The 56,119-nt window shown below is 71.7% G+C and carries 52 protein-coding genes and 3 pseudogenes; 35 read left to right on the top strand and 20 right to left on the bottom strand.

The window, feature by feature from the left end; translation table 11 throughout:
* The first annotated feature begins 20 nt into the window (after positions 1-20).
* From IG99_RS39860 to IG99_RS39850, 3 genes are all read left to right on the top strand, one after another.
* The gene (locus tag IG99_RS39860; RefSeq protein ID WP_037683214.1) at positions 21-275 is read left to right on the top strand and encodes a hypothetical protein; all 255 of its coding nucleotides are present in this window, start codon (positions 21-23) and stop codon (positions 273-275) included.
* Positions 275-2,554 carry a heavy metal translocating P-type ATPase gene (locus IG99_RS39855; protein WP_037683211.1) on the top strand — a complete coding sequence of 760 codons (2,280 nt, stop codon included), beginning with the start codon at positions 275-277 and terminating at the stop codon, positions 2,552-2,554. The genes IG99_RS39860 and IG99_RS39855 overlap by 1 nt, the downstream gene beginning before the upstream one ends.
* A 76-nt stretch (positions 2,555-2,630) precedes the next feature.
* Positions 2,631-3,149 (top strand): copper chaperone PCu(A)C, encoded by a 519-nt coding sequence (locus IG99_RS39850; protein WP_037683209.1) that lies wholly within the window; start codon positions 2,631-2,633, stop codon positions 3,147-3,149.
* 191 nt (positions 3,150-3,340) lie between these two features.
* Here IG99_RS39850 and IG99_RS39845 read toward each other — a convergent pair whose 3' ends face one another.
* Positions 3,341-3,796 (bottom strand): copper chaperone PCu(A)C, encoded by a 456-nt coding sequence (locus tag IG99_RS39845; RefSeq protein ID WP_051866518.1) that lies wholly within the window; start codon positions 3,794-3,796, stop codon positions 3,341-3,343.
* 369 nt (positions 3,797-4,165) lie between these two features.
* Between IG99_RS39845 and IG99_RS39840 the strand changes: the two genes are divergently transcribed.
* The 4 genes from IG99_RS39840 (at position 4,166) to IG99_RS39825 (ending at position 7,337) form a co-directional block, all read left to right on the top strand.
* Positions 4,166-4,381, top strand: coding sequence for a hypothetical protein (locus tag IG99_RS39840; protein ID WP_037683207.1), 216 nt, complete (start codon positions 4,166-4,168; stop codon positions 4,379-4,381).
* A 672-nt stretch (positions 4,382-5,053) separates the two neighbouring features.
* Entirely contained in the window at positions 5,054-5,689 is a 636-nt protein-coding gene (locus IG99_RS39835; RefSeq protein ID WP_037683205.1) for an ATP-binding cassette domain-containing protein, read from the top strand.
* On the top strand, positions 5,686-6,564 hold the full coding sequence (locus tag IG99_RS39830) for a metal ABC transporter permease (RefSeq protein WP_037683201.1): 879 nt from the start codon (positions 5,686-5,688) through the stop codon (positions 6,562-6,564). The genes IG99_RS39835 and IG99_RS39830 overlap by 4 nt, the downstream gene beginning before the upstream one ends.
* Positions 6,513-7,337 (top strand): metal ABC transporter solute-binding protein, Zn/Mn family, encoded by an 825-nt coding sequence (locus tag IG99_RS39825; RefSeq protein ID WP_037683200.1) that lies wholly within the window; start codon positions 6,513-6,515, stop codon positions 7,335-7,337. The genes IG99_RS39830 and IG99_RS39825 overlap by 52 nt, the downstream gene beginning before the upstream one ends.
* Positions 7,338-7,405: 68 nt before the next feature.
* On the opposite strand, the gene IG99_RS39820 is transcribed toward IG99_RS39825, so the two are convergent.
* Together IG99_RS39820 and IG99_RS39815 are read right to left on the bottom strand one after the other, a co-directional pair.
* Positions 7,406-9,073 carry a class I adenylate-forming enzyme family protein gene (locus IG99_RS39820; RefSeq protein ID WP_037683198.1) on the bottom strand — a complete coding sequence of 556 codons (1,668 nt, stop codon included), beginning with the start codon at positions 9,071-9,073 and terminating at the stop codon, positions 7,406-7,408.
* Positions 9,070-10,821 (bottom strand): CoA transferase, encoded by a 1,752-nt coding sequence (locus tag IG99_RS39815; protein ID WP_037683196.1) that lies wholly within the window; start codon positions 10,819-10,821, stop codon positions 9,070-9,072. Before IG99_RS39815 ends, IG99_RS39820 begins: the two co-directional genes overlap by 4 nt.
* A 125-nt stretch (positions 10,822-10,946) precedes the next feature.
* Here IG99_RS39815 and IG99_RS39810 point away from each other — a divergent pair, with 125 nt between their 5' ends.
* Positions 10,947-12,122 carry an acyl-CoA dehydrogenase family protein gene (locus tag IG99_RS39810; protein WP_037683194.1) on the top strand — a complete coding sequence of 392 codons (1,176 nt, stop codon included), beginning with the start codon at positions 10,947-10,949 and terminating at the stop codon, positions 12,120-12,122.
* A gap of 27 nt (positions 12,123-12,149) precedes the next feature.
* On the opposite strand, the gene IG99_RS39805 is transcribed toward IG99_RS39810, so the two are convergent.
* The 3 genes from IG99_RS39805 to IG99_RS39795 all read right to left on the bottom strand — a co-directional run bounded on the left by IG99_RS39805 (position 12,150) and on the right by IG99_RS39795 (position 15,522).
* A complete protein-coding gene (locus IG99_RS39805; protein ID WP_051866517.1) occupies positions 12,150-13,016 on the bottom strand; it encodes a sulfite exporter TauE/SafE family protein in 867 nt (288 codons plus the stop codon).
* Between the two features lie 338 nt (positions 13,017-13,354).
* Positions 13,355-14,383, bottom strand: coding sequence for a sugar ABC transporter permease (locus IG99_RS39800; protein ID WP_234312116.1), 1,029 nt, complete (start codon positions 14,381-14,383; stop codon positions 13,355-13,357).
* A complete protein-coding gene (locus tag IG99_RS39795) occupies positions 14,380-15,522 on the bottom strand; it encodes an MFS transporter (RefSeq protein ID WP_037683189.1) in 1,143 nt (380 codons plus the stop codon). The genes IG99_RS39800 and IG99_RS39795 overlap by 4 nt, the downstream gene beginning before the upstream one ends.
* A 257-nt stretch (positions 15,523-15,779) precedes the next feature.
* Here IG99_RS39795 and IG99_RS39790 point away from each other — a divergent pair, with 257 nt between their 5' ends.
* From IG99_RS39790 to IG99_RS39780, 3 genes are all read left to right on the top strand, one after another.
* Complete coding sequence (locus IG99_RS39790; protein WP_078948200.1) at positions 15,780-16,514, top strand: hypothetical protein; 735 nt, start codon at positions 15,780-15,782, stop codon at positions 16,512-16,514.
* Positions 16,515-16,699: 185 nt separating this feature from the next.
* Positions 16,700-17,317: a sigma-70 family RNA polymerase sigma factor gene (locus IG99_RS39785; protein ID WP_037683185.1), complete on the top strand. Its 618-nt coding sequence runs from the start codon at positions 16,700-16,702 to the stop codon at positions 17,315-17,317.
* A gap of 201 nt (positions 17,318-17,518) precedes the next feature.
* Entirely contained in the window at positions 17,519-17,743 is a 225-nt protein-coding gene (locus tag IG99_RS39780) for a heavy-metal-associated domain-containing protein (RefSeq protein WP_037683183.1), read from the top strand.
* 803 nt (positions 17,744-18,546) lie between these two features.
* On the opposite strand, the pseudogene IG99_RS39775 reads toward IG99_RS39780, so the two are convergent.
* A pseudogene (locus IG99_RS39775) lies at positions 18,547-18,900 on the bottom strand (hypothetical protein); the annotation flags it as partial.
* 304 nt (positions 18,901-19,204) lie between these two features.
* Here IG99_RS39775 and IG99_RS46825 point away from each other — a divergent pair.
* The 7 genes and pseudogenes from IG99_RS46825 to IG99_RS39745 all read left to right on the top strand — a co-directional run bounded on the left by IG99_RS46825 (position 19,205) and on the right by IG99_RS39745 (position 24,429).
* On the top strand, positions 19,205-19,492 hold the full coding sequence (locus IG99_RS46825) for a hypothetical protein (protein WP_394298077.1): 288 nt from the start codon (positions 19,205-19,207) through the stop codon (positions 19,490-19,492).
* A pseudogene (locus tag IG99_RS48310) lies at positions 19,489-19,608 on the top strand (precorrin-4 C(11)-methyltransferase); the annotation flags it as partial. The gene IG99_RS46825 and the pseudogene IG99_RS48310, both read left to right, overlap by 4 nt.
* A 671-nt stretch (positions 19,609-20,279) precedes the next feature.
* Positions 20,280-20,921, top strand: a complete 642-nt coding sequence (locus IG99_RS39765; protein ID WP_037683179.1) for a superoxide dismutase — start codon at positions 20,280-20,282, stop codon at positions 20,919-20,921.
* Positions 20,922-21,694: 773 nt separating this feature from the next.
* Positions 21,695-22,219 (top strand): peptidylprolyl isomerase, encoded by a 525-nt coding sequence (locus IG99_RS39760; RefSeq protein ID WP_234312115.1) that lies wholly within the window; start codon positions 21,695-21,697, stop codon positions 22,217-22,219.
* A gap of 736 nt (positions 22,220-22,955) precedes the next feature.
* Positions 22,956-23,375 carry an aspartate 1-decarboxylase gene (gene panD, locus IG99_RS39755; protein ID WP_037683175.1) on the top strand — a complete coding sequence of 140 codons (420 nt, stop codon included), beginning with the start codon at positions 22,956-22,958 and terminating at the stop codon, positions 23,373-23,375.
* A 20-nt stretch (positions 23,376-23,395) separates the two neighbouring features.
* Positions 23,396-23,743 (top strand): GNAT family N-acetyltransferase, encoded by a 348-nt coding sequence (locus tag IG99_RS39750; RefSeq protein WP_037683174.1) that lies wholly within the window; start codon positions 23,396-23,398, stop codon positions 23,741-23,743.
* 20 nt (positions 23,744-23,763) lie between these two features.
* Positions 23,764-24,429 (top strand): aspartate/glutamate racemase family protein, encoded by a 666-nt coding sequence (locus IG99_RS39745; protein WP_037683173.1) that lies wholly within the window; start codon positions 23,764-23,766, stop codon positions 24,427-24,429.
* A 545-nt stretch (positions 24,430-24,974) separates the two neighbouring features.
* Here IG99_RS39745 and gndA read toward each other — a convergent pair.
* Positions 24,975-26,414, bottom strand: coding sequence for an NADP-dependent phosphogluconate dehydrogenase (gene gndA / locus IG99_RS39740; RefSeq protein WP_037683171.1), 1,440 nt, complete (start codon positions 26,412-26,414; stop codon positions 24,975-24,977).
* A gap of 316 nt (positions 26,415-26,730) precedes the next feature.
* Between gndA and IG99_RS39735 the strand changes: the two genes are divergently transcribed.
* Positions 26,731-27,885 carry a transglycosylase family protein gene (locus IG99_RS39735; RefSeq protein ID WP_037683169.1) on the top strand — a complete coding sequence of 385 codons (1,155 nt, stop codon included), beginning with the start codon at positions 26,731-26,733 and terminating at the stop codon, positions 27,883-27,885.
* Here the strand turns inward: IG99_RS39735 and IG99_RS39730 are convergent.
* Entirely contained in the window at positions 27,875-28,993 is a 1,119-nt protein-coding gene (locus tag IG99_RS39730; protein WP_037683167.1) for a DMT family transporter, read from the bottom strand. The two genes, IG99_RS39735 and IG99_RS39730, sit on opposite strands and share 11 nt — an antisense overlap.
* A 227-nt stretch (positions 28,994-29,220) precedes the next feature.
* On the opposite strand from IG99_RS39730, the gene IG99_RS39725 reads away from it, so the two are divergent.
* The 5 genes from IG99_RS39725 (at position 29,221) to IG99_RS39705 (ending at position 35,602) form a co-directional block, all read left to right on the top strand.
* Complete coding sequence (locus IG99_RS39725) at positions 29,221-29,958, top strand: (2Fe-2S)-binding protein (protein WP_037683164.1); 738 nt, start codon at positions 29,221-29,223, stop codon at positions 29,956-29,958.
* 40 nt (positions 29,959-29,998) lie between these two features.
* On the top strand, positions 29,999-31,150 hold the full coding sequence (glgA, locus tag IG99_RS39720) for a glycogen synthase (RefSeq protein ID WP_037683162.1): 1,152 nt from the start codon (positions 29,999-30,001) through the stop codon (positions 31,148-31,150).
* A 50-nt stretch (positions 31,151-31,200) separates the two neighbouring features.
* On the top strand, positions 31,201-32,421 hold the full coding sequence (gene glgC, locus IG99_RS39715; RefSeq protein ID WP_037683160.1) for a glucose-1-phosphate adenylyltransferase: 1,221 nt from the start codon (positions 31,201-31,203) through the stop codon (positions 32,419-32,421).
* A 180-nt stretch (positions 32,422-32,601) separates the two neighbouring features.
* Positions 32,602-33,918 carry a wax ester/triacylglycerol synthase family O-acyltransferase gene (locus IG99_RS39710; RefSeq protein ID WP_037683159.1) on the top strand — a complete coding sequence of 439 codons (1,317 nt, stop codon included), beginning with the start codon at positions 32,602-32,604 and terminating at the stop codon, positions 33,916-33,918.
* Between the two features lie 172 nt (positions 33,919-34,090).
* Entirely contained in the window at positions 34,091-35,602 is a 1,512-nt protein-coding gene (locus IG99_RS39705; protein WP_037683157.1) for an SDR family NAD(P)-dependent oxidoreductase, read from the top strand.
* Between the two features lie 6 nt (positions 35,603-35,608).
* Here IG99_RS39705 and IG99_RS39700 read toward each other — a convergent pair whose 3' ends face one another.
* A complete protein-coding gene (locus IG99_RS39700) occupies positions 35,609-36,424 on the bottom strand; it encodes an SDR family oxidoreductase (protein ID WP_037683154.1) in 816 nt (271 codons plus the stop codon).
* Positions 36,425-36,449: 25 nt separating this feature from the next.
* The gene (locus IG99_RS39695) at positions 36,450-36,899 is read right to left on the bottom strand and encodes a hypothetical protein (RefSeq protein ID WP_037683151.1); all 450 of its coding nucleotides are present in this window, start codon (positions 36,897-36,899) and stop codon (positions 36,450-36,452) included.
* 460 nt (positions 36,900-37,359) lie between these two features.
* On the opposite strand from IG99_RS39695, the gene IG99_RS49890 reads away from it, so the two are divergent.
* Positions 37,360-37,533: a hypothetical protein gene (locus IG99_RS49890; RefSeq protein ID WP_199815714.1), complete on the top strand. Its 174-nt coding sequence runs from the start codon at positions 37,360-37,362 to the stop codon at positions 37,531-37,533.
* An 89-nt stretch (positions 37,534-37,622) separates the two neighbouring features.
* Here IG99_RS49890 and IG99_RS39690 read toward each other — a convergent pair whose 3' ends face one another.
* Together IG99_RS39690 and IG99_RS39685 are read right to left on the bottom strand one after the other, a co-directional pair.
* Positions 37,623-38,966 (bottom strand): amidase, encoded by a 1,344-nt coding sequence (locus IG99_RS39690; RefSeq protein WP_037683149.1) that lies wholly within the window; start codon positions 38,964-38,966, stop codon positions 37,623-37,625.
* 137 nt (positions 38,967-39,103) lie between these two features.
* Positions 39,104-39,805 carry a FadR/GntR family transcriptional regulator gene (locus IG99_RS39685; RefSeq protein WP_037683147.1) on the bottom strand — a complete coding sequence of 234 codons (702 nt, stop codon included), beginning with the start codon at positions 39,803-39,805 and terminating at the stop codon, positions 39,104-39,106.
* A 173-nt stretch (positions 39,806-39,978) separates the two neighbouring features.
* On the opposite strand from IG99_RS39685, the gene IG99_RS39680 reads away from it, so the two are divergent.
* The 4 genes from IG99_RS39680 to IG99_RS39665 are packed head-to-tail and all read left to right on the top strand — an operon-like array spanning position 39,979 to position 42,876.
* Positions 39,979-40,734: an SDR family NAD(P)-dependent oxidoreductase gene (locus tag IG99_RS39680; protein WP_037683144.1), complete on the top strand. Its 756-nt coding sequence runs from the start codon at positions 39,979-39,981 to the stop codon at positions 40,732-40,734.
* On the top strand, positions 40,731-41,729 hold the full coding sequence (locus tag IG99_RS39675; protein WP_037683143.1) for an aldo/keto reductase: 999 nt from the start codon (positions 40,731-40,733) through the stop codon (positions 41,727-41,729). Before IG99_RS39680 ends, IG99_RS39675 begins: the two co-directional genes overlap by 4 nt.
* Positions 41,726-42,040 (top strand): L-rhamnose mutarotase, encoded by a 315-nt coding sequence (locus IG99_RS39670; protein ID WP_037683141.1) that lies wholly within the window; start codon positions 41,726-41,728, stop codon positions 42,038-42,040. Before IG99_RS39675 ends, IG99_RS39670 begins: the two co-directional genes overlap by 4 nt.
* Positions 42,037-42,876 (top strand): amidohydrolase family protein, encoded by an 840-nt coding sequence (locus IG99_RS39665; protein WP_037683138.1) that lies wholly within the window; start codon positions 42,037-42,039, stop codon positions 42,874-42,876. Before IG99_RS39670 ends, IG99_RS39665 begins: the two co-directional genes overlap by 4 nt.
* Here the strand turns inward: IG99_RS39665 and IG99_RS39660 are convergent.
* Positions 42,864-44,285 (bottom strand): lipase maturation factor family protein, encoded by a 1,422-nt coding sequence (locus IG99_RS39660; protein WP_037683241.1) that lies wholly within the window; start codon positions 44,283-44,285, stop codon positions 42,864-42,866. The genes IG99_RS39665 and IG99_RS39660 overlap by 13 nt on opposite strands.
* Positions 44,286-44,408: 123 nt before the next feature.
* Between IG99_RS39660 and IG99_RS39655 the strand changes: the two genes are divergently transcribed.
* Positions 44,409-46,499, top strand: a complete 2,091-nt coding sequence (locus IG99_RS39655; RefSeq protein WP_037683135.1) for a SpoIIE family protein phosphatase — start codon at positions 44,409-44,411, stop codon at positions 46,497-46,499.
* A gap of 140 nt (positions 46,500-46,639) precedes the next feature.
* Positions 46,640-47,503: an Fpg/Nei family DNA glycosylase gene (locus tag IG99_RS39650; RefSeq protein WP_037683132.1), complete on the top strand. Its 864-nt coding sequence runs from the start codon at positions 46,640-46,642 to the stop codon at positions 47,501-47,503.
* Between the two features lie 459 nt (positions 47,504-47,962).
* On the opposite strand, the gene IG99_RS39645 is transcribed toward IG99_RS39650, so the two are convergent.
* The 3 genes from IG99_RS39645 to IG99_RS39635 all read right to left on the bottom strand — a co-directional run bounded on the left by IG99_RS39645 (position 47,963) and on the right by IG99_RS39635 (position 49,972).
* On the bottom strand, positions 47,963-48,619 hold the full coding sequence (locus IG99_RS39645) for a zf-HC2 domain-containing protein (protein WP_037683129.1): 657 nt from the start codon (positions 48,617-48,619) through the stop codon (positions 47,963-47,965).
* 143 nt (positions 48,620-48,762) lie between these two features.
* Positions 48,763-49,281 (bottom strand): hypothetical protein, encoded by a 519-nt coding sequence (locus IG99_RS39640; protein WP_037683126.1) that lies wholly within the window; start codon positions 49,279-49,281, stop codon positions 48,763-48,765.
* A 136-nt stretch (positions 49,282-49,417) separates the two neighbouring features.
* Complete coding sequence (locus tag IG99_RS39635; RefSeq protein WP_037683239.1) at positions 49,418-49,972, bottom strand: sigma-70 family RNA polymerase sigma factor; 555 nt, start codon at positions 49,970-49,972, stop codon at positions 49,418-49,420.
* 211 nt (positions 49,973-50,183) lie between these two features.
* On the opposite strand from IG99_RS39635, the gene IG99_RS39630 reads away from it, so the two are divergent.
* Positions 50,184-51,338 carry a CapA family protein gene (locus IG99_RS39630; RefSeq protein ID WP_037683122.1) on the top strand — a complete coding sequence of 385 codons (1,155 nt, stop codon included), beginning with the start codon at positions 50,184-50,186 and terminating at the stop codon, positions 51,336-51,338.
* Between the two features lie 49 nt (positions 51,339-51,387).
* On the opposite strand, the gene IG99_RS39625 is transcribed toward IG99_RS39630, so the two are convergent.
* Complete coding sequence (locus tag IG99_RS39625; RefSeq protein ID WP_037683121.1) at positions 51,388-51,849, bottom strand: universal stress protein; 462 nt, start codon at positions 51,847-51,849, stop codon at positions 51,388-51,390.
* Between the two features lie 95 nt (positions 51,850-51,944).
* Between IG99_RS39625 and lysS the strand changes: the two are divergent.
* Both lysS and IG99_RS39620 read left to right on the top strand, forming a co-directional pair.
* Positions 51,945-52,337: pseudogene (gene lysS, locus IG99_RS49885) on the top strand (bifunctional lysylphosphatidylglycerol synthetase/lysine--tRNA ligase LysX); the annotation flags it as partial.
* A 175-nt stretch (positions 52,338-52,512) separates the two neighbouring features.
* Entirely contained in the window at positions 52,513-53,403 is an 891-nt protein-coding gene (locus tag IG99_RS39620; RefSeq protein WP_037683119.1) for a polysaccharide deacetylase family protein, read from the top strand.
* Between the two features lie 39 nt (positions 53,404-53,442).
* Here IG99_RS39620 and IG99_RS39615 read toward each other — a convergent pair whose 3' ends face one another.
* Positions 53,443-54,111 carry a class F sortase gene (locus tag IG99_RS39615; RefSeq protein WP_037683118.1) on the bottom strand — a complete coding sequence of 223 codons (669 nt, stop codon included), beginning with the start codon at positions 54,109-54,111 and terminating at the stop codon, positions 53,443-53,445.
* A gap of 333 nt (positions 54,112-54,444) precedes the next feature.
* On the opposite strand from IG99_RS39615, the gene IG99_RS48305 reads away from it, so the two are divergent.
* Positions 54,445-55,239: a hypothetical protein gene (locus IG99_RS48305; protein ID WP_107056147.1), complete on the top strand. Its 795-nt coding sequence runs from the start codon at positions 54,445-54,447 to the stop codon at positions 55,237-55,239.
* Positions 55,240-55,324: 85 nt separating this feature from the next.
* Here the strand turns inward: IG99_RS48305 and IG99_RS39605 are convergent, their stop codons facing one another.
* Positions 55,325-55,849: a hypothetical protein gene (locus IG99_RS39605; RefSeq protein WP_037683115.1), complete on the bottom strand. Its 525-nt coding sequence runs from the start codon at positions 55,847-55,849 to the stop codon at positions 55,325-55,327.
* Between the last annotated feature and the right edge of the window lie 270 nt (positions 55,850-56,119).

Below are 56,119 nucleotides of genomic sequence, written 5' to 3'. Positions count from 1 at the left end.
GTGATCTGGAGACACGGTTGATGGACGAGTCCCGGCAATCCTCCCTCTCCGGCGCGGGCGCGGTGCTGCGTGGAGCGGCGCTTCCGCCTGCCCTGTGCGGGTTCCTCCTGCTGCTGGCCCTGATCTTCACGGTGTCGTACGCCGTCGGTGCCTCAGCGGGACCCGTCGCACCGGGCATGCACGGAACCGCGACGAGTGGGGGCGGTAACGAGGACGGCGGGGGCGCCGGGACGGACATGGGTGACATGGACGGGATGCACGGGGGAGGACGCTGATGGCCGCGGACCCGGCGACCGCCTCGGTCACCACCGACCTGACCGTCGGCGGCATGACTTGTGCTGCCTGTGTGACCCGTGTCGAGAAGAAGCTCGGCAAGCTGGAGGGGGTCACGGCGAGCGTCAATCTGGCTACCGGCCGGGCCAGGGTGAGCCATCCGGCGGGGATCAGCTCCGAGGAACTCGTCGCGACCGTGGAGAAAGCCGGTTACACGGCGGCCCTGCCCGAACCGCCCAGGAAACGGCAGCCCGAGGACGCGGAGTCCGCGGCGGCGACGCAGGAGCGGGAACGGCTGCTGGTCACCGCGTTGCTCGCGCTTCCCGTTCTGGTGCTGTCGATGGCGCCGGCCCTGCAGTTCCGCAACTGGCAGTGGCTGTGTTTCGTGCTGACCGCGCCGGTGGCCGTGTGGGGTGCCTGGCCCTTCCACGAGCGGGCGGTACGCGGGCTGCGGCACTCGGCGGCCACCATGGACACGCTCGTGTCGCTCGGCGTGGCGGCTTCCTTCTCCTGGTCGGCCTACGCGTTGTTCCTCGGCGGCGCCGGAGATCCCGGCATGCGGATGCCGTTCAGCCTCATACCCTCCGCACCGGACGGCGTCGCCCACATCTATCTCGAAGCGGCCGTCGGCGTACCGCTGTTCGTGCTGGCGGGGCGTTTTCTGGAGGCGCGCGCCCGTCGCGGGACGGGGGCGGCGCTCCGCTCGCTGGCCACCCTGGCCACCAAGGAGGTCTCCGTACGAGACGGCGATGGCGAACGACTCATTGATATCGAGGAGTTGGGCGTCGATCAGGTCTTCGTGGTGCGGCCGGGCGAGCGGGTCGCCACCGACGGGCAGGTGGTGGAGGGCAGTTCGGCCGTGGACCTGTCGCTGGTCACCGGGGAGAGCGAGCCGGTCGAGGTCGGGCCGGGCTCGGCGGTGGTCGGCGGGGCCGTCAACGCCGGCGGAATGCTGCTGGTGCGGGCCACCGCGGTCGGCGCCGACACCCAGCTCGCACGTATCGCCCGGCTGGTGACCGAGGCGCAGGCCGGCAAGGCGCGGGCGCAGCGGCTGGCCGACTCGGTGGCCGGTGTCTTCGTACCCGTCGTGCTGGCGCTGGCGGTCACAGCGCTCGGGTTCTGGCTGGGGGCGGGGGCCGATCCGCAGGCGGCGGTCACCGCGTGCGTAGCCGTCCTGGTCGTGGCTTGCCCGTGCGCGCTGGGCCTGGCGACCCCGACCGCGCTGATGGCCGCCACCGGCCGGGGTGCTCAACTGGGCGTCCTGGTCACCGGGCCGCAGGCCCTGGAGGGTCTCCAGCACCTCGACGCCGTGGTCCTGGACAAGACCGGCACCCTCACCTCCGGCCACATGAGCGTCGCCCGGGTCACCGCGGTGCCGGACGGCCTGGGGAAGGAGACGGTGGTGCGGCTGGCCGGGGCGGTCGAGCAGGGCTCGGAACATCCGCTGGGCCGGGCGATCGTCTCGTACGCCCGCCGGACCCTGCCCGAGCGGCCGTTGCCGGACGTGAGTGGCTTCAGCGCCGCAGCAGGCCGCGGAGTCCAGGGGCGTGTCGAGGGACGTCTGGTCGAAGTCGTCGGTGTGGACGACGCGTTGCCGCCGGCGCTGGCGGAAGCACTGCCGGCGGCGGAGGCCGCAGCGCGTACGCCCGTCCTGGTGAAGGTCGATGGGGTGGCCGAGGCGCTGATCGAGGTCGGTGACGTCGTACGACCGGGAAGCTACCGGGCGGTGGAGCGGCTGCGGCGTCTCGGCGTACGGCCGGTGCTCGCCACTGGAGACCGGGAGGCGCCCGCCCGGGCCGTCGCCGATGCTCTCGGCATCGAGGACGTGCACGCCCGCTGCACGCCCGAGGGCAAGGCCGAACTCGTACGCGAGCTGCGGGAGGAGCAGGGCTACCGGGTAGCGGTCGTCGGCGACGGGGTGAACGACGCCGCCGCGCTGGCCGGCGCCGACCTGGGTATCGCCATGGGTACGGGCACGGACGCGGCGATCGGTGCCGCCGACGTGACCCTCGTGCGCGGCGACATCGAGGCCCTCGGGGATGCGGTCCTGCTGGCCAGGCGCACTCTGGCCACGATCCGCGTCAACCTCGTGTGGGCCTTCGGCTACAACGTCGTGACGGTGCCGCTCGCCATGGTGGGCTTGCTCAACCCGATGGTGGCCGCGGCGGCGATGTCGGTGAGCTCGCTGCTGGTGGTGGGCAACAGCCTGCGATTGCGGGCCTGGCAGCCCTCCACCGCGCGGAAGCGGCGGACCTCGCCTGCCCGGAGCGGTGAACGATGATCTCTTTCCTCTCGGTTGCTCGGAGGCGTGTCCTGCCACCTCGCCATGCCGTGGCGACGACGATTCGAGGCGGCCGATGACCGCGCAGCCCTGGCGCCCGACCCGCCGTCGGCTCGCCGACACCCTGCTGGCCGCGCTCGCGCCCGTCGCTGCGTGCGGTGTCGCCCTCGCCGGTCTGACCGCTTGGACCTCCTCCGGCAACGCAGGCACACCTGCGCGGATCGCGGTCACGGACGCACATGTCTTCCTGCCGTACGGGAACACCCGGGATACCGCCGCGTTCTTCCGGATCACCAACTCCGGAGGCGCCGACGACCGGTTGCTGAAGGTGACGATGTCCGGCGCGGACGGCGACACCTCGCTCAGCCGACACCGCATGACCAACGGCCGGGCGGCGTACGCGGAGACGGTGGGCTCGGCCGAGGTCCCCGCCGGCGGCAGCCTTGCCATGTCCCCGTCCGGTCTGGACGTGACGCTGCGGGCGAAGGCGGGGTGGCGCGAGTTCGACTTCGTGCCGTTCACCCTGCACTTCCAGCACAGCGGGCCGGTCAAAGCGCTGGCGATCGTGGTCCGCCCCGGCAGGTTCGGGGCGTGACCGTGCTGGCGCTACGGCCGTCACCTTGCCGCGGCGGAAACGGCGGGTCGTGGCCGGGGCATCAGCGCGGTCCCGGCACAGGCTGATCGCGGCTCCCAGCCTGTCGGCTTGGCGAGCATGCCGACCATGCCCCCTCAACTCGGACTCGCGGTCACGGGCACTCGGACGCCGACCTTCCCGCTGTACTGGGATCACAGGTTGTAGCGCACGGTCTGGCCGGGCTTCAGCGCGGGTGGGTCCAGGATGACGACTCCGAGTCCGCCGGGTGCCATGCGTACCGTGCCGCCGGCGGGAACGTCGACGGCCCAGGCCGGCTCCGTGCGCCCCGTCCCGGTCCGGCGCACGGTGCGGCGGACGATGCTGATGCCCAGGTCCGGGGAGTCCGCGTACCGCAGCGTGTCCGGGGACGAGCCGGTGTTGCGGATCTCGAAGTGCGCGGCGGTCGAGCGCGTGCCCATGGGCGCGATGATCCGGGCGTCGACGACCTCGATCCCGGGTGGCGGGTCGCCGGCCGCGCCGGTCGCGGTGCAGCCGGTCGACAGGGCAAGCGCCGCGCAGCTCGCGCCGAGGGGTACCGCGGCGGCCCGTAAGGCGCCCCTGACCGGGCTGTTCCGCATCACCAGGCGCATCAGGCTTCCCCACTCCATACCTCAGAGGTCGGGGCGCACCCTGGCGTGGTTCCCGCCGCACCTGGACGTCCTTGCCCTGGACGGAGCCGACCGACCACCTACGCCGTCGCTTCGGTCTGCGACCAACTGCGCTGCACGACGGGGGCGTCTTCGGCTATCGGGCCCTGGCGATCGAGCCGGGGGCCGGAGCATCGAGGGTTCGAGGGTGTGACGGTGGTGGCCCAAGCCTCTCCGGGAGTCGGTTCGGAAGGCCGCTGAGTTCCGGGCAATCGAAGTGAGATGCAGCATCCGCTTTGTGCGACTGGCGACATGCGGGCGGGGGTATCTCTCGAGCAGTCCCGGGCGGTCACCCCGGTGAGCGCCCCGAAGCGCGAAAGGTTCTGCACCATGAGCAATGTTGACGGCCTGGAACCAGTGGCGACGTTCTGCGGCAACTGCAACTGCGGATGTCCGCAGTTGTTCGTCGACCCCGCCGCCCCGAACGACCGCCGTGTGATCCTCACGGATGACTTCGGGCAGCGCATACAGATGAGCGCCGACCAGTTCTCGTCCATCGTCGCGGATGCCAAGGCCGGGAAGCTGGACGCCATCACCACGGCCTGATCCCCGCCCTGGCTGCGACCGACACCTCGTTACGGTCCGCGCCGGTTCCGCCGTGCGGCGTTGGGGAAATCTTTCGCTGAAGTCCGCGTCGGCACCGGCGAGGCTCAGCGCGGGCCTGAAGAGGGAAGGCGGTCATATGAGGGGGCGCGGACATGACCGGGGCAGCGGGACGCAGATGGTGTGGCCCTGGGAATCGGAGCCCGAGAAAGCCGCACGCGTCTGGACACGGGCGCGGCCCCGCGGTTCCTGGCCCCTGACCGCGGCCACCCTGGCCGTGCTGGCCGGCGGCTACGCCTGGCTGGGCTCTGCCTTCGGCGGCCCCTCAGGCGCCCTGATCGGCTGCGCCGCCGGACTCGCGCTGAGCGCGCTATTACGTCTGCTCGTGGAGACGGCGACGTCGGGCCCACCACGGGTGCGCCACCGAGGTCCCGGCCTGCCACTCTCGAGGCGCGCGAGGCTTACTGCTCGGTGACTCGCCCTTTCTCCGACTGTTCTCCTTCCGCTGGCCGCCCGTCCTCGTAGGGACCAGCCGAGCATCGCTGAACGGCTCGACTAGTGCCCGGCGGCAGACGGGTGGAGACGTTGCCGCAAGGCTTCGTGAAGTCGTCTGGTTCGGCGGGAACTTATCACCCTCCCTCTCCGACTCCTTTCGGGGAACGAGCAGGAGGTGGGATGGACGGTCTGGATGTGCGGATGCGTGAAGTCGCCTGCCGACATGGCCGCGTCGAGGCCGTGAGCGGTGTGGATCTCGACATCGGGGCGGGCGAGCGGGTCGCGCTGACCGGCACCAACGGGTCGGGCAAGACCACGCTGATCCGCGCGGTGCTGGGCCTGCACCGCCAAACCGGCGGGCAGATCACGGTCGGCGGCCGGGGCACCGGTACGGCGGCCGAGTGGACGTGGCGGCGCCGGGCGTGTGCCTGGATTCCGCAGAAGCCCGCGGTCGGCCGTTTCCCGATGCTGGCACACGAGTTGCTGGCCAGCAGCGGGGCACGAGCCGAAGCCGTCGAGGCGGCCGAGAAGCTGGGCGTCGGAACGCTGACCGGACGGCCGCTCCACACGCTGTCCGGCGGGCAGTTGCAGCGCATGTATCTCGCCCGTGCGGTCGGCTGCGTCGCCGCCGGGGCGGGGGTGCTGCTGGCCGACGAACCCACCGCCGCACTCGACTTCGCCGGGCAGGAGGAGGCCGCCGATGTCCTGCTGTCCCTGCCGGTGACCGTCGTGGTGGTCACGCACGACCGGGCGCTGGCCGACCGCTGCGACCGGGTCCTGGAGATGGCCGCCGGCAGCCTGAGGGAGGTCCGGTGAACATCCTCGCCGCCGCCGACCTCGGACCGCTCCTTCAGCTCATACCCGTCCAACGGGCCGGTGCCGCCCTGCTGCTGGCCGCGATCGGCCTGCCCGTGATCGGCGTCGTCATCGTCGGGCTCGACATCATGCCGGTGCGGTTCGCGATGATGCACGTCGCCCTGCTGGGCATCGCGATCGGGCTGCTGACCGGGCTCGACCCCATGCTGTGCGCGCTCGTCGCCTGCGCGCTGGCGGGAGCCGGGGTCGCGCCGCTCGCCCGCACACCGGACGGGCTGTCGGGCGCGATGGGCCTGCTGATGAGCCTGGCGATCGCCGCCGCGCTGCTGGTCCTGGCCGTCTCCGGAGTCAACGCGCAGGGCGCCTTCGCACTGCTGTGGGGCTCGATCCTGTCCGTGGGCACGGCCGACCTGTGGCTGCTGGGCGTGCTGGCCGTCGTCGTACCGGCACTGTTCTGGTGGCGCCGCCGCGACCTCGCCCTCCTGCTCTACGACCGCGAACTCGCGCTCTCCTCCGGGGTGCGCGTCGACCTGCTCACGCTCCTTCTCCTCGTCCTGGTCGCGGTCTCCGTGGCCGGGGCCATCAAACTGACCGGTGCGCTGCTCGTCGACGCGCTGACCCTGCTGCCCGCGTTGGCCGCGCGGCGGCTGGGCACCTCCCTGAAGTCCATCACCGCCTGGGCGGTCGGCATCGGCGTCGTCGTGAACCTCACCGGGTTCCTCGTCGCGCTGAAGCTCGACTGGCCGCCCGGGCCCGTGCTCGTCCTGACCGCCGGGATCGTCGTCCTGGCCGTCCATCTCATCCCCGAACGGAGAATCAGCTCATGGCGCGCATCCGCGTCCGCATCGCCCGTGTCCCTTCCGTCCTCGCACTGAGCCTGAGCACGGCGCTCGTCCTGACCGTCACCGCATGCGGTTCCGACAAGGCCGACAGCGCGGACACGAGCACGAGTGGGAAGAAGAGCGGCGACGCGCCCGTCGTCGTGGCCACCACCACCTGGGAGGGTGCCTTCGCCAAGGCCGCCGGCGCCGAGGACGTGAAGGTCATCGTGCCGTCGTCCGCACAGCACGCCCCGGACTACGACCCCAAGCCGTCCGACCTCACGGCCATCGCGGGCGCCGACTTCGTGCTCTACGCCCCCTTCGAGCCGTACGCGGAGAAGATCAAGGAGGCCGCCGGGTCGGACGCGAAGCTGGTCGAGGTCAACCTCGACAACGACGCCGACAAGGCGAGCGCCGAAGTCACCCGCCTGGGCAAGCTGTTCGGCACCGAGGACGCCGCCGCGAAGTGGGACACGTCCTTCAAGAGCGAGTACGGCACGCTGCGGAAGGAGTTGAAGGGGGCGTGGCCGGACGGCAAGGCCCCGGCCGTCGTCGCCCAGGTCTTCTCCGTCTGGTCGGCGAAGATGGCGGGCGCGGAGGTCAGCGGCACGTACGGTCCTGAGGCCGTGACCGCCAAGCAGCTGTCCGACCTGGTGAAGAAGAAGCCCGCGTATGTCTTCGACAACGTGCACATGACGACGGGCAAGGTGCTGCCGGACTCGGGGGCGAAGCAGGTGGAGATCGTCAACTACCCGGGCAAGGACCTGGACCTGCTGACCGTCTACAAGAACGCCGCGGACACGATCAGGAAGTCGATGGCCTCGTAGCGAGGGGTCTTCCTGACGTGAGTGCGGGGCCGCCGGAGATTTCCGGCGGCCCCTGTCAGGTGTATGGGTCAGACGGCCTGCGTGAGGGACTCCGGCGCCTGCTCGGAGCACCGCTCACGTATCAGCGCCCGATCCGGCTTGCCTGCCGGAGTCAGCGGCAACTCCGTGACGATCAGCAGGTGTTCGGGATGCTTGCGGCGCTCCAGGCCACGCGCGTCCAGATGTGCGGACAGGTCTTCCAGCATGGGTGCCTCGCCCCGTGGGACGACGCAGGCCGCGAGCCGCTCGCCCATCAGCGGATCCGGCACCCCGACGCACACCACGTCGCGTACCAGCGGGTGGGTGGCGAGCTCGATCTCCACCTCGGCCGGGCTGATGTTGGCCCCGCCCCGGATGACGACGTCCTTCAGGCGGCCGACGATCCGCAGGTTGCCGTCCTCCTCGATGAGGCCGAGGTCGCCGGTGCGCACCCAGCCGTCGGCGGTGCGGTAGCGGGCGTCGAGGTCGGGGGCGGCGACGTAGCACAGTGGAGTCATGGGGCCGCGGGCGACGATCTCGCCGACGGAACCTTTCGGCGCCTCCGTGAACTCGGGTGCGTCGGGGACGGCGATGCGTATGTCGGCGACGCGTGGGTCGGGGTGTCCGGCGAGGATGCCGGGCCCTTCTCCGCGCAGGGGTTCGTCGCCCAGTCCGGTGTGGCAGTTGACGCCGTCGGCCGAGCCGTAGAGGTTCACGACGGGGCAGCCGAAGACCCGGCGGGCTTCCTCGGCGGTGGCCTCGTCGAGTGGTGAGCCGCCGACGATGACGGCCGTCGGGGGAGTGAACGCCGGGTGGTGTCCCTCCGCGATCCGGTCGAGCATCATCCGGATCATGGTCGGCACGCCCAGGACGTGGGTGGGCTCGTGTTCGGAGAGCGCGTCCAGGGCCGCCTCGGGGGTGAAGTGGTCGAGCAGGACGAGCGTTCCGCCGTGCCGGGCGAGGGTGACGGCGGTGCCGTTGCTGCCGAAGGCGGAGGCCAGCGGTACGAGGAAGAGGCAGCGTGGCGGCTGGTCGTCGGGGATGAGGGAGGCGAGGAAGTTGCCGCGGCCGCCGGCCAGGGCGTTGTGCGAGTACGCCACCATCTTCGGCTCGGCCTCGGATCCGGAGGAGACGAGGATGCGGGCGGCGGAGTCGGGGTCGGGGCGGACCGCGGTGAAGGACTTCGGGTCGGTGCGCAGCAGCGCGGAGAAGGCGACGGCTCCGTCCGGGGCCGTACCGGGCCCGGCGGCGATCACGGTGCGCAGCGCGGGCAGCTCACCGGTCAGCGCGAGCAGGTCGGCGGCGTGGTGGTTGCCTCGGTGCTCGGTAGCGGCGATGACGGCGACCGCCTCCGCTCTGCACAGCAGCGAGGCCGCCTCCCGCCCGCCCCGGCCGACCGGGAAGGGCAGGGCGACGGCGCCGAGGGCGGCCAGGGCGAGGTCGGCGATGACGGCGTTCCGCCCGTTGGGCAGTTGTATGCCGACCACGTCACCGGCGTGTATGCCGAGTCCGGACAGCCCGGCGGCCAGACATCGCACCTTGCGGTCGAGGGCGGTGTAACAGAGTTTCCCCTTGGCGTCGAGGACCGCGGTGCGGTGCAGGTCGGCGATCTGGCGGGCGCGGAAGAGGCTGTACAGGTCGAGGTCGGGACAGGTGCCGTCGACCGCCCAGCCGCGACGCAGCTCGGAGGGCAGCAGGTCGTGCAGGTCCACGGTCATGCGAAGCTCCAGGGGGTCGGGACGGCGGGGGCGCCGTGTGCGTCGCGGCTGATCGGGCCGGAGGAGAGCAGATCGGCGAGGTCGGTGACGACCGGGACGGCGGACAGGCCGCCGTCGCGCAGACGCTTCAGTGCCTGCTCGGTGGACAGTGCGCTCACGTCGTACGGGTTGGCGGCGTGGTCCGGCAGGGCGATCCAGCCGTCGGCGGTGCGTAGGGGGCGGCGGAACCCGGCCGGCCGGCGCGGGTCGAGTCCCTGCGCGGCCCGGGCCCTGGCGGGCGCGGTCAGTACGTCCGCGGCACCGAGCAGGGACGAGTGCACGCGCACTCCGCGGCCGGTGCGTTCGCGCTGCAGCAGGCCCGCCAGGACGGCCTCGGCGCCGAGCAGTCCGCCCAGCACGTCGAGCAGGGTCATCAGGGACGGCGCGGGCGCCTCACCGGCCGGCCGTACCGCCTCGCCCACGCCGGTGCGGGCCTGGACCATGAAGTCGGTGCCCATGGGGGCGTCGGGCAGCCGGTCGGCCCAGCCGCTGGTGTACGCGTAGACGAGCGCGGGGTTGGCGACGGCGAGGTGCTCGTGGTCGAGGCCGAGCTGGGCGGCCTTTCCCGGCGCCCAGTTGTGCAGGAACACATCGGCGTCGGCGGCCATCTCACGCAGCCGCTCCCGGTCGGACGGGGACTTGATGTCCACCTCGACGGCCTTCTTGCCCCGGTTCAACGCGAGCCACCGCGCCGAGATGCCCGAACAGGCGGGCGGCATACCGCGCAACGGGTCGCCGCCCGGCGGCTCGATCCGGATCACCTCCGCCCCCAGCAGACCAAGGACATGGGCGGCGAGAGGAGCCTGAATACGGCGACCGGCCTCCAGGACGGTGAACCCGGCCAGCGGCCCGCCGTCGGAGGCTCCGCGCGGGACGTACGTGGCGTCGTGCGGGGTCAACTCCCAGGGCGCCGCCCCGTCGTACTCGGCCGCCCGGTCGGCCAGCGACCCCAGCGGGCACACATCGGCGCCCGATGCGTCGGCCGCGTGCCGGATCCGCTCCCAGGTGCTCGCCCGCACCGCCTCGTGCAACACGTGGGGGAAGGGCGCACAGGCCGTGGCGTACCGGAACTGGAAGGGCCGCCACCCTCTGCGTATCGCCTCTTCGGGAGCGTCGAGGGCGCGCCAGAACGCCGCCCACACGCCCGGGTCGAGCGTCTCCAACTCGAAGGCAGTTCCGTCGGTGGACGTGAACGGAGGCCCGCCCGGAGCGAGTTCGGCAGCCTCGCCCTCCTCGGCGCCGGCGGCGGCCAGGTACTGGGAGACCGTGAGCAGACCGGCCCGCTCGGCGCTCACCTCGACCTGGGTGATGTGCCCGGCCCCGCGCGCCCGTGCCAGGAGCCCGGCCAGCAGGCCCTGCACGGCGAGCACGCCGGCGGCGGTGGCGGCGTAGTCGACGGCGAGGCCGCGGGGGGTGCCGTCGCGTCGGCCGTGGACCGCCATGATGCCGGTGGCCGCCTGCACGGTGGCCTCATCGGTCGCGGTCTCGCCCCAGACGGTGCCGGCGGAGACTTCGCCGACCTCGCGACCGGAGACGGTGAACCGGCCTCCACCGCTGCCGTCAGAGCTGCCGTCAGGCTGGGCCCCCAGCAGCCTCAGATGCTCCGCGACCAGCGCGTCCGCCGCGCCCGGTGGACCTGAACCCTCGAAGCGGAGCCCGTCGAGCGGTCCGGCCGTCCGTGCGATCGCCGATGTGGCTGGAGTAGCCATGCCTCCCCTTTCCTGACGCGCGGGAACCCGGAGGCGATCGCCCCCGACCAGTTCCACGAAAGAGGCAGTCGGACGGCCGGGGGCCGGGGTTCCCGCGACTCCAGAGAAAAGTGAGGAAAATCCGCATGGAGGACATCACCGGTGCGCCCCAATGCCCGGCGGACACAGCAGAGTTGAGAGACCACGTCGCGGCGTTCGTACGCGACCGGGTGATGCCCCACGAGGCGGCGCTGGACGCCGGCGGACCAGAGGCAGCCACCATCCTTCGCGGACTGCAGACGGAGGCCAAGGCCGAAGGGCTGTGGGCGCTGCCTCTTCCCTCTGAACTTGGCGGCCAGGGGCTGCCACTGCGCTCGTATGCCCATGTCGCCGAAGCCGAGGGAGCCAGCGACCACGGGCCTGCCGCCCTCGGTTCGGCACCTCTGCTCGACACGCTGATGCTCTGGCGGCACGGAAGCCCCGGCGCCCGTGACCGGTACGCCGAGCGGCTGGTCGCCGGGGAGATACGGGCCTGCTACGCGATGACCGAGCCGGAAACACCGGGTACGGACCCCTTCCTCACCGCCACCCGCGCCCTCCCGGGGGAGCACGGCACCTGGCGGGTGAGCGGACGGAAATGGTTCACCAGCGGGGCAGCCGACGCCGACCTGGTCACGGTGCTCGCCCGCACCGATGGGGAACCGGCCGATCGAGAGGGCCTGTCGTTGCTCCTCGTGCCCACTGGCTCACCCGGCTTCACCGTGGTGCGGGAACTGCCGGTGTTCGGGGCGAGCGGGCAGTGGGAGATCGCTCTGGACGAGGTCGTGGTCGACAGCGACCACCTGATCGGCGCGCGCGGCAAGGCCCTGGCCATAGCGGGCGAACGGCTCCAACTGGGCCGCACCCTTCGCTGCCTGCGCTGGCTGGGCCAGGCGGCGCGGGCCTTCGACATCATGCGAGAGCGCGCGGTGACCCGTACCCGCTCCCGAGGCCCCCTCGGTGACCTCCAGCTCGTCCAGCGCCACGTCTTCGAGTCCCTGCTCGCCCTGCGGACGACCCGTCCGCTGGTGTACGAAGCGGTGGCCCGCCTCGACGCGGGGCTCGATGCGCACGTGGAAGTGGGCCTGGCCAAGGTGGCCGCCGCGCGCGCCTTGCAGCAGGTGGCCGACGCGGCGATCCAGGTGTACGGAGCCGCTGGTCTCGGCCCGGACACCGCTCTGCCCGCCCTGTTCCGGACGGGCAGAGCGGCCCGGATCCTCGACGGCCCGGACGAGCTGCACATCACGTCGGTCGCACGCAGGGCCCTGCGCACCGCCGAATGACCGATCAGGCAGCGTTTGCCCTGTCGATCACGGAACGCAGTCGCAAGTCATCGGATGTGATGACCGTGTGCGGATCAAGTAGTCGTGACGGGCCAGCCTGACCGCGGAAACGAGCAGGATTACGGCCAGCACGGGGATGAGCACCAGGTCCGGGAAGACGCCGAGGAGTAGCCCGCCCAAAACGGCGCCGGCGATCGAGCCTGCGGCCATGATCGTGGTGAAGCGGAGGTTGGCGCCGAGAACGGCGAAGCTGCCGTCGCGGCTGTAACGGGCGAAGGCCACGAGCATTGTCGGCAGTGAGACCAGCAGGGAGAGGCTTCCCGCGGTCTTGACGTCCTCCCCGAACAGCAGCACGATCGTCGGGATCAGCAGCTCGCCTCCGGCCACGCCCATGATTGCCGCGACCACTCCGATGCCGAAGCCTGCCACGACGCCACAGGGCACCTGCGCCCACAGCGGCAGCGCGAGCGCGTCCAGGGCGATGGTGTGTGTAACCACCAGGGCAGCGGCCATGAGCACCATCAGGGCGGCCAGCACTTTGTAGAGGGTGGCGCTACGCATACGTACCGCCCAGGTCGCTCCGGCCCAGGCGCCCAGCAGGCTGCCGGCCAGCAGGTTGACGGCTACCGGCCAGCGTGCGGCCACATCGGCGGCCGGGACCGCTGCCAGCCGGGCAGGTAGCGCGACCAGGACTACGACCAGGCTCATCGCCTTGTTCAAGATGACGGCTGAGAGCGCGGCGAACCCGAAGAGGCTGATCAGCAGCGGCAGGCGGAACTCGGCGCCACCCAGACCAATCATCCCGCCCAGAACGCCGATGGCTGCTCCCACACCGAGCATCACGGGTGCTGAGCGCATCGAGCGGAGGGGGACGAGGTCCTGGTCGGTGGTCATGAGGAGCATCCTGGCTGGTGGCCGCGCCTGCCCGCTACGGCACGACCTCAGCTTCGGGGAAAGGCACCGGGTGCCCGCCCACGATTTGTCCGGACCTCCGATCACCGGCATCGACGGCCCTCTGAGCCTCGGCCCAGGAGTGGCCGGCGCTGTCGAAACTCGTGAACATCTCGCGCGGGCCTGGCCGCAGAACGCCCCCGAACCGCTGCAACAGTGCTGCCCATTCTCGTGGACAAAGGCACACGTGGTTTGGCGGGACGGGCAGTTCTTGGTGGAGCACGCCGACGTCCAGCGACTGTGTGCCGTGGCCGACAGGGCAAACGGTGCCTGATGCGGTGCTAGGCGTCGTGAGGGTCGGCGAGGCCCGCGAGTGCGGCGAGCGCGTATGCGAGGAAGAAGTCGCCCCATATCAGCTCGTGTCGCGTCGCCGTCCCGGTGGCGAGGTCGTAGCAGCCGTTCAGGAGGCGGCCGTCCGCTGTGACGTGGGTGCTGACGAGTTCGTCGAGCAGTGCGACGGCTTGGTCGCGGTGGCCGAGTTTGAGCAGGGCCAGGGCGGTGATGGCGGCGGCGGAGGTGTCGAGAGGGCCGTCGGGGTGTGCCTCGTCGGCCGGCTGCACAGCCGGCTCCTGGAGCAAGCGGCTTGTGGCTTCCGCGAGGTAGTCGGTATCGAGACGGTGTGCGGCGTCGGCGACAGCCAGCAGCAGCCAGGCGCGGCCTCGGCTCCAGCCGGGTGGTGGATCGTCGCAGGGAGCCCAGCCGACAGGCCGCTCGTACCGCCAGGACCAGCACGAGGGGCCCTCGCTCAGGCAGAGTTCAAGGTGGCGGTGGAAATGAGACCTTGCCGCTTGGGGGTCCACCGAGGCCAGCAGTGGAACCATGCCAGGCACGCCGTCCACACGGGCCAGAAGACGGGGCCCGCCGAACGCCGAGCCCCAAGGAACCAGGCCAAGTTCGGAGTCGTACGCGTCCTGGCAGGCTTGGGCCGCCCGCACGCGCAGAGCAGCAGCCTCAGGCGAGTCGGCGAGCGCCGTGCCGTACCAGAAAATCAGTCCGCGCGTGGCAGTGTCAGTGTCCACCCAGCCCGCGAGCCGCCCCGTGAACCGGATAGCGGCCTCGCGGTCGGTCCGCTGCCCCGTGTGCCGGGCGCGCAGCCACAACAGTCCTGCCCAGAAGCCGCCCGGCCACGAGCCCCGCCCGGTCGTCGTCCACCGGCCGTTGTCGGGGTCCGCGAACAGGGGAAAGCGGTCGCCCACTTCGGTCAGGGTGACAGCCACCCGGCCGAGGACGGACTCCAGCGCGGGGCCCACCCATTCAGGGACGCCAGGGGACGAGTGGACCGGGCCCTTGGCCGTACGCGCCGTACTCATCGCCGTACGACCGATCGCGGCTCTCGCACCGCCCAGACCAGCGCCACCGCACCCGCGCCCACGAACTCACCCGCAACCAGCAGCCACCCCGCCCCGTAGCGGTCGGCGGCGGCCAGCAGACCGAACAGGGGCGGACCGATCGCGAACCCGGCGAAGAAGCCGGCCGACACCAGGGCCGAGTCCTGGCCTGCCCGGCCGGGCGCCGCACGCTGCATCACCAGCACCATGGAGACCGCGTTCGCGGAGACCGCGAAGATGCCCACGGCGACAGCTGCGACCCAGGCCAGTGGCCGTGCGTACGCAGAGGCCGCGAGCAGCAGCACCGCCCCCACGGCTCCGGCCGCCAGCCCACCCGGCAGCCACAGCGCGCGCCCCGGCTGCCCGGCGACCTTGGACCAGCCCACCCGCCCGGCGATCCCCGCGACGCCCAGGATCGCCACCAGCGCGGCGGCCGCCGTCGGGCCGAGGTCGAGCCGCCGCACGCCGTACAGGGCGAGGTAGGTGTTCACGGAGGCGATGCCGCAGCCCAGCAGCAGCGAGAAAGCGGCCAGCCAGGCGATGGTGCCGCGTGGGATCCATGAGGTGGGCGCGTACTTCGGGGGTGGATCGGCGGGCAGCGTACGCGCCGCCCAGACCGCGGCCACCACGGCCGTCCCGGCAGCCGCCCACACCGCGCCCCGCCAGCCGACGATCCCGGCCAGCGCGGCCAGCGGCAGCCCGGCGGCGAACGCGCCCAGCTGAACGCCCGACTGCTTCATCCCGGTCACTGAACCACGGCGCTCGGCGGGAACCGCCGCCAAAATCGTCTTGTTCGTGGCGGGGTTTGCCAGCGCCTGCGGGAGTCCGCCCAGTGCGACCGCCGCCAACAGGGACCCCGCCCCCGGCGCCGATCCGATCAGTGCCAGGGCCAGTGCCGCCACCAGCAGCAGCGCGACGAGGCAGCGGCGCGGCCCGAGGCGATCCACCACACGTCCGCCGGCCGGTGAGAGCGCGGCGGCCGTCCCGAAGCCGACGGTCGTGGTCAGGCCCAGTAAGGTCGGTGTCACATCCAGGTCGTCCACGAGCCGCGGTCCGAGGGCGCCGAGCAGGAACAGCTGCATCATCGAGAAGGCCATGGCGCACGTCAGCAGCGCGGTCATGCCCCTTGTCGCCGGCGCCGGGCTACTTTCGGCCGCGGTCCGGATCTCACTCTGCTCCGCCGCCACCGGCGCCCCTCCTCAACCCCGTTCCACCCGGCGGCACTTCCCGGGTCCTCTGCAGGAGTCGGCACGAACGGCCCTCGAGTTCCCCGCCGTTGCTGTGGTGTGGATCACAATGACTGGATTGAGTCGGACGCCAGGGGCGTATCCGTACCTCCCCGTGACGCGTGAGACCCGGACTGCGAGGATGAGGCGCCATGACTGCTGGGTGGTGTTCTCGCACGCTTCGGGCCGCTGTGTTCGCGGCCGTCTGTGTGCTGCTCGCCTCCCTGGGCCACGTCATGATGTCGGGGAGTGCGGTGCCCTGGTGGGCCATGGTCACGGGCGCGGCGTTGACCGGCGGCACGGCCTGGTGGCTGGCCGGCCGGGAGCGCGGGCCCGTCCTGGTCAGCTCCGTCGTGGTCGCCGCCCAAGCCGCACTCCACGCGTCGTTCTCGCTCGCCCAGGCAGTCGTACACCCGCAGACATCCGGTGGCAGGTCGCTCTTCCACCAGTGGCTGGGCTACCTGCTGTGCGGTTCGCCGTCGGGTCCGGGCGCTGAGCACGGCGCCATGTCGACGTCGATGGCCTCCATGGACCACGGGATGGGCGCCATGCCCTCCATGGGGCCGATGGGCCATATGGGGGCCGCGCACTCCCTGGACCACGGCATGGGCGGCATGTCCTCGACCGGCATGCTCGCCGCCCACCTTCTCGCCGCGCTGCTGTGCGGCCTGTGGCTCGCCCACGGCGAGCGCGCCGCGTTCCGCATCCTGCGGGCTTTCGCCGGATGGCTCGTCGTTCCGCTGCGCCTGATCCTCCGGCTGCCCACGCCGCCGCACCGGCCACGTTTCCGCGCCCTCAGGGGGCGTTCGGATCGCATGCCGCGGCGACTCCTCCTCGCCCACGCGATCACTTCTCGGGGTCCACCCACGGGGATCGCTGTCGCCTGACGACAGCTGGTTTCCCGAGGCCGCACATGGGGACGACGGGCCGTCGGCTCCCCGCCTCGGGCATCGGTCGCGCACACGCGCGCCCGGCCGTTCACCCCTTCACCGGTTCCGCCGTCCCGCTCGCTTCTCTGCGCGCGCCGGCCCGGACACCGCTCCCCTGGATTCCCGAGAAGGAGAGACACCAGGTGCTCACTCCTGTCCTGTCTTCAACGCGCGAAGACTCGCAAGAAGAGTCGAGAGACGCGTCGATCACGGCCTGGGCCCTCGCCGCCCGCGGCGGCGACCCCGACGCCGTCGACCTCTTCGTCCGCGCACTGCACCGAGACGTCCGCCGGTACGTGACGTTTCTCGGTGCCGACCCCCAGAGTGCCGACGACCTGACCCAGGACACGTTTCTGCGGGCCCTGGGCAGTCTGCACCGGTTCGAAGGCCGTTCCTCGGCCCGTACCTGGTTGCTGTCCATCGCCCGCCGCGCGGTGATCGACAGCTTCCGCTACAACTCCTCGCGCCCCCGTCTGTCGGACACGGACGACTGGCAGTCGGCCGTCGAACACACCCAGTCGCGCGATCTGCCTGGCTTCGATGACGGCGTCGCCCTCGCCGAGCTGCTGGACGCGCTTCCGGACGACCGCCGCGAGGCTTTCGTCCTCACCCAGCTGGTCGGGCTTCCGTACGCGGAGGCGGCCGACGTCAGCGACTGCCCGGTGGGCACGGTGCGCTCACGGGTCGCCCGCGCCCGCACCTCGCTGATCGAGTGGCTGACCGAGGCCGAGCGCTGCACGCCGGTGGCCGCCGCGGCGTGACGGGCCGCGTACGTATGCAGCCGCCCGGTTCGTCCTCCGGGCGGCAGCAACCTGATCCGGTCCTCCCCTCACGGATGGCAGCCTCGAGCACAGTCTCTGAACACGGCGAGGTTTCGCGCCGTACCCCGTGCCACGCGGCACCGGAACCCCAAACACCCCAAAGGCACAACCGCCGGAAACAGAGAATCAGGAGCACCCACCATGGCCGGGAAGACCTACACCGTGTCCGGCATGAGCTGCGGCCACTGCGCCGCGAGCATCACCGAAGAGGTAGTGGAAGTACCCGGCGTCACCGAGGTCGATGTCGACGTCCCGACCGGGCGGGTGACGGTACACGGAGAGGCGGTCGACGACGACGCCGTACGGGCAGCGATCACCGAGGCGGGCTACGAGGTGACCGCAGCCGCGCAGGGCGCCGCGGCCTGAGCCGCACGCCCAGCCGATCGCCCTCGGCCGGCGCGTACATCCTGGCGCAGGCCAGGGAGCGCCGTCCGGGTGGCCCACGATGGCCGCGCCCCCGTCCGACCGCGCCTTTGACGGGCCGGTGACCGGGATGTCAAGCCGTCGGCGGAGAGCACGGAAGGCGACGACGGTATGCCCCTCGCCATATCCATCGGCGTCGGGGCAGCCGTCCTCCTGCACGGTTGGCTGCGCATGGGTGGTCCAGGAGCCGCTCAAGCGGGTCTGCCTGAGTCCTTCTCGGACGGTGGGCCTCCGCGGCCCGGGCAGTACGGTCGCGAGCGTGATCCACTCGGCGCCCGCACAGGGGTTCTGCTCCGACACGTCGTGTCCAGGAGGCCGAGCGCGTAGGCACCCGCATCATCCGGTGCGCCGCAGCCCACCCCTTCAACCTCTCGGCCATATCCGCGAACCCTCGCACCCCAGACCAGTGCGGGCCCCTTCAGTAGCTGCTGGTCTATGAACGGGTTCAGCGAGAACGGTAGTTCGGCTCCCGACTGCGGGCTGTGACCTGCGTGGGCGGTCGGGGACTGCATCTCGACAACACCGCCGCAGCATGGCGAAGCCCGCCCCTTGACGGGACCGCGTTTCGGGAGTGTTCCGAGGCCCGTCGGTTGAGGGTGTTCACCGACCTCCCCCAGCCGGCCGACGGCCGCCTCCGACGTCCTGCCACGGGCGTGGGCATCCCCTCACGTGGTTGACCGTAGGGCCCGCTCAGCTGGATACGTCTGTCGATTGGCCTACATGACGTCGGTGGGGCAGGGGTCAGATCACGGCGAAAGCCTGGCGGTACTCGCTCGGTGTGGTCCCTGTGGTGCGGCGGAAGTGCTGCCGGAAGTTCGCGGGGGTGCCGAGGCCGCAACCGGGGGCAGAGCCGCGTGTTCCAATGGCGCCGACGAGTCGATGGAGATGTCCAAGAGGGCCGGTTCGGCTCCGGCGCGGACGAGGAGGTCGCCGACGGCGGGGATCACCGCGCCGTTGTCCGTGGACAGCCTGAGCGGCGGCACGCGAAGCTCGATGCCGGCGGCCTGGCAGCGTTCCTCGGCCAGGGACTGCACCCGGGAGTTCGCGGCGCCCTCGCTCACCACGACCAGGGCCCCCACGCCGTACTCGGCGCAGACCGCCGCCACCGCATGCCCCGGCAGCCACCCGTCTCGGACCAGCCCGGCGCCGGTCTCGTCACAGGGCGACTCGATGCCTAGAACGATCGGAGGACCCATTACCCGCCCTTCCTGCACCCCTAAAAGTTATTGCAACTGTTGTGCGATAACTTGGCGCTGATGTGTACCCCTTCCGAGGTGTGCAGGCACCGCCGTAAACGTGCGCATCCGTTGGTGGCCCCGAACGCCCAGGCGCCGAGCAGCGTCCCCTGTTAGCCCATCCCGCCCGCCGCCGTGACCATCGTCGGGACCGGCCCAGCCGCCGGACGTGGTGTTCATCGGCGGGCGTTTCACCCCCCTTGGCCTCCTTGGCGCCTGGTGGGAGGCGCTGCCTTTCGGTGGGCGCCTCGTCGTCAACACCGTGAGGCTGGAGTCGGAGGCGCTGCTCGCCGATGCCTACCGGCGCCATGGAGGCGATCCGGTAAAGCTCGCCGTGGCGCGCGCCGTGCCCGTGCGCGGCTGCACCGGTTGGCGGCAGGCGCTGCCGGCCGCACAGTGCGCGGCGCGCAAAGCCGCCCGGGCAACCGCCAACCTCCCTCCAGGAGCGGACAGATGACCGTCTGTTTCGGCGCGGGCGCCGACGACCTGATCAGGGGGTGCGGCGCGCGTACGCTTGCCACCTGCCAGGTCTGCCTGTTCGCGGGCAGCCTGGTACCGCGTGAGCTGCTCGCCGCCCGATACGACCACCACCGCCGCCCCGAACTCTCCAGCGCCCGGCGCACCTTGGTGAAGGTGTGGCCCAGCTTCATCACCACGCCCGCGTCAGTCGACGCGAGCCGGGCGGTCAGCTCCGGGCAGCGTGCCCGGCAGGAGGTCAGCACCTCCTTGCGGGGCCTGGGGGCGAGGCATGACGCAGCCAAGCGCTATTGCGAATAACTTGCAATAGCGCGTAGATGGCAATGAGTGTCGGGCTGGTCGCATCCCATGGAACCTGCCGGCATGCCGGGTGCGGGGCGTCGTTCCGCCTGACAGCGTTCGTTCCACGACGTCGCCTCGCGCCCGCCCCTCGATCAGCTTCCGCGGTTGGCGCACCGGCCGTAGAGAAGCGGTCATAGCGAGGCGTCGGGCTGCAGCCCCGCAGTTCCTCGACCTTGCCCACCGCTTCCGTCAGTTGCCGGCTGGCAAGCTCCTCGATGACCACACTGCTGGCACACCGTGTGATGGTGAGGCTCTCCCGTGATGCCGTAGTGCGATGGATCGCGGGTCTGTTGCACCGGTGAGAACGCCCCCTGCGTCTGCGACGCGACCGCGGTCCTAGGACCTATGCCTGATCGGCGATTGTCCTCTCCTGCTGCTAGCGTGCAACTGCACATCAGTCGCAATTATGTCGGAGGACGTTGGACATGGCGGTTTACACGCTCCCGGAGCTTCCCTACGACTACGCGGCGCTCGAACCGGTCATCAATCCGCAGATCATCGAGCTGCACCACGACAAGCACCACGCGGCCTACGTCAAGGGCGCGAACGACACACTGGAGCAGCTGGCGGAGGCCCGGGAGAAGGAGCAGTGGGGCTCGATCAACGGCCTGGAGAAAAACCTCGCCTTCCACCTCTCCGGGCACATCCTGCACTCCATCTACTGGCACAACATGACCGGCGACGGCGGCGGCGAGCCGCTGGAGAAGGACGGCGTGGGCGAGCTCGCGGACGCGATCGCCGAGTCCTTCGGCTCCTTCGCGGGCTTCAAGGCCCAGCTCACCAAGGCCGCCGCGACTACGCAGGGTTCGGGCTGGGGCGTGCTGGCATATGAGCCTCTGAGCGGCCGGCTGATCGTCGAGCAGGTCTACGACCACCAGGGCAACGTCGGCCAGGGATCCACCCCGATCCTCGTGTTCGACGCCTGGGAGCACGCCTTCTACCTCCAGTACAAAAACCAGAAGGTCGACTTCATCGACGCCATGTGGGCTGTCGTCAACTGGCAGGACGTTGCCCGGCGTTACACCGCCGCCAAGGAGCGCGGCGACAGCCTGCTGCTTGCGCCGTGACGCCGTGACAGGGTCCGCACATACGTCCTTGCTCGTGATCGTCTTCTCAACCTTCACTTGCAGGCGGTGATACGAAGGGCTCCCGCGAGGACGTGACTCGCGGGAGCCCTTCGGTTTCTGTCCCGGAGCGGGGGTCGTCCGACCGGGGCGGGCGGGCGCGGCCGGAAGCTCGTGGGCGCCGACCTTGTCGGTGCTCAGGCTGAGAGCGGGCGTCTGGGTCGTGGGGTCTGGCAACCGGCGCGTCGGGGTGCGTAGGGCTGTGGCAGACGTGGCAGTCGTACGGCGTCGCGCTGAGGCCGCCCTCGGCGTCGAGCAGCGGCTCAGTGGTGTCTCGTCAGTTCGGTGCAGGTAGTTCTTGTCGTGGTGGCGATCGCCACCACGGGGATGAAGACGAGAACCGGGTGGACGCCCTGATCGGCCGGCGACGATGCGCCACATCCGAATGAAGCGGCCTCCGGCCGCGGGCCGAAAGCCGCTGAGACGGATGTGGCTTGGAGAGCACGTTCCAGCCCTCCAAGCCCGGCCCTAGACTGCGACCGCTTCGAAAACTGGCGATCTTCGGGAGGGTGTGCAGGATGAACCGAGCACTCATGACCGCATTGGCGGCATTAGCGTTGGTCACGTACGGGGGCAGCACGGCCTCCGCTTCCGACGCCCCGCCGCGAACCACGCATGGCCCCTGCCAGTACACCCGGACCCCGGACGAGCCGCCGGCTCGTCCGGTTCCCCTGCCGCCCGACCCACGACACACCCCCAGCCACGGCGTCGTCGACATGGCTGTCCCGACCAGCCAGGGCCCACTCCCGCTGCGCCTGGACCGGGCGAAGGCGCCGTGCACGGTTCAGAGCTTCGTGCACCTGGCGCAGCACCGCTTCTACGACCACACGGTGTGCCATCGGCTGACGGCGTATCCGACGCTGAAGGTCCTGCAGTGTGGCGATCCGACCGGCACCGGCGAGGGTGGGCCGGGGTACAAGTACAAGGACGAGCTGCCGGTGGACCTGCCGCCGGCGCCGAGCGACCCGACCGGCGTCCGTCGCCTCTATGGGCGCGGTCTGCTGGCGATGGCCAACGCCGGGCCGGACACGAACGGTTCGCAGTTCTTCGTCGTCTACGGCGACTCCGCGCTGCGACCGAACTACACGGTGTTCGGCACGGTCGGCGCCACCGGTCTGGAGACGCTCGACAAGATCGCAGCCGGCGGCATCGAGCCAACCGCGCAAGACCCGGCGCCTGTCGACGGCACGCCCGTGTTGCGGACCGAGCTGCGCAGCGTTTGGCCGTCCTGCCGCCTCTGACGAACGGTGGCGCGGTCAGCGCGGTCCGACTACGTGACTGGTCGTGCATGACAGCGACTCCTTGAGGGTCCACGCCTGGTACTCCCCAGAACGGTGAGCAGGACGGCCAAGAGGCTCGCGAGTACGGTGAGGTCGCGCCACTGGCGGGGCTGCCTTTCCGGCTGCTGCATCCGTCCTTTACCGCTGCTCACCTTGGCTGGCCTCTGGCGGCCCAACCGCAGCCTCACCCGCTGCTCCCCACCCACGCGGCGCATGTCTCCTCCCCGGCTCACTCATGCCAAAGACGGGCAACCTCCCGGATTGGCTCCACGGCTCACTTGCCGAGTGTCCGTCCGCACGCGGCTGCCAGTACGCTCGTCGGCTGGTCGAACCGCAGGTACAGATCCACGGCGGGCAAGGGCCTGTCGTCCGCGGTCAACGGGTCCATCGTCCCGCTCCCTAAGAGGCTCGTACTCGCCTTCCCAGCGGGCCAGATGCCACCGGTCCTCGACATGCCTGAGGAAACGTCAGGTAAGTCAGCATCCACCCAGCATCAGTCTCGTACGGTTCCTCGCGCGTGCGCCTGGTCGGTGGCTTCGCGGCAGCCTGGGTGGCGCAGAAATGCGCAGGCGGGAAGCCTGGTCACAGCACCGCACGATTTTCCCTAAGGTCTTCGAGCCAAAGGCGTGCCCATGTACAGTATGGGCGCCCCTGACCTGCAAAAAGCTGGCGGGGAGCCGTCCTCTAGGAGTCCAACATGCTGCGCACCATGTTCAAGTCCAAGATCCACCGCGCAACCGTCACCCAGGCCGACCTGCACTACGTGGGATCGGTGACCATCGACGCCGAGTTGTTGGAGGCGGCCGATCTGCTCCCGGGTGAGCTCGTGCACATCGTGGACATCACCAACGGGGCCCGGCTGGAGACGTACGTCATCGAGGGGGAGCGCGGCTCGGGGGTGATCGGGATCAACGGGGCGGCGGCCCATCTCGTCCATCCCGGAGATCTGGTGATCATCATCAGTTACGCTCAGGTGACCGACGCCGAGGCGCGGGCGCTGAAGCCGCGGGTGGTGCACGTGGACCGCGACAACCGGATCGTGGCCCTGGGGGCCGACCCGTCGGAGCCGGTGCCGGGCTCGGACCAGGAGCGCAGCCCGCAGGCCGTGGGCGCCTGACCGTTCGACGAGGAGTGCTCATGAGCGAGGTCCGGATCCGCGACGACCGGGCGGCGGGTCGCCTGGAGGCCCTCGCGGACGGCGGTGAAGTCGTCGGCCGCATCGAGTACTTCGTGCTCGACGCCCCGGAGCGAGCCCTCGTCCCCGTGCACACCATCGTGGAGCCCGCGCACGAGGGCAAGGGCATCGCGGGCTCGCTGGCGCGTGAGCTGTACGCGGTCGCCGCACGGGAGGGGGTCCCCGTGGCCCCCCTCTGCCCGTACGTCGTGAAGTGGGCCGAGCGTCACCCCGAGGAGGCCCCGGCCGCCGACCCACGGCTGCTCCAGGCCGCGAAGGACTGGCTCGTCGCGCACCCCGGACGGTTCTGAGCGGAAGGCCGGCCCCACAGATGCTCGCCCTGCTGCACACGTCACCCGCCCACATCCCCGTCTTCGACGCCCTCCGCGAGGAGGACCACCCGGACCTCCGACTGCGGCACGAGGTCGACGAGGAGCTGCTGGCTCGCGCCCGACGGGACGGGCCGGACGCGGTGACCGACGACGTAGGGGCCGCCCTGGACCGGTTGGCCGCCGAGGGCGCCCGGGCGGTGCTGTGCACCTGTTCGAGCATCGGCGCCGTCGCGGAGGCGTACGACGCCGGAGTGCCCGTCCTGCGCGTCGACCGCCCGATGGCGGCCGCCGCGGTGGCCGCGGGCTCACGCCTCGTCGTCCTCGCCACCTTGGAGAGCACCTTCGCCCCGACCCGGACACTGATCGAGGAAGAGGCCCACCGGGCCGACCGCCCCGTCACCGTCCGCACGCTCCTCGTCGACGGCGCCTGGGACCGTTTCGCGGCCGGTGACACCGAGGGGCACGCGCGTCTGGTGGCGGCCGCCGCCGACGCGGTCACCGACGCCGACGCGATCGTCCTCGCCCAGGTCTCCATGACCCCGGCCCAGCGCCGCACCACGACCACCGTCCCGGTGCTGTCCAGCCCGCGCCCGGGCCTCGTGGCCGGCGCCGCCGCCGCGCGCCGGCAGGCCCACCCGGGCCGACGCGTTGACGCCCACGGGTGACTGGCCGCACGGGCGTCGGGTACGCGGGGGAGTAGTCCAGAGCGGACAGAGCGGACGCAGACCCACTGCCGGAGGACATCATGACCGACCCGTACCCGGACCCCGTACAGCCCGGACCGACCCCGGGCCCGACCCCGCCAGGCCCGCCCCCGGACCCAACCCCGCCAGGCCCATCCCCGGACCCGGCTCCGCCAGGCCCGCCCCCGGACCCCACTCCACCGGGTCCGCCTCCCAACCCGACCCCACCAGGACCGGGCCCCAACCCCACCCCGCCCCCGGGTCCCGACCCGGCCCCGGGCCCCTCCCCGTCCCCCATCCCACCGGGCCCTGAGCCGGTTCCGAACCCGGAGCCCGGCCCACCGCTCACATGACCGACGAGTGAGACGAAAGCGGTGGGCGACGAGAAATCCGCCGCCCACCGCAACCCCGTGGGGCGCGGGGAACTGCGCGACGCCCACCGCAACCCCGTGGGGCGCGGGGAACCGCGCGACCAGCCCACGGCCCCCCGCACTCGCCCCGCGCCGGGACCACCCCACTGAGTGGCGTTACTCGGACACCTCCGACCGGTCCCCACCCCACAACGTGTGGAACGACCCCTCCCGGTCGGTCCGCCGGTACGTGTGCGCCCCGAAGTAGTCCCGCTGCCCCTGCGTCAGCGCCGCAGGCAACCGCTCCGCACGCAGAGCGTCGTAGTAGGCGAGTGCCGCGGCGAAGCCGGGGGTCGGCACGCCCTGGCGGGTCGCCGCGATGAGTACCTCGCGCCAGTCGTCCTGCGCGTCGGCGATCTCCCGCGCGAACGTCTCGTCGGACAGCAGGCTCGGCAGGTCGGCCCGGGTGTCGTACGCCGCGCGGATGCGGTCCAGGAAGGCGGCGCGGATGATGCAGCCGCCACGCCAGATCGCGGAGACGGCGCCCAGGTCGATGTCCCAGTCGTACTCCTCGCGGGCCGCCGCGATCTCGTGGAAGCCCTGCGTGTACGACACGATCTTCGACGCGTACAGCGCCTGCTCCACCCGGTCGGCGAAGGCACCCGCCTCCGCCTCGCTCAGCGGCGACGCCTTCGGGCCGGCCAGCCCCCGCGAGGCCTCGCGCAGCGCCGCGTGGCCGGAGAGGGAGCGGGCGAAGACCGCCTCGGCGATGCCGGACACCGGGACACCCAGGTCGAGGGCGATCTGGACCGTCCAGCGGCCGGTGCCCTTCTGCTCCGCCTGGTCCACCACCACGTCCACGAACGGCTTGCCGGTCGCCGCGTCCACGTGGGAGAGGACCTCGGCCGTGATCTCGATCAGGTAGGAGTCGAGCCGGCCGGTGTTCCAGGTGCGGAAGATCTCCGCGATCTGCGCGGGGGTGTACCCGGCGACGTCGCGCAGCAGCTGGTACGCCTCACCGATGAGCTGCATGTCGGCGTACTCGATGCCGTTGTGGACCATCTTCACGAAGTGCCCGGCGCCGTCCGGGCCGACGTGCGTCACACAGGGCGCCCCGTCCGCCGCCTTCGCCGAGATCTTCTCCAGCATCGGGCCGAGCGAGTCGTACGACTCCTTCGGGCCGCCCGGCATGATGCTCGGCCCGTTGAGCGCGCCCTCCTCGCCGCCCGAGACGCCCATGCCGACGAAGTGGATGCCCTGTTCGCGCAGCTCGCGCTCACGGCGCCGGGTGTCGGCGAAGTGGGCGTTGCCGCCGTCGATGATCATGTCGCCGGGCTCGAGGAGCGGGGCGAACTCCCGGATCACCGCGTCGGTCGGGTCACCGGCCTTCACCATGATGACGAGACGGCGGGGCCGCTCCAGCGCCGCCACGAACTCCTTGGCGGTCTCGGCCGCGATGAAGTCCCCCTCGCTGCCGAACTCCTCGACCAGGGATCGCGTACGCGCGGGCGTGCGGTTGTGCACCGCGACCGTGTAGCCGTTGCGGGCGAAGTTGCGGGCGAGGTTGCGGCCCATGACCGCCAGACCCGTGACGCCGATCTGGGCTGAAGTGCTCATACGGTTTGGCTCCTAAACATCCTGAACATTCCGAACATTCCAAGCATCTTGGACATCGTCATGCCGGTCGTGCTCGGCAGTATGCCTTTCAGGCCATCCTTACGTGCCGGTGCACCGACCGCACGCCCCGGGGTGTTCGACATTGCGTACGGTTGCCCAAGCCAATACGCACGGAAGACCCCGCCTGCCTCATCCGTTGTGCAACGGGATTCCGTTCCCGGTCACTTGGGCGGCGTCACGGCCGATTTATCGTCTTGTCATGGCTTGTTGGAGGCCCTTACTTTTGGCGCTCCTGCGCATGTCGAGGGGGACGTACATGGCCGTACGCGGCCGGCACCGCCGGTATCAGCCCAACAGAATCAACCGAGCGTCACTCACCGTAACGGCGGGCGGCGCCGGTATCGCGATACCGCTCATCGGCGCCGGAGCCGCCCAGGCGGCCGACGTGGAGACCTGGGACAAGGTCGCCGCCTGCGAGTCGACCAACAACTGGGACATCAACACCGGCAACGGCTACTACGGCGGCCTCCAGTTCACGCAGTCCACCTGGGAAGCCTACGGCGGCAAGGCGTACGCGCGACGGGCGGACCTGGCCACCAAGGACCAGCAGATCGCCGTCGCGGAGAAGGTGCTCAAGGGGCAGGGGCCCGGCGCCTGGCCGGCGTGCTCCGGACGGGCCGGACTCGCCCGGGGCGGCGACACCCCGGACGTCCACCCGAACGGCACCTCGGCCCGGACCGAGAAGAGCTCCCTGAAGGACGTACAGCCGCAGAGCACGCCCCAGTCACGGGCGGGCACCGCCGAGATGTACACGGTCGTCCACGGCGACACCCTTTCCGGCATCGCCGACGAACAGGACGTCCGGGGCGGCTGGCGGCGGCTGTACGCGGCCAACCGCACGGCCATAGGAGCCGACCCGAACCTGATCCTGCCGGGGCAGCGGCTGAAGCTGCGCGGCGAGGGATCCGGCACGACGAGCCGCAGTGGCACGGGTGCCCGCGAGAAGAAGAGTTCCTCTTCCTCTCATTCGTCCTCCTCGTCGCAGGGCTCGCACAAGGCGAGCGGCCACTCCCGGGTCGCCCCCGTGAGCGCCTCGACCGGTACGCCGTACCACGCGACGGGCTCCTCCTGGTCGAAGGGCTACCACACGGGTGTCGACTTCCCCGTGCCCACCGGCACGACCGTGAAGTCGGTCGCGTCGGGCCAGGTCGTCAGCGCGGGCTGGGCCGGCTCCTTCGGCTACCAGGTGGTCGTACGGCACGTCGACGGCCGCTACACCCAGTACGCCCACCTCTCGGCGATCTCCGTACGGGACGGCCAGTCGGTGGGAACCGGCCAGCGCCTCGGCCGCTCCGGCTCCACGGGCAACAGCACGGGCCCGCATCTGCACTTCGAGGTGCGGACGGGGCCCGGTTTCGGTTCGGACGTCGACCCGTTGGCCTACCTGAGGGCCGGCGGCGTCACGATCTGATACGGGTGCGGTGCCGGTCGAGGACGCGCACCGGAACGTACGGACCGCCGTAGATGCTGCCGTAGAAGGGCACCGGTTCCAAGGCGGCCGGGTCCGGTTCGTCGTACGAGCGGTCCGGCACCGCCGCGGGGCACGGGATACGGCTCTCCAGGACCGGGAGGGGGTCCACGGCCGGGAGGGGGTCCACGGCCGGGACGGGTTCCGGGACCTGGACGGGTTCCGGGACCGGGGCCGGCACCAGCACCTCCCCGGGCACCGTCTCCCCCGACTTCGCCGGCGTGTGGGTGAGGCGCTCGGTGGTCAGCAGGATCAGGCCGCCCGCCGCCACCACACCGCAGCTCAGGGCGAGCACGGTGCCGGTGGTGCCGTAGCGGAACGTCTCGCCGAACATCGTGATGCCGACCGCGGCCGCCACGACCGGGTTCACCACCGTCAGCGTGGCCAGCGGAGCGGCGAGGCCGGCGCCGCGGTAGGAGGCCTGCGACAGCAGCATGCCGGCCGTGGCGAGCACACCGATCACGGCGAGGGAGGGCACGTCCGCGGCCGAGACGCCGTCGGTCCAGTCGACCGCGACGGTCTTGGTGAACACCGAGGACATGCCGAAGGCTATGCCGGAGGCCGTGGCGAGCAGCATGCTGCGCACCGCCGGGTGCCGGTGGGCCGCCCGGCCCGCGATCATCAGTGTGACGACCGCGCCACCCGTGAACAGCGCCAGGGCCACCCGCTGCGGGGTGCTCAGCGACTGCGCATCGGACGCGCCGACCAGGGACAGCAGACCCGCCAGACCCACCGTTGCCATGATGGCGCCCCGCCAGGCGGCCGCCCCGGCCCTGCGGCCGACGAACAGCGCCGCCATGGGCAGCGCGAAGACGATCGTCAGCGCGCCCAGCGGCTGCACCAGGCTGAGGGGGCCGTAGGCGAGCGCCACCACGTGCAGGAGTCCGCCGAGGCCGTTCAGCGCGACCGCCGCCCACCAGCCCGGCCGGCGCAGTGGCGCGTACTGCTCACCGGGGGAGGAGACCGCGACCTGCTCCTGCACGATCGCCCCGCCCGCGTATGCGACGGCTGAGACGAACGACAGGACCACGGACAACGCGAGGGCACTCACCGGTAGCTCCTCTGCGGGGGGCCGGGGCGCTGGGCCCGGCGCGGCGAACGGTCTGCTTCCATGCACAACACGATGCCGTGCCGAGCTGTTCCCGTCGTCGTCCCTGAGCACGCAATGGCTCATACTGCCGATGGAGTACGAGGGGTCCACCGTCCTCCCTCAGGGGGGTGACACAACCCTGAGCCCATGGACCTCCGGTCCTACAGCTCTTGGTACTACTTGCCTTCGTGGACCTCGACCCCGGCCTCTCCGCTCTCCGCCCGCTCGGCGCGTTCTTCGTCCTGCGCGAGGCAGGAGACCAGCAGGCGCCGCTGCCGACGCTCGCACAGACCTATACGGCCCCGGCCCCCGATCCGTTCGACGATCCACTGACGTTCCGCGTCCGCAGAGTGGCGGACGGCTTGCGGGCTCCCGAAGCGCGGGTCGCGGCGTCCGTCGCCCACCAGGCCCTCGCGGCCCGCCTGTGGTCGGCGGCGCTCGGCTGTGCCGTCCTCTACGGCCGGACACCCGACCTCGATGCCCGTCTGCTGCGCTGGGACGCCGGCGCGTCCGCCCCCGACGACCTGTGGCTGACCGACGTACGGCCTCTGCCCGGGGACGCGGCGACCGTGGCGGACGTCGTGCTCGTCGGTCATCTGCGGCCATTGGCCGCCGCCCTGCGCGCCCGCCACCGTCTCGCCGAGGGGCTGCTGTGGGGCAACGCGGGGTCCGCGCTCGCGGGCGCCGCCCGGGAACTGGACCGCTGGGCCCGCGCCCACGGCCGCCCCGACACCGCCGCCCGGGCCCGCGGCCTCGCCGCCGAGATCCTCGGCCACCCCCTCCTCGCCCGCACCGGCACCCTGGCCGGCACGGCCTTCCGGCGGCGCAGCTGCTGCCTCTACTACCGTGTGCCCGGCGGTGGCGTGTGTGGTGACTGTTGCTTCACAAGGGCCCCGCGCTCTTCCCCGCGCGGCGCATCTGGGTGACCATGAAAGGGAACCGGCCGCTGAGAACTGGGGGTTGTGGGTGCGAGTGGGACTGCTGACCCGGGAGTACCCCCCGGATGTCTACGGCGGCGCGGGCGTCCATGTGGAGTTTCTGGCAAGGGAATTGAGATCCCTCGTCGACCTCGACGTGCACTGCTGGGGCGAGGGCCGCACGGAGGGTGTCGTACGTCATCGCCCCTGGTCCGCCCTCGACGGTGCCAACGACGCGCTGCGCACCTTCTCCGTGGACCTCTCCGTCGCCGCCGCCGTCGAGGGCCGCGAACTGGTGCACTCCCACACGTGGTATGCCAATCTGGCCGGCCACTTCGCGAAACTCCTGTACGGCATCCCGCACGTGATGACCGCGCACTCGCTGGAGCCGCTGCGCCCCTGGAAGGCCGAGCAACTCGGCGGCGGGTACGAGCTGTCCGGCTGGGCCGAACGCACCGCGATCGAGGCCGCCGACGCGGTGGTCGCCGTCTCCGGCGCCATGCGGGAGGACATCCTCGCCTGCTACCCGGCGCTGGACCCGGGCCGCGTCCACGTCGTGCACAACGGCATCGACACCACGCTCTACCGGCCCGACCACGACACCGACGCCCTCACCCGGGTCGGCCTCGACCCGAACCGCCCGTACGTGCTGTTCGTCGGCCGGATCACCCGCCAGAAGGGCGTCCCGCATCTGTTGCGCGCGGTGCGGGACGTCGATCCGGCGGCGCAGGTCGTGCTCTGCGCGGGCGCCCCGGACACGCCGGAGATAGACCGCGAGTTCCGCGACCTCTTCGAGGAGCTCAGCCGGGTCCGCGACGGCGTGTACTGGATCCCGCGGATGCTGCCGCGCGCGGAAGTGATCCAACTCCTGACGCACGCGGCGGTGTTCGTCTGCCCTTCGGTGTACGAGCCCCTCGGCATCGTCAACCTGGAGGCGATGGCCTGCGGCACGCCCGTTGTCGCCTCCCGTGTCGGAGGCATTCCGGAGGTCGTCGAGGACGGAGTGACCGGGGTGCTCGTCTCCGCGGACGAGGACTTCGAGTCCGGTCTGACCGAGGCGCTGGACGCGGTCCTCGGCGATCCGGACAAGGCCCGCCGGATGGGTGAGGCCGGGCGGGAACGCGCCGTGCGAGAGTTCGGCTGGGACGCGGTGGCCAGGCGTACGGTCGGGTTGTACGAGGAGATCGTCAAACAGGCGTAGCCCGTGTCACACGGGGCAGGCATGGGTCAACCTGGGTGAGGGGAGCGGCCATGCGTCGTGGAGGACCTTCGGTGCTCGGCATCGTACTCGCGGGCGGTGAGGGCAAACGCCTGATGCCCCTGACCGCGGACCGCGCGAAACCAGCGGTCACATTCGGCGGAACGTATCGCCTGGTCGATTTCGTGCTCTCGAACCTCGTGAACGCCGACATCCTGCGCATCTGCGTGCTCACGCAGTACAAGTCGCACTCGCTGGACCGGCACATCACGACGACCTGGCGGATGTCCAGCCTGCTCGGCAACTACGTCACCCCGGTCCCGGCCCAGCAGCGGCTCGGCCCGCGCTGGTACCTGGGCAGCGCCGACGCGATCCTGCAGTCGCTGAACCTGATCTACGACGAACGGCCCGAGTACGTGGCGGTGTTCGGCGCGGACCACGTCTACCGCATGGACCCCCGGCAGATGCTCGAACAGCACATCGAGGCCGGCGCGGGCGTCACGGTGGCCGGCATCCGGGTGCCGCGCGGCGAGTCGTCGTCCTTCGGGGTGATCACCCCGGGCTCGGACGGCCAGAGCGTCGACCAGTTCCTGGAGAAGCCGGCCGACCCGCCCGGGCTGCCCGACGACCCCGAGAGCGTCTTCGCCTCGATGGGCAATTACATCTTCACCACCAAGGCTCTCATCGAGGCGCTCCAGCGGGACGCCGAGGACGAGAACTCGGTGCACGACATGGGTGGCTCGATCCTGCCCCAGCTCACCCAACGGGGTGAGGCACAGTTGTACGACTTCAGCGCCAATCACGTGCCGGGCGAGACCAATGGGGACCGGGGCTACTGGCGTGACGTCGGCACCCTCGACGCGTACTACGACGCCCACATGGACCTCATCGCCGAGCGGCCCGCCTTCAACCTCTACAACCGCAGCTGGCCGATCTACACGCACTCCAACCAGCTCTCGCCCGCCCGTTTCAATGCCGGCGGCATGGCCAGCGAGTCGATCATCAGTGCGGGTTGCCTGATTCGCGGGCAGGTCACGAGGTCGGTGCTCTCGCCAGGGGTCCTCGTCGACCCGGGTGCGGTGGTGCAGGGCTCGATCCTCCACGACAACGTGCACATCGGGCGGGGGGCGGTGGTCCGCGGGGCCGTGCTGGACAAGAACGTCGAGGTGCCGCCGGGCGCCACGATCGGCGTGAATCCGGAGCGGGACGCGGAGCTGTACTCCGTCTCCCAGGGCGGGGTGATCGCGCTCGGCAAGGGCCAGCGCGTGTCGTAACGCCCTACCGATCGTTTTCCGCCACGACACGATGCAACGTCTGTGGCCTGCGGGACTCCGGGGCTGCCGAGATCTGTTACTTAATCGGATGTTAACTGTGTGTAGCTTGATCGTGCTTGACCGTAATCGATCGAGAGCGATTGACTGCTGCTCCACCCTTCGTCGACGCGAGGCAAGCCCTTGACTGATCCACTGGCACCTCTCGACCTGGCGTTCTGGAACATCGAGACCGCCGAGCACCCGATGCACCTCGGCGCTCTCGGGGTCTTCACGTCCCACTCGCCCACCGCCGGTGCCCACGCGGCGGACCTGCTCGCCGCCCGTTCCGCCGCGGTCCCCGGACTGCGCATGCGGATCCGGGACGTGTGGCGCCCGTCCGCCCTCGGCAGCGCCGTGCGCGAACCCGCCCCCGAGTTCGACCCCCTCGACCACGTCCGGCTGCACCCCCCGACCGGCGACTTCCAGGCCGCCGCGGGCCGCCTCATGGAACGACCGCTGGAGCGCGAGCGGCCGCCGTGGGAGGCCCATGTGCTGCCGGGTGAGGACGGCGCCTCCTTCGCCGTGCTCTTCAAGTTCCACCACGCCCTCGCCGACGGCCTGCGGGCGCTGACGCTCGCCGCAGCCGTCCTCGATCCCATGGACCTGCCCGCGCCCCGGCCCCGCCCCGCCGAGCCGCCGCGCCCGCTCCTGCCCGACGTACGCCGACTGCCCGAGCTGGTGCGCGGCGCCCTGTTCGACGTGGGCCGCGCCCTCGACATCGGGGCCTCCGTCGCCGTCTCCACCCTCGGCATGCGCTCCACCCCCGCGCTCAGCGCCGCGCCCACCGGCACCCGCCGCACCGCCGGCGTGGTCGTCGACCTCGACGACGTGCACCGGATCCGCAAGGTCGTCGGCGGCACCGTCAACGACGTCACGATCGCCGTCGTCGCCGGCGCCCTGCGCCGCTGGCTCGACGAGCGCGGCGACGGCAGCGACGGCGTGGCGCCCCGCGCCCTGATCCCGGTCTCCAAGCGCCGCCCGCGCACCGCCCATCCCCAGGGCAACCGGCTCTCCGGCTACCTGATGAGGCTGCCCGTCCACGAGCCCGACCCGCTCGTCCGCCTCGCGGTGGTGCGCGCCGCCATGGACCGCAACAAGGACGCCGGACCCAACCGCGGCGCGGGCGCCGTCGCCCTGCTCGCCGACCACGTCCCGGCGCTCGGCCACCGCTTCGGCGGGCCGCTCGCGGCCCAGGCCGCACGGCTGTGGTTCGACATCCTGGTCACCAGCGTGCCGCTGCCCAGCTTCGGCCTGAAACTCGGCGGGAACCCGGTCACCGAGGTGTTCCCGTACGCCCCGCTCGCCGCCGGCCAGTCACTCGCGGTCGCCATCTCGACGTACCGCGGCAGCGTCCACTACGGCCTCGTCGCGGACGCCGAGGCGGTCCCCGACCTGGACCGGTTCGCACACGCCCTGACCGAGGAGGTGGAGACGCTCATCACGGCCTGCGGCTCTTGACCACCTCCTTTTGCGGGCTCGTGCACCTCCGGGCGCTCCACTCGGCGTCGGGAGTACGACCGCGCTCAGCGGGCGGGTTTGGAGGTGTGCCCCGGCGCTCCGTTAAAATCGCCTGTTCGAGGGCGGGCGCGGTCGGAGCGCTGCGCGGGTTGATCAGGGAAGCGGCAGCGCGATGACGGTGACAGAGGACGGCTCGGCGTCCATGGAGTCGACGGAGTCCATGGAGGAGATGGTCTACGGGCCCGGCATCGACCCGGAGCGGCTCGCCGTCTGCCTCAGTGTGCTCGACGAGCTCGACAAGCTGGAGGTCGACCACCCCGACGCGATCGCCGTGCGCCGGGCGACCGCCGGCATCTACCGCACGGTGAAGCAGCGCCGCCGCCAGGAGCGCCGGGCCGCCAAGACCGCCCACGACAAGGCGGTCACGGAGGCCACGGCGACCGGCTCCGCCCAGCGCATCGACGACGAGACGGAGGGCATCCTGCCGTCGTCGATCACGGACGAGGGCAAGATCGCGGGGATCCTCCAGCGTCCCCGCTCCTGCTACACCTGCAAGGCCCGGTACGTGGAAGTCGACTACTTCTACCACCAGCTCTGTCCCGACTGCGCCCGCCTGAACCGCAGCAAGCGCGACGCCCGCGCCGACCTCACCGGCAAGCGGGCGCTGCTCACCGGCGGCCGCGCCAAGATCGGGATGTACATCGCCCTCCGGCTGCTGCGGGACGGCGCCCACACGACGATCACCACACGTTTCCCCAAGGACGCCATCCGCCGCTTCAAGGCCATGGACGACTCGGCGGACTGGATGCACCGCCTGGAGGTCGTCGGCATCGACCTGCGCGACCCGGCGCAGGCCGTCGCCCTCGCCGACCAGGTCGCCGAGGCGGGCCCGCTCGACATCCTCATCAACAACGCGACGCAGACCGTACGCCGGCTGCCCTCCGCCTACGCCGCCCTGGTCGAGGGCGAGAGCGCCCCGCTGCCCGCCGGGGAGCTCCCCGCCCACCACGTCATCGGTGCCTTCAACTCGGGCGCGGTCGACGGTATCGCCGCGCTCCCGCTGGGCACCAGCGGCCTCGACGCGCAGAAGGTCGCCGACCTCGCCCTGGTCGCCGGCAACGCCAGCGTCGCCCGGCACCTCGACGGCACCGCCATCGACGCGGGCGGGCTGGTCCCCGACGTCGTGGACACCAACACCTGGGTGCAGACCATCGAGCAGATCTCCCCGGTGGAGCTCCTCGAGACCCAGCTGTGCAACTACACGGCGCCGTTCATCCTGATCAGCAAGCTGCGGCCGGCGATGGCCGCGGCGGCGAAGCGGGCGGCGAGCGGTCGGTCGTACGTCGTGAACGTCTCGGCGATGGAGGGCGTCTTCGGGCGCGGCTACAAGGGTGCGGGGCACCCGAACACGAACGCCGCGAAGGCCGCGATGAACATGGTCACGCGGACCAGTGCGCAGGAGATGTTCCAGGCCGACGGGATCCTCATGACCTCGGTCGACACGGGGTGGATCACGGATGAGCGGCCGCACTTCGACAAGCTGCGGCTCGCGGAGGAGGGGTTCCACGCGCCGCTGGACCTGGTGGACGGGGCGGCTCGGGTCTACGACCCCGTGGTGCGGGGTGAGACGGGGGAGGACGTGTACGGGGTCTTCCTGAAGGATTACGTGCCGGGTAAGTGGTGAGAGGTTTCAGGCCGGTGGGCGGGCGCGGGCTGTGGGGGATTCTCGCGCCGTTCCCCGCGCCCCTGGGCGTGCGACGCGTGCAGCCCTCACCTGCGTGCCGCCGTCCACCAGCAGGTCTGCTCCTGTGATCCACTGAGCCGCGTCCGACGCCAGCCACAGCACCGCCCGCGCCACGTCCTCCGGCTCTCCGATCCGGCCAAGTGGCAGGCCTGAGGCGATCTCGTCCTCTCCCGGCTCCCATACGAACCGTGCCATCTCCGTGCGTACGAGGCCGGGGGAGACGGAGTTGACCCGGACGGCCGGGCCCAGCTCGCCCGCCAGTTGCCGGGTGAGGTGCAGCAGGGCCGCCTTGCTGGTGCCGTAGGCGCCTACTCCCGGGCCGACATGGGTCGCGCCCTCCGTGCAGATGTTGATCACGGTGCCGCCGTGCTTGCGCATCCAGGTGTGCCACGCGCACTGCGTCAGCCGCAGGGGTGCTTCCACGTTGACGGTGAAGGCTTCGCGCCAGACGGCCGGGTCGGCGTCCATGAGAGGGCCGTAGGGCTGGTTGGTCGCGGCGTTGTTGACCAGGATGTCGAGGCGGCCGAACTCGCGCAGGCACAGGCCGGCGAGTGCCTCCGGGTGCCCGGGGTCGGCGACGCTGCCGGCCAGGCCGACCCCGCCCAGTTCGGCGGCGGCGCGCCCTACCTCGTCCGCGTCCCGCGCGCTCACGCACACCCGTGCCCCGGCGTCGGCGAGGGCCTGTGCGACCGCCCGGCCGATGCCCCGCGTGGCCCCCGTGACGACAGCGGCCCGCCCGCGTAACCCGTACGACGACGTCATCGGCGTACGGTCTCACGGCGCACGCTCAATCGACAGCCCCGAGGCGGGAGTTGCGCGCCGCCACCAGCTCCAGGACCGTGCGCCAGTCCTCCAGCACCCCGGCGTCGAAGCCGGCGAGGCGGCCCTCCTCGGCGGCCTGGCGCAGGCTCAGCCGGTCGTCGTCGCCGGACCTGCCGTGTCCGGGGTGATGACGTACGAGACGGGCGACCCGCGGGCCGAGCAGCGCCCGTACCGCTTCGGCGGCGTGGGGACCCGGGGCCGTCGTGCCGTCGGGGCGCAGCAGCCGTCCGACGGGGTGCACCAGGCCGGACACCTGGAGCTCCTTGTCGGCGGGGCGACTTCTGCGCAGCAGCGCGGCCGTCCGCAGCGCGTGCTCGTGCAGGTCGACCGAGCGGCCCGCCGGGTCGGGGGCGTCCCGCACGCCCCGGCAGGCATACAGCAGGTCCATCAGCTCCTCGACGCTGCGCAGTTCCATGCGTCAGTCCTCCCGCGAGACAGCCGTTGCGGTACGCCAGGAGATCATGGCGAGCTTTCGGCCGAGCCAACGGCACCTGAACCGCCCCACCTCACGGCGGCCGGTTTCGGCCGATGTAGGCCGGTCGGGTGACTTCCAAACGGGGCATCATGCGGCAAAAGGGTTCGCTTCATGGCCTTATGCAGAGGTGTGACTTGCGGTGGTTACACCGAGTTTTCAGCCCCATAGAGCGGCCGCCCGCTCATTTGGTTAATCTGTATCGGACGGACAGCAGTACCGGGTCCTACCCACACCCACCGTCCGTCATGGGACACGCCGGTTCACAGCGGCCTGCTCTCCTACGAGTTACCGGCGCCACCGCGTCCGAACTGTTTCGACCCAGACCCGAGCGGACGTCAGGCGCAGGAACGCAGACTGGCCGGTACGCCCCGAGGGTGACCCGACACATAAGGAGTGCGCGGTGACACCGGAGAAGACGAATCGCGAACAGCGCCCCAAGGATCGACCGGAGCGCCCCGGCCGCCGCAGCGGCGAGCTCGGCAGCCTCGACGTGTGGGCCCACGCGGCCCCCATCCGCCTGGCGGGCTACGAGGACGACCTCGCCGAGCCGCACATCCTGCCCAGCGTGGACTGACCGGCAGGACCCCTTCGCGATCGTCGACGGCATGGGCGTGCGACACGCACGCCCATGCCTACGTGTCGAAACGTCCGCCCTCTCCGGCCTCAGTCGAGCGGAGCCGTCCGCCGCCACGGGCGCAGCTCCTCCAACCGCTCCGCCAGTGCCAGCAGTTCCGCCTCCGAGCCGGGACGCCCCACCAGCTGTACCGCGCAGGGCGCGCCCGAGGGGAGCGCCCCGAACGGGACGGACATCGCCGGCCAGCCCGTGAGGTTCCACGGCGGGGTCAGCGGCGAGTAGGCGGTGTTGGCCAGCAGATTGCGCGCCCAGCCCCGCTCGTGCCAGGGCGCCGCCTGCGGGGAGCGGCGGGCCAGCGCCGGTGTGAGCAGCACGTCGTACGCGTCGAAGAACGGCTCCAGGCGCCGTCGCAGCGCCTCCCTGCCACTGCCGCGGCGCACCATCGGCAGGAACCGCCGTCCCACGGCGGCGTGCACGCGGGTGCGCCGGGCCAGCAGCCGCGGGTCGAGCGCCCGGGCGTCCACGGCCGTGCCCGCCGTCCAGTGCGCGAGCGCGGTCAGGCCCAGCGACGCCGGATACGGCGGGTCGGCGCGCCGCACCTGGTGACCCGCTCTGATCAGCACCGCGGCCGCGTCCCGCGCCGCGTCCGCGTAGGGACGGCTGATGGTGACCCCGGCGAGCGGGCTGCGCAGCGAGACGGCGATCCTGCGGGTGCCGGGCGTGTCCCGGCGTACGACGTCGGTGTCCGCGAGGACCGACAGCAGCAGGCGGGCGTCCCCGACCGTCGTGGCGAGCGGGCCGTTCTCGGACATGCCGAACCAGTCGCCCTCGCCCATCCCCGCCGGCACCAGTCCGTGGCCCGGCTTGATGGTGACGAGGCCGCAGTTGGCGGCGGGGATGCGCAGGGAGCCCATGCCGTCGTTGCCGAGGGCGACCGGCACCAGTCCGGCGGCGACCGCGGCCGCGCTGCCGCCGGACGAGCCGCCCGCCGTGCGCGTGGTGTCCCAAGGGTTGCGGGCGGTTCCGTGGACGCCCTCGGTGGTGCCGAACACACAGAGCTCCGGCACGTTCGTCAGCCCCACGACCACCGCGCCCGCCGCCCGCAACCGGGCCACGGTCACGTGGTCGTCGCCGGCGGGCGTGTCCGGCGTCGCCGCCGAGCCGACCCGGGTGGACTCCCCGCGTACCGCGAGGTTGTCCTTAACGGCCACCGGCACCCCGGCGAGCGGCAGTTCGGCGAGGTCCGCCCGGGTGCCCACCTCGTCCGCCTCGACCAGCGCCGCCTCGGCCCGCACGGTGCGGAACGCCCCCACCCGGCCGTCGACCCGCTCGATCCGCGTGAGATGCTCCGCCACCACCTCACGCGGCGTCACCCGCTTCTCGCGCACGGCGGCGGCGATCTCGACGGCGGTCCTGCCGACCCAGCTGGTCACACGGGCTCCTCTGTGATGACGACGAAGGGGGACGGGGCGCGCGTACTCATGAGTACGCAGGGAGAACTGTGCCCCGTGGTCGGCGTGGCGTCGAGGGGTGGCACCCCGTCAGGGGGCGAGCCGTCAGGGGCGCGCCGTCAGGGGGCGAGCTGGGAACGCAGCCACTCCTCCACCTCACCGACGTGTGCGGCTGCCGCCGCGCGGGCGGCCTCCGGGTCGTGGGTGACCAGGGCGCGGTGGATGGCGGTGTGCTCGCGACGGGTGCGGTCGAAGGCGCCCTCCTCCTGGTAGCCGCGCCAGACGCGGGCGCGGAAGGTGCGCGAGGAGAGGCCCTCAAGGATCGCGGCCAGCGTCTCGTTGCCGGCGGCCAGCGCGATCTCGCGGTGGAAGGCGAGGTCGTGGGCGAGGATCTCCTCCGGGTCGTCGGTGTCGTTCATCGCCGTCAGATGCTTCTCCACCGTCCCCAGCTGGTCCGGTGTGATGCGGGCGGCGGCCAGCGCGGTCGCCGTCGACTCCAGGATCCGCCGGATCTCCAGGAGCTCCACCAGGCGCGGCCCCCGGGACAGGTCGGCCACCACGCCGAAGGTCTCCAGGAGATCGCCGGCCTGGAGCTGGGTCACGTAGATCCCGGAACCGTGCCGGGCCTCCAGCACGCCGAGGGCGGTCAGGGCGCGGATCGCCTCGCGCATCGAGCTGCGGGAGATGCCGAGCCGGGCCGCGAGATCGCGCTCGGTCGGCAGCCGCTGGCCAGGCTCCAGCCGACCCTCCGCGATCATCGCCTTGATCTGCTCGATGGCACGCTGCGTCACCGTGCCCTTCTGGGGGGCCGTCTCCTCCACGCCGTTCCTTCCGTCGCCAGGTGCGCGCAGTGTAGTCAGCCGAGTGGTCCGACCACTATGACGATGATGAAGTGGAAAATCCTGGATCTGAGGGTGTTTCCGAAGGGAAGTGGTCTGATAAGTATGCGGATAACTGCTCGTAGACGCCTCGAATCGAAGGAAGGTCACGTCGCATGAGCGACTTCGAGGGCCTCAGCGCCCTGGTGACGGGTGGCGCGTCCGGCATCGGCCGGGCCACCGCGCGGCTGCTGGCCGAGCGCGGCGCCCGCGTCGCCGTACTCGACCTGGAAACCTCCACGGTCGACAAGCCGCTGCTCGCCTACCGGGCCGACGTCGCCGACGACGCCTCCGTGCGTGCGGCCGTCGCGGCCGTCGTCGCGGACCTGGGCGGGCTCGACGTACTGGTCAACAACGCGGGCATCGGAGCGCAGGGCACCGTCGAGGACAACGACGACGCCGAGTGGCACCGCGTCCTCGACGTCAACGTCGTCGGCATGGTCCGCACGGCCCGGGCCGCGCTGCCCCATCTGCGCGCCTCCGCCCACGCGGCCATCGTCAACACCTGCTCGATCGTCGCCACCGCGGGTCTGCCGCAGCGGGCCCTGTACAGCGCGGCCAAGGGCGCCGTGTACTCCCTGACCCTCGCCATGGCCGCCGACCACGTCCGCGAGGGCATCCGCGTGAACTGCGTCAACCCCGGCACCGCCGACACCCCGTGGATCGGCCGCCTCCTCGACGCGACCGACGACCCGGTGGCCGAACGCGCCGCCCTGGAAGCCCGCCAGCCCACCGGCCGCCTGGTCAGCGCGGCCGAGGTCGCGGGCGCCATCGCCTACCTGGCGAGCCCCCTGTCCGGCGCCACCACCGGCACCTCCCTCGCGGTGGACGGCGGCATGCAGGGCCTGCGTCTCAGGCCGGTGCGGCCGTGAGCGCCCTGGGCCGCAGCGGCGTCGAGGTCAGCGGCCTCGGGCTCGGCGCCGCCGCCATCGGCAACCTGTTCAGCGAGGTCACCGAAGAGCGGGCGTACGACACCGTGGCCGCGGCCTGGCGGCAGGGCGTCCGCTACTTCGACACCGCGCCCCACTACGGCCTCGGCCTGTCCGAGCGCCGCCTCGGCGCCGCGCTGCGCGAGCACCCCCGCGAGCGGTACACGGTCTCGACGAAGGTGGGCCGCCGCCTGGAACCGGCCGACGGTACCGGTGACGACCTCGCCAACGGCTTCGCCGTGCCCGCCACCCACCGCCGGGTCTGGGACTTCAGCGCCGACGGCGTACGGCGCACCCTCGAGGCCAGTCTGGAGCGGCTCGGCCTCGACCGCGTCGACGTCGTCTACCTCCACGACCCCGACGACCACGCCGAACAGGCCTTCCGTGAGGGCTACCCGGCCCTGGAGAAGCTGCGCTCTCAGGGCGTGGTCGGTGCGATCGGGGCGGGCATGAACCAGGCGGAGATGCTCACCCGCTTCGTCCGCGACACGGACGTCGACGTGGTGCTGTGCGCGGGCCGCTACACCCTCCTCGACCAGAGCGCCCTCACCGCGCTGCTGCCCGCGGCACAGGAACGCGGCACCTCCGTCGTGATCGGCGGAGCCTTCAACTCCGGCCTGCTGGCCGACCCGAAGCCGACGGCGACGTACGACTACGCGCGGGCGCCGGCCGAGCTGATGGAGCGCGCCCTGCGCATGAAGGAGCTCGCGGAACGCCACGGTACGACCCTGCGCGCCGCCGCCCTCGCCTTCTGCGCCGCCCACCCGGCCGTCGCGAGCGTCCTCGTCGGAGCCCGCTCGGCCGCCGAGGCGGACGACGGGGCCGAACAGTTCCGGGCCACCGTCCCCCCGGCGTTCTGGCGGGACCTGCGGGAGACCGGCCTGCTGCCGCCCGACGCGCCCGTCCCGTTCGACGAAACACCCCAGGAGCCGTCATGAGAATCGCCCTGCACACCAAGGTCCGCGCCGACCGGATCGCGGAGTACGAGGCCGCCCACCGGGAGGTCCCCGAGGAGCTCACCGACGCCATCCGCGCGGCCGGCACCACCTCCTGGACGATCTGGCGCAGCGGCACGGACCTCTTCCACGTCCTGGAGTGCGAGGACTACGCCCGTCTCCTCGCCGAGCTGGAGAAATTGCCGGTCAACGTGGCCTGGCAGGCCCGGATGGCCGAGCTGCTCGACGTGGTGCACGACTATTCCGGCGAAGGGGCCGACGCCGGCCTGCCCGTCGTATGGGAGCTGCCGTGACCGTGGACGCACACCACCACGTGTGGGACCTGTCCGTCCGTGACCAGGACTGGATCACCGGCCCCGGGCTGCGGCCGCTGAGACGGAACTTCACCGTCGCCGACCTCGCCCCCGAGGCCCGGGCGGCCGGTGTCCGGCGCACGGTCCTCGTGCAGACGATCACCGTGCCCGAGGAGACCCCGGAGTTCCTGGCCCTCGCCGCGGACCACGATCTGATCGCGGGCGTCGTCGGCTGGACCGATCTCACCCGCCCCGACGTCGCCGACGAACTGGCCCGGCTGCGCGAGCTGCCCGGCGGGCGGTACCTCAAGGGCATCCGGCACCAGGTCCAGGGCGAGCCGGATCCGGAGTGGCTGCTGCGGCCCGACGTACGGCGCGGCCTGGCCGCCGTGGCCGACGCCGGGTTGGTCTACGACCTGGTCGTCCTGCCGCACCAGCTGCCGGCCTGCGTCAAGGCCGCCGCCGACCACGCCGACCTCACCTTCGTCCTCGACCACCTCGGCAAACCCCCCATCGCCTCCGGCGAGCGAGAACCCTGGGAGACCTCCGTACGCTCCCTGGCCGCCCTCTCCAACACCGTCTGCAAGATCTCCGGCATGGTCACCGAGGCCGACCCCACCTCCTGGACGACCGACGACCTCCGCCCGTACGCCGAGGCCGTCCTGGACGCCTTCGGCCCCGATCGCCTGATGTTCGGCTCGGACTGGCCGGTGTGCACGCTGGCGGCGACGTACGGCCAGGTCCTGTCCGTGACGACGGAACTGACCCACGGCCTGAGCACCGGCGAACGCGCCCAGCTGTTCGAGACCACCGCCACCCGCGTCTACGACCTCTGAACCGCCCCCGTCAGCCGCGTCGGCGGCAGGTACTCCCGGACATACGTCCGCTCCCAGCACGCGCCCGTCTCCCGCAGCTCGCGCCAGGTCGTGTAGCGGTAGCGGAACAGGCGGGCGCGGATGTAGCGGGGCGGTGCGTCGGGCGGGAAAGGGGAGTGGCGCAGGAGTTTGAGGGTGTCGCGGTCGTTCTCCAGGAGCCGCTCGACCATCGCGCCGAACCACGACCCGGCGTAGGCGGGGGAGAGGGCGGCGAACCACATCATCCAGTCCAGCCGGAGGTGGTACGGCGCGTACTGGCGCGGCCAGTGCCGGGGATCGCCCGGCTTGCCCTTGAACTCGTACTCCCGCCAGCCGGAGTCCTCACGCGGGACGTCGTCGTGCGTACCCTCGACCACCACCTCGTAGCGGACGCGGCTCACGCTGCCGAACGCGCCGTAGGTGTTGACCAGGTGCAAGGGATCGAACGAGCGGTTCATGACCTGGGCCCGGGAGATCATGTTCACGACCGGGTGATAGCTCAGGAACACCAGGAGCGCGGCCACCGCGATGACGACGACCTCGTACCAGAGCGGGGCGCCGGGCAGGGACGGCGCCTCGCCCGGCAGCCGCAGCGCCGACAGGGCCAGCACGATGGTGATCCAGTTCAGCCAGGAGAAGTTGCCCGACAGCACGAGCCACAGCTGGGTGACGATCATCAGGCAGGCGGCGGCCGTGGCGACCGGCTGCGGGGTGAACAGCAGGACCGGCACGACGAGTTGGGTGACATGGTTGGCGGCCACCTCGACCCGGTGCAACGGGCCCGGAAGACGGTGGAAGAACCAGCTCAGCGGGCCCGGCATCGGCTGTGTCTCGTGGTGGTAGTCCAGACAGGTCAGCTTCCGCCAGCACGCGTCGCCCCGCAGCTTGATCATGCCCGCGCCGAACTCCACGCGGAAGAGGATCCAGCGCAGCAGGAACAGCACCAGGAACGGCGGGGCCACCTCGTCGTTGCCGAGGAAGACGGCGAGGAACCCCACTTCGAGCAGCAGGGACTCCCAGCCGAAGCCGTACCAGGTCTGCCCGACGTTGACGATCGACAGGTACAGCGCCCACGGCACGAGCCACAGCAGCATCGCGCCCCACAGAGGGAGCAGCGAGTCCACGCCCGCGAGCAGCCCCGCCGACACCGCGCAGCCCGTCCACGCGCAGACGGCGAAAAAACAGTCCGAGTAGTGCAGCTGGAACAGGCTCGGTGCCCGCTTGAACGGCACCCGCTCGACGAACCGGGGAATGGGCAGCATCCCGCGCTCGCCGAGCAGCGCGCGGAACTGGAGGGCCGCCGTGAGGAACGCCACCAGATACAGGCAGGCCAGGGCCCGCTGGAAGACCAGCCGGGCCACCCAGTAGTCGGGTGCGGTGAACCACTCCACGGCCTCGTGCTCCTCGTCCCTCGTCTCCGGCCCCGTCACTCACCGTGTTCCATGCCGCGGCCTGGGTAATCCAGGCGTCCCACCCCGCTCGAATAATCAGGCAAATGCTGGCAAAGTGGGCGCATGGCTGATCGGGGAGCGAGCGCGCTGTCACTCCCGGACGACTGGCCCGCCCACCCGGATCCGATCCTGGCCCTCAATCGCATGGGCGGCTTCGACTGGGATCTGGACTCCGGCCTGTTCCACATGGACGCCCGGGCCCACGAGATCTTCGACATGTCCGTCGAGGAGTACGACGGCCGCCCGGAGAGCCTGTCTGAGCGCATCCCGGACGCGGAGGCCATCCGCCTGGACACCGTCGTCGCCCAGGCCATCAAGGACGGCAGCGAGAACTACGGCGCCTACTTCCGCATCCGCCGCCGCGACGGCAGCCTGTGGTGGACCCACACCCAGGGATGCATCCGGCGTGACGAGACGGGCCGGCCCCGCCGGATCGTCGGCATCGTCCGCGACGCCACGGACGAGCTCAGGGACCTCGCCGACCGCCAGGACGAAGCCGCCCTGGACGACGCGCGCCAGGAGCAGACCAACGTCGTCCAGCTCACCACGGCCGCCCTCGCACACGCACGGACCGTGCAGGACGTCATCGACGTCCTCAAGGACACCCACGGCCTCACCCACCTCGGGGCGACCAGCCTCGTCATGGGCCTGGTCGAGGCCGGCCGCATCCGGCTGATCGCCGAGGGTCCCGAGGGCAGCTTCGTGCCCGGCACCCTGGTCACCCGCATCGACGAGCCCTACCCGATGAGCGAGGTCGTGCGCACGCTCAGCCCCCGGTTCATCGAGTCGCCCGAGGAGTTCGCCGCCGGCTACCCGGTCCTGTGGCCCCACATCACCGACCTGGACATCACCTCGGCCGCCTACCTGCCCCTCATCGTCCAGGCCCGCCCCATCGGTGCCATGGGCCTGCTCTACAGCAACCGGCACGGCTTCACCCGCGAGGAGCGCGACATCCTCGTCGCCCTCGGCAGCAGCATCGCGCAGAGCCTGCAACGGGCCATGTTCTACGAGCAGGAAAAGGACATCGCCCAGGGCCTCCAGCAGGCCATGCTTCCGCGCACCATCCCCAGCGTGGCCGGCGCCGACATCGCCGTCCGCTACCGCGCGGCCACCATCGGCGGCTCCCTGGGCCGGGACATCGGCGGCGACTGGTACGACCTCATCCCGCTGCCCACCGGCCGGGTCGGCGCCGTCATCGGTGACGTCCAGGGCCATGACACGCACGCCGCCGCCGTCATGGGCCAGCTCCGCATCGTGCTGCGCGCCTACGCCGCCGAGGGCCATTCCCCGGCCACCGTGATGGCCCGCGCCTCCGTCTTCCTGCACGAACTCGACACCGACCGCTTCGCCACCTGCCTCTATGCCGAGGCCGACCTGTCCACCGGCGTGGTCCAGGTGGTCCGGGCCGGCCACATCGACCCCCTGGTGCGGGCCCCCGACGGCGCCTGCCGCCGCGTTCCCGTCGCGGGCGGCCTGCCGCTCGGCCTGTCCGCCGAGTTCGGCAGCCTCGACTACCCGGCCACCACCCTCGAACTCGACCCCGGCCACACCATGCTGCTGTGCACCGACGGACTGGTCGAACAGCCCGGCGCCGACCTCGACGACGGCATGAAGACCCTCACCGCCCTCATCTCCACCGGCCCCCACGACGTACGCGGCCTCGCCGACCGGCTGATCGAGGTCGCCGAGGAACGCGCCGGCGACGACGACGTGGCCCTGCTCCTGCTGCGCCGCCGGGGTCCCGACACCCCGCGGCCCGGGGGCCGGCTCCAGCAGCACGTGGCGCCCGGCGACCCCGAGGCCCTCACCGGCGCCCGGCACATGATCCGCACCGCGGTCCGCGCCTGGGGCGCCCGGGAGCGCGCCGACGAGATCGAGCTGGCCGCCGACGAACTCATCACCAACGCCCTCATGCACACCGAGGGCGCCGCCATCGTCACCCTGCGGGTGCTGGGCGACACCGGCCGCCGCCTGCGCGTCGAGGTCGAGGACTCCTCCAGCGCGCTGCCCCGGCGACGCGAGGCCGGCGAGTCCGGCGTCTCCGGACGCGGCCTCCTCCTCGTCGACATCCTCACCGACGAGTGGGGCGTCGAGGCACGCGGCGGCGGCAAGTGCGTGTGGTGCGAGTTCACGATGCCGGGGAGCCGCGGCTGAGGGGGCCTGCACGCGGGGGCGCTCGTGTCCGCTGGGTGGGGCGTGGGTCCGTCGGGTGGCGGTCTCCTCCAGCGGCGGGGGTGTACCCGCCGGAAGGCGCTCGCGCTGAGGGTGTCGGCGGCCGGTGGCACTCTGGACGTATGCCGGAACTGCCCGAGGTCGAAGCGCTGAAGGACTTCCTGGTCGAGCGTGCCGTCGGTCATGAGATCGTGCGCGTCCTGCCCGTCGCCATCAGCGTCCTCAAGACGTACGACCCACCCGTCGGCGCCGTCGAGGGCCGCGAGATCACCGCCGTGCACCGCTACGGCAAGTTCCTCGACCTGGAGACCGACGGCGGCCCCCACTTCGTGACCCACCTGGCCCGCGCGGGCTGGCTGCACTGGAAGGACCGCCTCCCCGACGGCCCGCCCCGCCCCGGCAAGGGCCCCCTCGCCCTCCGGGTCGCCCTGGAGACGGGCGAGGGCTTCGACCTCACCGAGGCCGGCACCCAGAAGCGGCTTGCGGTGTACGTCGTGCGGGACCCGCACGAGGTCCCCGGCGTCGCCCGCCTCGGCCCCGACCCGCTCGCGGACGACTTCGACGCCCGGAGCCTCGCCGCGCTCCTCGCGGGTGAGCGCCGCCAGATCAAGGGTGCCCTGCGCGACCAGAGCCTCATCGCCGGAGTCGGCAACGCCTACAGCGACGAGATCCTGCACGCCGCGCGCATGTCCCCCTTCAAACTGGCCGCCTCCCTGACCCCTCAGGAGACGGACGCCCTCTACACCGCCCTGCGCTCCACACTGACCGAGGCGGTGGACCGCTCCCGGGGCCTCGCCGCCGGCCGCCTCAAGTCCGAGAAGAAGACCGGCCTGCGCGTCCACGGCCGCACCGGCGAGCCCTGCCCGGTCTGCGGCGACGCCATCCGCGAGGTCTCCTTCAGCGACTCGTCCCTCCAGTACTGCCCGACCTGCCAGACGGGCGGCAAGCCACTGGCGGACCGGAGGATGTCGAGGCTGCTGAAATAGCTCACCAGTCCGGGCTGTCCGCCAGGTAGGGGCCGCCATGATCACGCCCAGGATCAGGGAGGGGATCGCCATCGCGCGACCGAGGTCGGTCCTCCAGGACACCGGCGAGAGCCGGCGCGGCACCCGCGAGGGCGAGGGCGCGGCGGGACTCGGGCGAGCCGGCCTGCTGGGGGGGTGTCGTCCCGCGAATCCGTGATCCGGCCGTCGTGGACGACTGGTGGGGGCGGCTCACGGGACACCGGCGGGGCCGTCGCCGTCTCCACCGTCATCTCCGCGTGCACCACAGTCTCGTCGGCGACCTGCGTTCGGGTTCCGCTCCCTCCTCGGAGAGGAGGATCCACAGGTTCTCCTCCACCGGCTCAGCCCCTTCGGTCGTGCTCGCAGGGGCGGCGCGGAGCGGGCCATCAGCGGCTCAACGTCGGTACTTTCAGTGTCCGTCCGTGGCTGTGAGCTGGTAAATCAGGGAGCCTTCAGGGTCACGAGCTGCTCGCCGTCCGTCGAGCGGATCTCGTAGCGGAGGATTTGGTCGGCGTGCAGATCGGTCCCGCCCTGCACCTCGGTGGGACGGGCGTCGTGGTGGGGCACCATCCAGTTGGTGACCGTCCGTTCCGAGCCGTCCCGGCCGATGACGATCAGACGGCAGTCGCGAGGGCCCGCGCCGTCTTTCACCTGCAGCCGCACATTGCTGCCCCAGGCCTCGTCCTCCACCGTGACCTGCGCCCACACACCCGACCGCTCGTCGGTCGCGGTGACCTGCACGGCCTCCCTCTCGTCGCCGCCCGCCGACAGCATCACCAGGGCGGGTCCGGCCAGCGCCACGACGACGGACGCGGCGACCGCGTACAGCACGCGCCTGCGGCGCGCCCGGTGCCGCGCGGCGACTTCGCCGAGGAGCCGGTCCAGCAGCCGCGGGCCGGGGCCGGCGAACGGGTGCACCACCCGGGGCGTCGCCTCCCGGTACAGCATCAACTGCCGTGTGGGGGGCCCGAACTCGGTTACCTGCGCCGCGCACTGAGGACACTCCATGAGGTGGTCCTCGAAGCGGAAGGCGTCCACTTCGTCCAGCACGCCGAGCGCGTAGGCGCCGGCGTCGTGATGCCTTTCCTGGGACCTCATGCGCAATCCTCGTGCCGTTGGGGGCGGGTGGGGTTGTTACTCCTTGCTCCCACCCGTACGCACCCGGCACCCGAATCACTCAGCCGTACACACAATCGAGACCAAGATATTCGGAGCGATCAGGCCCCCGGATTGGTCCGGTTCTAGAACAGATGGATGGCGAGATGTCCGAGGGGCAACCCCAGCTGCCAGGCGGGCGTCCACACCTTCGGTCCCTCGTCCTCGCCGACCACCGGAGCGCCGCCCGGGACCGCGTTCAGGTCGGGGGCGAGCAGCTCGGTCTCCTCCAGCCAGCGCCAGGCGGCCGCGGCCAGTTCGAGGTCGGGCGCGGGCTGCTCCGGGGAGGCGGCCGCCTCGGCCGTCAGCCCGGCCATGCGCTCCTGTACCCAGTCCTGCCACGGCTGGTCGTACGCCGTCAGCGACAGCCAGGTCTCCAGCTGGGTGACGACCCGGATGCCGGGCAGCTCGCCGTCCGTGTCGGAGAGGAAGATGGTCAGCGCCAGCGCGTCGCGTCCGGCGCGGAACTCGAAGGACGTCGGCGGCATGAGATCGCCCGTCCGCAGCAGCTCGTCGGCGATGTACTCCGCGTACAACCAGGCCATGGGAACGGTGAGTTCTCCGCCGCCGGTGCCGTCCGTGCTCTGATGACCTCTGTGCAGCATCCCTTCCTGCCTTCCTCCGGTGCGTGCGCGTCGCCCGAACCCGGGCCCCCGGTCCGGAACACGGATGAGGACAGCCGATTACTCAACAGGGGTTCTCAGCAAGGCGCTTTACGGAGGTTTGACTCTTCCATTGGTTTCACCGCAGGTCGGCCGCGTATCCCGGAAGCACCCTGCGCAGGGCTCGTAGCGCGTAGTATGCGCGCGACTTCACGGTACCGGGCGGAATCCCCAGGGTTGCCGCGGCCTCCGCCACACTCGCCCCGTGGAAGTACACGAGCACCAGGACGTCACGGTGCTCGGGAGTGAGAGTCTTCACAGCCTCCCGCACATCCAGCGTGGCGGCCGACCGTTCGGCGTGGTCGGCGCACACCGGCGCGTGCTCGAGCACCGCGTCGCCCACCTCCGCGGGGCGCGCCTGCCGGGCCCGCCGGGCGTCGATCGCGAGCCGCCGCCCCACGGTGAGCAGCCACGGCCGTACGGAGTCGAAGGCGTCCGCGCGCAGGGCCTCAGGGTGCTGCCAGGCTCGCACCAGTGTCTCCTGCACGAGGTCCTCGGCGCGTTGCCGGTCGCCGTCACACAGCCTCAGCAGCAGCGCGAAGAGCGGTCGGCCGTGCTCGCGCTGGAGTGCGGCGAGCTCGTGCTCGGCGGTCGTCCCGTTCGTACCGTTCGTGAGGGTGGTTCCGGCCGTCATGCGCGTATGGGACCGCAGGGCGGCGGCCGGGGACAGGGGGTGCGCACGGGTCTGCGGCGGACGGTCGATCGCGTCGACGAACGGTTCGACGAACGGTCGCATCCCGCCACTCGCGCACACCGGATGGGTGAGTGGGGGGCCTGAGGCTGTTTGCGGCGGCGGCCAAAATCGTACCTATTCGTGCGTAAATATGACCTGAGCGGGGTGAGGAATGATCGCACGCAGACGACAGGTGGCCCTGGTCCTGACGGCCCTCCTGGCCTCGGCCGCCGCATGCCAGGCCCACCGCCACGAACCGCCCGCCGGGGCCGGACGGCCCGCGCCGACCGCCGGCACCGGCGCCTTCACGCTCGTCGCCTCCGGCGACGTCCTGCCGCACAGCTCGATCATCGACCGGGCCGGCTTCGACGCGGGGGGCGCGGGCTACGACTTCCGGCCGATGCTCGCCGGGGTTCAGCCCATCGTCTCCCGCGCCGATCTGGCGCTGTGCCACATGGAGACCGTGTACGGCGCGAACGGCGACTACACCGGCTATCCCAGTTTCAAGTCGCCGCCCGAGGTGGCCGCGGGTCTCGCCTCGGCGGGCTACGACGGCTGCTCAACCGCTTCCAACCACTCCCTCGACGACGGCGCCGCGGGCATCGTGCGCACCCTGGACACGCTGGACCGCGCGGGCGTGCGCCATGCCGGAACGGCGCGCACGGAGGCCGAGGCCCGGACCGTCACGCTCCTGCGCGCGGGCTCGGCGCAGGTCGCCCACCTCTCCTACACGTACGACACCAACGGAATGCCGTTCCCGCCGGGGCAGCCCTGGGCGGTCAACCTGATGGACGAGCAGCCAATCCTCGCGGACGCCCGGGCGGCGCGGCAGGCGGGCGCCGACGTGGTCGTCGTGTCGGTGCACTGGGGCACCGAGTGGCAGGACGAACCCGACGCCCAGCAGCAGGCTCTCGCCCAGCGGCTCACCGCCGCCCGCGTCGACGGCCGTCCCGCCGTCGACCTGATCCTCGGCGCCCACGCCCACGTCCCGCAGGCGTACGAGAAGGTCAACGGCACCTGGGTCGTCTACGGGATGGGGGACCAGATCGCCGGTGAAATGTTCAACTACCAGGGCGTCCGGGACCCGCGCGGCAACCAGTCCACCCTCGCCCGCTTCACCTTCGCCCCGCCGAAGAAGCCGGGCGGACGGTGGGAGGTCACCAAGGCCGAGTTCCTCCCTCAGCTCTTCGACGTGGACGCCGGCCGCGTCGTCGACATCAACCAGGCGATCGCCCAGGGCGCCGAACTGACGGGCGTCCGCGACCGCATCCGGGACGTGGTGCTGAGCAGGGGCGCGGCGAAGGACGGGCTGAGGATGGGGGAGTAGCGCAGCGCGTGACGGTGGTGGCGGAGCTCGTGACGCCCGCCGGGCAGTGCTACGGCACCACCGTCACCGGCCAGCGGCCCGCCTTCACCAGGCGGACGGCCACGGAACCGACGATGCGGTGGCCGGCCTGCTCCGAGGCGCCGACGACCACCGCGTCCGCCCTGAGTTCGTCCGCGGCCTTCACCAGGCCGCTGTACGGGTCGCCGTGGAAGGTGTGGAACTCCCACCGCACGTCGAACACCCCCTTCACCCGCTCGGTGGCATCGCGGATCTCCCGCACGAGCTCGTCGGCGATCGCGTCGGTCGTCCCCGCGACCGGCGCCCCCATCGCCGCGCCCGCCGCCATCACCGGCTGCACGTACACGACAGCGAGCAGCGCCCGCTGCCGCCGGGCCAGCCCCGCCGCGTAGGCCGCGGCCCGGAAGGACGAGTCGGAGCCGTCCAGGCCGACCACGATGACCTTCGGCCCGTCCGTCCCCAGCTCGAACTGATGTGCGTGATGGTTCGTCACGGCTCCGAGGCTATCGGAAGCCGCAGGTCCGCCCGGACGCCGGGACCTCTCGCCGGGCGTGGCCGCGCAGGTGCCCTCAGTACCGACGGGCAGGTCTGCTCTCCTTCGTGCCCTGGGGCAAGTTCATGGTCGCCGAACTGGCCGCAGCCGCCCCGAAACCGGGCGTCCGCCGGATCGCCCTGTACCGCTCCAACGCCAAGTACCGCCCCGAGTGGTACCCGCGCTTCCCCTGCTAGGGCGAGGCCGCTTCCCTCGCCCGCATCGGCCTCGCCTCCGCCATCGCCGAGGCCTTCGTCTCCGTACCGTCGCTGCACAAACTCTGGGGAAAGGGGCACTCGCAGGGCTGGCAGCGCCCTGCGACCACCGAAGGCCTGCCGCCGCTGTCGGCGCTCGGCCTCGACGGAGGGGACGAGGCCGGGCCCGACGGTGCGGGCTCCGACCTGCCCGAACAGGTCCGCGTCCGGCATGCCGCCCACCGGCGGCCTCGGTATCGGCATCGACCGCCTGGTCATGTTCCCCACCGGTCTGACCCCGCGAGACCCTCCCCTTCCCGCTGGTGCGCCACCGCTGATCCGCAAGCCGGGTGAGCCGGGCGGGTGGAAACGTGCCGCCGTGCCGGTGTCGCCGGGGTGGGTCGGGCTTTTGGCGGTCGACTGATGACACATGAAGAAGGATCAGTTGCTCACGCGGCGCCGGGCGTTGCTCGCCGGTGCCGCCGCTGTGGGGGCGGCCGGTACGGCCGGGCTGTACGCGCTGGGCACGGCGGACGGACCGGCCCCCGCCCCGGGCGCCACGGACGCCGCCAAGGGCGCCGCCGCTCCCGCCGGACGTGCCACGGCCCCCGCCGGAGGCGCCCCCGTGCGCCGCGTCCCGGAGAGCCCCTCCGCCTACCGTCTCCAGCCCCTGACCGGATACGGCTCGTCACACAGAACGCCGCTCCACCCCCGGGTACGGCGCGAGCCGCTGCTGCGCCTGTCCGGACGCGGCCGCACCATGGTGCTGACCTTCGACGACGGCCCCGACCCCCGCTACACTCCCGGCATCCTGGACACGCTGCGCGAGTACGACGTCCGCGCGATGTTCTTCGTCTGCGGGGAGATGGCCGCCGACAACAAGGACCTGCTGGCGCGCATGGCCGACGAGGGCCACGTGGTCGGCAACCACACCTGGTCGCACCCCCTGCTGACCAGCCTCACCCGCCGTCGTATCCGCGCCGAGATGGAGAGCACGTGCGACGTCATCGAGGACGCGTACGGCGAACGCCCCCAGTGGTTCCGCGCGCCCTACGGCGCCTGGAACCGCGCGGCCTTCCAACTGGGCTCCGAACTCGGTATGGAACCGCTCGCCTGGACCGTCGACACCCTCGACTGGACCAGCCCGGGCACCCGCACCATCATCGACCGGGTCGAACACGGCGCCGCCCCCGGCGTGGTGGTGCTCTCGCACGACGCCGGGGGCGACCGCTCGCAGAGTGTGCGGGCGCTGCGCGCCTATCTGCCACAACTGCTGGACGACGGCTACCACATCACCGTCCCGCGCCGGCAGTTCGCCTAGCGGACGGGCACGGGCCTCGCCCGCCCGGCCGGGGAACGCTCAGCGGACCTCGACCAGGCGGGCGAAGGCGACGACGTTGCCGTCGTAGCCGTTCTGCTTGGAGAAACCACCGCCGCAGGTGATGACCCGGAGTTCCGGAGTCCCCTTGGAGGCGTAGACGCGGTCGCCGGGGAAGTTGCTCTTCGCGAAGACCTCGATGCCGTAGAACTCGAAAACCGCGGTCTTCCCGTCCCCCCGCACCACCTCGACGCGACTTCCCTTCTTCAGCGCCCCGAGTCCGTAGAACACGGCCGGGCCCCGCAAGTTGTCGACATGCCCGACGATGACCGCCGTGCCCTTCTCACCGGGCGACACCGCGCCGGTGAACCAGCCGGCCAGGTTCGGGTCGTCCGCGGGCGGCGCGCCGACCCAGCCGTCCGCGTCCAGGCCGACCGGCATCACGGGTGCGTCCACCTGGATCGAGGGGATCCGCACCCGGGCGGGCACCGCGTACGGCAGCGCCGCCGGGTTGGCGAACGTGCTCTGGGAGGTACGGCTGTCCGCGGCGGCCGCCGACGCGGGCTGCGGCGGCCCGACGTCGAACTCCCCCGAACCATTGCGAATGAGCGCCAGACCGGTCAGCAGAACAAGCGCTATCACGCCCCACGGGGCGCGCTTCCTCCGCCGCTCCTCCTCTTCGGCCACTTCGGACAGCTCGAACGCAGACATTCGCCATCCCCTCTCGACGCGGCCGTCGCCGCGTCAATCGCGCATATGAGAACGCTAAGTCCGCCGCGCGTGAGCGGCGACGGGACGAATGCGAACGGGTGGCCCGGGTGCCAGCCGGTGCGCCATACGAGTCGCACCCGGCCGGGATTTTTCTGACGGTCCGTGACCTGCGGCGATATCGCATCGCATGGTTTTCTCACGGCGTGTCACCTCACCGGGACGGACCATTCCCGAAATGCGGTCCCGGGAAAGGCATCTGAGGGTTTTTCCGGGAGGCGCTTTCTCGCCGATCGACCGGGGACGGGTCCCGGGGCGTCTTCCGCGGAGGTTCACATGCGTACTCCTCGTGCCCTGGCGGTCTCGGCCGCCGTGGTCTGCGTCCTCGGCCTGGCCGCCCCGGCGGCCGTCGCGGACGGTATGGACAACAGCGGCGCCAACGCCTACGTCAACAACGGCGGCGACGGCGGCGACGGCGGCGACGGCGGTAACGGCAACGCCGGCAACGCCGGCAACGCCGGCAATGGCGGCAATGGCGGTGACGGGGGAGGCAACGGCTTCGGCGGGAACGGCAATGGCTTCGGGGGGAACGGCAGCGGAAACGGTGGCAACGGGGGGAACGGCAGCGGAAACGGTGGCAACGGGGGGAACGGCAGCGGAAACGGTGGCAACGGGGGTGGCAACGGCTTCGGCGGGCACGGCGGTGGGAACAGCAACACCGGCACCGTCAGCAACATCGTCGCCATGCCCAGCGTGATCGCCCGGGGCGGTCAGCTGACCGTGACGGTCGACGGATGCCCGGACGGCGGCTCGGCCACCTCCCCGGCGTTCACCTCGCCGGTGACCCTGCGCAAGGTCGGCGGCACCAACGGCACCGCGAGCGGAAAGGCGACCATCCGGGACAACGCCAACCCGGGGCCCTACAGCATCACGGTCAGCTGCAACGGGCGTGCCCCACTGACCCGTGACGCGGCCTTCACCGTCCTCGGCGGTGTCCGCGGCGGTCTCGGCGGCAGCACGTCCAGCGGCGCGACACCGACCGACATGGCCATCGGCGGCGGGCTCGTGGCCGCGGCCGTCATCGGCGGTGGCGTGTTCTGGATGCGCCGCCGCTCCGAGAAGCGGATCTGAGACGCACGTCCGCCCGCCCCGGATCCGAGCAAGGGTCCGGGGTGGAGGTCTGCAGGGCGTCTGCGAGGCATGGAAGGGTCGCCTCTCAGACGCCCCTCTCGCCCGTGCGTCGGCGCGACAAGCGGTACGCGGTCCCGACCGAACCGGCGACGAGTACGGTTCCCAGCGCCACGTCCCCGAGATCGAGCCCGGCGCTGCTGCCGCCCCCACCGGCGTGCACGCCCCGGGGGAACGGAGTCGAGCCGGACGCACGGCCGCCCGCGATGGTCAGGTCCTTGACCGCGCCCAGGCTCCCGCAGGTGAACGTCACCCGGTACACCGCTCCGGGCAGGGCGTCCCGGTCGACCCGGGCCGTCGCTCTCGACGCCCTCGGTGCGACGGTGACGGCGTCGAAGACGTCCGACGACACCACCACGCGCCCCCGGCAGCCGCTGGTGTCGCGGTCCACGAGCAGAGTGACCTGTCCGCCCGGAGCGACGGTCGAGGGCACGACGTCGTAGCCGACGGACATGACGTAGTGGTCGCCGTGGCCCGCGACGGCGCCCGGGGCGCAGGAGGCCAGGGCGCCGACGCCCAGCAGTGCGGCCGAAGCGACGGGTATCGCGCGCATGGTGGATCCTCCGGGTCTGCGAGGAGCAGCCGCGGACTTCTTCCGCGAGCGCCGGAATGCACCTCGATGACCGAAACGCTAGGAAGAGGCGCACGACACCGCGATCGCAGTCGCCCGAACGGGTCAGAAGACCGGGCCGGACGGGGGAACGCCGACGCTCCCGCGACCGGGGGACGGCCGGGCGTGGCACACGCCCCCGTCCCCGGCCCGCCCCCGTCCCCGGCCCGCCCCCGTCCCCGGCCCGCCCCCGTCCCCGGCCCGCCCCCGTCC

Source organism: Streptomyces griseus subsp. griseus (assembly GCF_000720255.1).
Taxonomy (GTDB): Bacteria; Actinomycetota; Actinomycetes; order Streptomycetales; family Streptomycetaceae; genus Streptomyces; species Streptomyces griseus_I.
Note: the sequence above shows the minus strand (reverse complement) of the source record. Positions and strands in the feature narration are given on the sequence as shown.

Coding starts and splice junctions, on each gene's coding strand:
- IG99_RS39860 (WP_037683214.1), top strand. CDS start 21: ATGGACGAGTCCCGGCAATCCTCCCTCTCCGGCGCGGGCGCGGTGCTG.
- IG99_RS39855 (WP_037683211.1), top strand. CDS start 275: ATGGCCGCGGACCCGGCGACCGCCTCGGTCACCACCGACCTGACCGTC.
- IG99_RS39850 (WP_037683209.1), top strand. CDS start 2,631: ATGACCGCGCAGCCCTGGCGCCCGACCCGCCGTCGGCTCGCCGACACC.
- IG99_RS39845 (WP_051866518.1), bottom strand. CDS start 3,796: ATGGAGTGGGGAAGCCTGATGCGCCTGGTGATGCGGAACAGCCCGGTC.
- IG99_RS39840 (WP_037683207.1), top strand. CDS start 4,166: ATGAGCAATGTTGACGGCCTGGAACCAGTGGCGACGTTCTGCGGCAAC.
- IG99_RS39835 (WP_037683205.1), top strand. CDS start 5,054: ATGGACGGTCTGGATGTGCGGATGCGTGAAGTCGCCTGCCGACATGGC.
- IG99_RS39825 (WP_037683200.1), top strand. CDS start 6,513: ATGGCGCGCATCCGCGTCCGCATCGCCCGTGTCCCTTCCGTCCTCGCA.
- IG99_RS39820 (WP_037683198.1), bottom strand. CDS start 9,073: ATGACCGTGGACCTGCACGACCTGCTGCCCTCCGAGCTGCGTCGCGGC.
- IG99_RS39815 (WP_037683196.1), bottom strand. CDS start 10,821: ATGGCTACTCCAGCCACATCGGCGATCGCACGGACGGCCGGACCGCTC.
- IG99_RS39810 (WP_037683194.1), top strand. CDS start 10,947: ATGGAGGACATCACCGGTGCGCCCCAATGCCCGGCGGACACAGCAGAG.
- IG99_RS39805 (WP_051866517.1), bottom strand. CDS start 13,016: ATGACCACCGACCAGGACCTCGTCCCCCTCCGCTCGATGCGCTCAGCA.
- IG99_RS39800 (WP_234312116.1), bottom strand. CDS start 14,383: ATGAGTACGGCGCGTACGGCCAAGGGCCCGGTCCACTCGTCCCCTGGC.
- IG99_RS39795 (WP_037683189.1), bottom strand. CDS start 15,522: ATGACCGCGCTGCTGACGTGCGCCATGGCCTTCTCGATGATGCAGCTG.
- IG99_RS39790 (WP_078948200.1), top strand. CDS start 15,780: ATGACTGCTGGGTGGTGTTCTCGCACGCTTCGGGCCGCTGTGTTCGCG.
- IG99_RS39780 (WP_037683183.1), top strand. CDS start 17,519: ATGGCCGGGAAGACCTACACCGTGTCCGGCATGAGCTGCGGCCACTGC.
- IG99_RS39765 (WP_037683179.1), top strand. CDS start 20,280: ATGGCGGTTTACACGCTCCCGGAGCTTCCCTACGACTACGCGGCGCTC.
- IG99_RS39760 (WP_234312115.1), top strand. CDS start 21,695: ATGGCTGTCCCGACCAGCCAGGGCCCACTCCCGCTGCGCCTGGACCGG.
- panD (WP_037683175.1), top strand. CDS start 22,956: ATGCTGCGCACCATGTTCAAGTCCAAGATCCACCGCGCAACCGTCACC.
- IG99_RS39750 (WP_037683174.1), top strand. CDS start 23,396: ATGAGCGAGGTCCGGATCCGCGACGACCGGGCGGCGGGTCGCCTGGAG.
- IG99_RS39745 (WP_037683173.1), top strand. CDS start 23,764: ATGCTCGCCCTGCTGCACACGTCACCCGCCCACATCCCCGTCTTCGAC.
- gndA (WP_037683171.1), bottom strand. CDS start 26,414: ATGAGCACTTCAGCCCAGATCGGCGTCACGGGTCTGGCGGTCATGGGC.
- IG99_RS39735 (WP_037683169.1), top strand. CDS start 26,731: ATGGCCGTACGCGGCCGGCACCGCCGGTATCAGCCCAACAGAATCAAC.
- glgC (WP_037683160.1), top strand. CDS start 31,201: ATGCGTCGTGGAGGACCTTCGGTGCTCGGCATCGTACTCGCGGGCGGT.
- IG99_RS39705 (WP_037683157.1), top strand. CDS start 34,091: ATGACGGTGACAGAGGACGGCTCGGCGTCCATGGAGTCGACGGAGTCC.
- IG99_RS39700 (WP_037683154.1), bottom strand. CDS start 36,424: ATGACGTCGTCGTACGGGTTACGCGGGCGGGCCGCTGTCGTCACGGGG.
- IG99_RS39695 (WP_037683151.1), bottom strand. CDS start 36,899: ATGGAACTGCGCAGCGTCGAGGAGCTGATGGACCTGCTGTATGCCTGC.
- IG99_RS39680 (WP_037683144.1), top strand. CDS start 39,979: ATGAGCGACTTCGAGGGCCTCAGCGCCCTGGTGACGGGTGGCGCGTCC.
- IG99_RS39670 (WP_037683141.1), top strand. CDS start 41,726: ATGAGAATCGCCCTGCACACCAAGGTCCGCGCCGACCGGATCGCGGAG.
- IG99_RS39655 (WP_037683135.1), top strand. CDS start 44,409: ATGGCTGATCGGGGAGCGAGCGCGCTGTCACTCCCGGACGACTGGCCC.
- IG99_RS39650 (WP_037683132.1), top strand. CDS start 46,640: ATGCCGGAACTGCCCGAGGTCGAAGCGCTGAAGGACTTCCTGGTCGAG.
- IG99_RS39645 (WP_037683129.1), bottom strand. CDS start 48,619: ATGAGGTCCCAGGAAAGGCATCACGACGCCGGCGCCTACGCGCTCGGC.
- IG99_RS39640 (WP_037683126.1), bottom strand. CDS start 49,281: ATGCTGCACAGAGGTCATCAGAGCACGGACGGCACCGGCGGCGGAGAA.
- IG99_RS39635 (WP_037683239.1), bottom strand. CDS start 49,972: ATGACGGCCGGAACCACCCTCACGAACGGTACGAACGGGACGACCGCC.
- IG99_RS39630 (WP_037683122.1), top strand. CDS start 50,184: ATGATCGCACGCAGACGACAGGTGGCCCTGGTCCTGACGGCCCTCCTG.
- IG99_RS39620 (WP_037683119.1), top strand. CDS start 52,513: ATGAAGAAGGATCAGTTGCTCACGCGGCGCCGGGCGTTGCTCGCCGGT.
- IG99_RS39615 (WP_037683118.1), bottom strand. CDS start 54,111: ATGTCTGCGTTCGAGCTGTCCGAAGTGGCCGAAGAGGAGGAGCGGCGG.
- IG99_RS48305 (WP_107056147.1), top strand. CDS start 54,445: ATGCGTACTCCTCGTGCCCTGGCGGTCTCGGCCGCCGTGGTCTGCGTC.
- IG99_RS39605 (WP_037683115.1), bottom strand. CDS start 55,849: ATGCGCGCGATACCCGTCGCTTCGGCCGCACTGCTGGGCGTCGGCGCC.